This window comes from Streptomyces sp. NPDC026500, assembly GCF_055567635.1.
This window is the reverse complement of sequence record NZ_JBVHQB010000011.1, coordinates 57672-115342: the sequence shown is the minus strand read 5'-3', so window position 1 is coordinate 115342 and position 57671 is coordinate 57672. Positions and strand designations below refer to the sequence as shown.

Below are 57671 nucleotides of genomic sequence, written 5' to 3'. Positions count from 1 at the left end.
TCGAAGAACGCGGCCCGGTCGTGGCGGAACGCCCGGTTGCCCGCCTCGACGCGTGCCGGGTCGACGCCTGCGGGATGGTCCGCGGACCGCGCGGGGCCCGGGGCCATACCGGCGACGAGCGCCACCCTCGCCACCCGCTCGACGCCGTGCCGGGTCAGGCAGCGGACGATCTCGGCGGTCCCGATGGAGTGCCCGACCAGGGTGACCTCCCGCAGATCGAGGTGCCGGAGCAGCCCGTCGAGGTCGTCGGCGAGGCTGTCGAGGTCGAAGCCTCCCCAGACGTCGTCGGAGCGGCCGTGCCCCCGCCGGTCGAACCCGACGCACCGGTAGCCGGCGTCGGCGAGCGGCAGCATCTGGTACTCCCACATCTCCGTGCCGAAGTAGGAGCTGTTGACGAACACGACCACCTGGCCGGTGGCGGGACCGTAGTCGACGAAATGCAGTCGGGTGCCGTCGACGGGGCTCGCGAAATACGGCATGGGGTCCTCCCGAAATCCGGTGGTGCGACGGGCGAGTCGCTGTGCCCTTCATGGTTCCGGGAGCCCGTGACGCCGTCGATTACCTCGGACGTCATCGGACGTCATCGGACATCGTCGTCGTCGGACCTCATCGGACGTCATGCGGGCGCGCGGGACGGCGTCCGGTGCGCGGTCCGGCGCGGCGTCCGTTGCCGGCGAGGGTCAGTGCGGCGCCCGGTCCTCCAGTGCCGTGCGCCATGCGGGAGACGGGCCCGTCGGCGCGGGCTCCGCGCGCCGGCCGCCGCGCGCGAAGAAGTCGGCCAGCGGCAGGATCGCGGCGCCGACCGTGACGGCGTCGGGGCCGAGACGGCCGAGGTCGATGGTGACCCGCTCGGCGGGATAGCGCAGGGCGTACGAGGAGGCGTACCGGCGGACGGCGGGCAGGAAGCGGGAGCCGAGCTGGAGGCCGGCCCAGCCGCCGATGAGGATGCGCTCGGGCTGGAAGAGGTTGATCAGGTCGGAGAGGCCCGCGCCCAGGTACTCGGCGGTCTCCTCCAGGACGGCGAGCGCGATGCGGTCGGGCTCGGTGCCCTCGGGCGGGTAGGCGGCCGCGAGCATCGCGGTGAGCGCGGTCTCCTCGTCGGTGCCCTCCGGGGGACGCCCGCCCTCCTCGCGCCAGCGGTCCAGGAGTGCCTCCGCGCCCGCGTAGGCCTCCAGGCAGCCGAGGGCGCCGCAGCGGCAGCGGCGGCCCCTGACCCGTACGGTCAGATGCCCCCATTCGACCGACCGGCCGTTCTCCACCTCCTCGGTGACGAGACAGGCGCCGACGCCGGAGCCGAAGAGCACGACGACCGCGTTGCGGGCGCCGCGTCCCGCGCCGAACCACATCTCGGCCTGGCCGAGGGTGCGGGCGCCGTTGTCCGCGAAGTACGGGACGTTGTCGGGGAGTTCGCAGGCGGAGCGGAGCAGGGACTCCAGCGGGACGGCGTCCCAGCCGATCGTCTGGCCGTGCACGACCGCGCCGCGCTCGGGGGTGCGGGCGACGATCCCGGGCACTCCGATGCCGACGCCGAGGAGCTGCCCGGGGGCGACGTCCGCCTCGGCGAGGACCTCGGCGATGCCGTCGCGGATGTGGCCGACGATGACGTCGACGTCGTACTCCTGGCGCCGGAGCGGCCGGTCGGCCTCGTACCCCTGGTGCTCCAACGGCCTTTCGGTGCGGGCGAGTTCGGTGAGGGTCAGGTCGAACAGCTCGATGCGGACGCGGGTTTCGCCGACGTCGACGCCGATCATGTGACCGCTGCCGGGCACCACCCGCAGCAGGGTGCGGGGTCGGCCGCCGTCGGAGTCGACGCTTCCGGCCTCCTCGACGAGCCCGTCGGCGACGAGTTCGGCGACCACGTTGCTGATGGATCCGGAACTCAGCCCGGTGGCGGGACCGAGCTCGTAGCGGCTCATCGGCCCGTCGAAATACAACCGTTGTAGTACGGCGGTGCGATTGCCCCGCCGCAGGTCACGCACTGTCCGCCCGTTCCGCCCCGCCATGTGATGTCCCTTCCGGCCTGCCCGACCTGCAAGATACCCCTGCGCGATCCCTTGACGCGACTTTCTTCCGGGTCTTAACTCACGTCCTAAATTAAGCCATGAGGATCGTTCGGGAAGTGAATGCGGACGCTCCTCATGGCTCCCTCCGGGAAAGGGACATAAGCAGCCATGCGCAGAATCCGAGCCGCGGCCGCAGGTGCGGTCACCATCTCTCTGCTGACCGCCGCGACCGCCTGTGGCGGCGGCTCGTCGAGCGACGGGTCCAACGCCTCGCCGAAGACGCTCACGTACTGGGCGTCCAACCAGGGCGCCAGCATCGAGATCGACAAGAAGGTCCTCGCGCCCGAGCTCGCCAAGTTCGAGAAGGACACCGGCATCAAGGTGAAGCTGGAGGTCGTTCCCTGGACCGACCTGCTGAACCGGATCCTCACGGCCACCACCTCCGGTCAGGGCCCCGACGTCCTCAACATAGGCAACAGCTGGAGCGCCTCCCTGCAGGCCACCGGCGCGCTGCTGCCGTGGGACGCGAAGAACTTCGCCAAGATCGGCGGCAAGGACCGCTTCGTCGACTCCGTGCTCGGCTCCACGGGCGCCGAGGGCAAGGACCCCGCCGCGGTTCCGCTGTACTCGATGTCGTACGCGCTCTACTACAACAAGAAGATGTTCGCCGACGCCGGCATCGCCAACCCCCCGGCGACCTGGGACGAGCTGATCGCCGACGGCAAGAAGCTCTCTAAGGGCGGCAAGTGGGGCCTCGGCGCGGAGGGGTCGAACCCCGCGGAGAACATCCACCACGCCTTCGTCTTCGCCAAGCAGCACGGCGCCGACTTCTTCACCGCCGACGGCAAGGCCGACTTCACCAGTGACGGGGTCGTCTCCGCGGTCAAGCAGTACGTCGACCTGATGGCGAAGGACAAGATCATCGCCCCGGGCAACGCCGAGTACGCGCAGAACCAGTCCGTGAGCGACTTCGCCAAGGGCACGAACGCGATGCTGCTGTGGCAGTCCGCGGCCGCCAACCTCAAGTCGCAGGGCATGAGCGATGACGCGTACGGCATCGCCCCGGTGCCCGTGCAGTCCGGCACCCCGGGCACGGGCGCAAACGTCAACTCGATGGTCGCGGGCATCAACGTCGCGGTGTTCAAGAACAGCAAGAACCTCGACGGCGCCACGAAGTTCGTGAAGTTCCTGACCAGTGACGCCGAGCAGAAGATCCTCAACGAGGCGTACACCACGATCCCGCCGATCAAGAGCGCCCAGACGGACACCGCGTTCGACTCCCCCTCGAACACGGTCATCAAGGAGACCCTGGCCAAGAGTGCCGCCTCGCTGCCGCAGGTCGCCGACGAGTCGCAGTTCGAGACCGCGGTCGGTACGGCCATCAAGGGTCTGTTCGCCGACGCCGCCGGCGGACGCGCGGTGACCACGGCGTCGGTGAAGGCGGCGCTCGAGAAGGCCCAGCAGCAGATGCCGAAGAAGTGAGTGCGGACACCGCCATGACCACCACGACCGCCGCCTCCGCCGAATCCGGCGAGCGGACGGTGCGCAAGAGCTCCCCCGGTGCGGCGCGCGGCCCGCGCCGCACCGGGCGGATCAAGCGCATCGGACTCCCCTACCTGCTGCTCCTGCCCGCGCTGGTGCTCGAACTCCTGGTCCACCTGGTGCCGATGGTGATCGGCATCGTGATGAGCTTCAAGGAGCTCACGCAGTTCTACATCCGCGACTGGGGCACGGCGCCCTGGGCCGGCTTCGACAACTACTCGGTGTCGGTGCACTTCGACGAGCCCGTCGGCAAGGCGCTGCTGCACTCCTTCTTCGTCACCATCGGCTTCACGCTGCTCTCGGTCGGCCTGTGCTGGCTGATCGGCACGGCGGCCGCGATCTACATGCAGGACAACTTCGTGGGGCGCGGTGTGCTGCGGGCCCTGTTCCTGGTGCCGTACGCGCTGCCGGTGTACGCGGCCGTGATCACCTGGGTGTTCATGTTCCAGCACGACAACGGCCTGGTGAACCATGTCCTGCACGACCAGCTGCACCTCACCGACAAGCCGTCCTTCTGGCTGATCGGCGACAACAGCTTCTACGCGCTGCTCGTGGTGTCCGTGTGGAAGGGCTGGCCGTTCGCCTTCCTGATCGTCATGGCGGGCCTGCAGAACATCCCGGGCGAGCTCTACGAGGCGGCCGCCCTCGACGGCGCCGGTCTGTGGCAGCAGTTGCGCCGCATCACCCTGCCGTCGCTGCGGCCGGTCAACCAGGTGCTGGTGCTGGTGCTGTTCCTGTGGACGTTCAACGACTTCAACACGCCGTTCGTCCTGTTCGGCAAGACCGCCCCGGACGCGGCGGACCTGATCTCGGTCCACATCTACCAGGCGTCCTTCGTCACCTGGAACTTCGGTACCGGCTCGGCGATGTCCGTGCTGCTGCTGCTCTTCCTGCTCGTCGTGACCGGCGTCTACCTGCTGCTGACCTCCCGGGGAAGGAAGACGGCCGATGTCTAGCACCTCCACCACCATCCGTTCGGCCACCGCCCGGTCGGCCACCCCCCGCTCGCCGATGGCTCCGCCGCGGTCCTTCCTGTGGTCCCGGCGGATCTTCCTCACCCTGCTGACCGGCTTCGTCCTGGTGCCCGTCTACGTCATGGTCTCCAGCTCGCTGAAGCCGCTCGCGGATGTCTCGGGGAAGTTCCGCTGGGTGCCGAGCGGCCTGACGCTGCGGCCGTACATCGACATCTGGTCGACGGTGCCGCTGGCGCGCTACTTCGTGAACTCGCTGATCGTGGCGGGCGCGGCCACGGCCTGCTCGGTCGTGATCGCCGTCTTCTCCGCCTACGCCGTCAGCCGCTACGACTTCCGCGGCAAGCGGGTCTTCACGGTCACCGTGCTGTCGACCCAGATGTTTCCGGGCATCCTCTTCCTGCTGCCGCTGTTCCTGCTCTACGTCAACATCGGCAACGCCACCGGGATCGCGCTGTTCGGCTCGCGCGGAGGTCTGATCCTCACGTATCTCACCTTCTCGCTGCCGTTCTCGATCTGGATGCTGATCGGGTACTTCGACTCGGTGCCGCGCGATCTCGACGAGGCGGCCCTGGTGGACGGCTGCGGGCCGCTCGGCGCGCTCTTCCGTGTCGTCGTTCCGGCCGCGATCCCCGGCATCGTCGCGGTCGCCGTCTACGCCTTCATGACCGCCTGGGGCGAAGTGCTGTTCGCGTCGGTGATGACCAACGACACCACCCGCACACTCGCCGTCGGGCTGCAGGGCTACTCCACGCTCAACAACGTGTACTGGAACCAGATCATGGCCGCCTCGCTCGTCGTCAGCGTCCCCGTGGTGGCCGGCTTCCTGCTGCTCCAGCGCTATCTCGTCGCCGGTCTCACGGCGGGAGCCGTCAAGTGAGCCATCCCAACCCCATTGATGACGAAGGGACTTCAGTGACCATCGACCTTGCCGCCCTCCCCGAGGACTTCCTGTGGGGCACGGCCACGTCGGCCTACCAGATCGAGGGAGCAGTCGCCGAGGACGGTCGCTCCCCCTCCATCTGGGACACCTTCTCGCACACCCCCGGCAAGATCGACAACGGCGACGACGGGGACGCCGCCTGCGATCACTACCACCGCTGGCGCGAGGACGTCGGGATCATGCGCCAACTCGGGACCAACGCCTACCGGTTGTCGATCGCCTGGCCACGGGTGATGCCGGGCGGCGACGGCCCGGTCAACGCCAAGGGGCTCGACTTCTACGACGCGTTGATCGACGGTCTGCTGGAGGCGGGCATCACGCCCTCGGTCACCCTCTACCACTGGGACCTGCCGCAGGTGCTCCAGGACCGGGGCGGCTGGCCGGCCCGTGACACGGCGCACCACCTCGCCGCCTACGCGTCGGTCGTCGCGGAGCGGCTCGGTGACCGCGTGCAGCACTGGACCACTCTCAACGAGCCGCTGTGCTCGGCCTGGATCGGCCATCTGGAGGGGCGGATGGCCCCGGGCCTGACCGACCTCACGGCCGCGGTCCGCGCCTCGTACCACCTCCTGCTCGGCCACGGCCTGGCCACGCAGGCGATCCGCGCCGCGGCACCCGGTGCCCGGATCGGCATCGTCAACAACCTGTCCAGCATCGAGCCGAACACCGACCGTCCTGAGGACGTCGCGGCGGCGAAGCGGCTGGACGGGCACACCAACCGCTGGTGGCTCGACCCGGTGCACGGCCGCAGCTTCCCCGCCGACATGGTCGAGGTCTACGGGGTCGAACTCCCCGAGGTCGCCGGTGACCTGGAGACGATGGCCGCGCCGCTGGACTGGCTGGGGCTCAATTACTACTTCCCGTCCAGCGTGGTGGACGACCCGACCGGTCCGGCCCCGCACGTGCGTACGGTCAGCCGGCCCGGCGTGCCGCGCACCGGGATGGACTGGGAGGTCGAGGCCGCCGGTATCGAGCGACTGCTGCTCAGGCTGACGAACGAATACGGCGCCCGCAAGCTGTACGTTACGGAGAACGGCTCCGCCTATCCCGACGTCGTACGCCCCGACGGCACCGTCGAGGACCCGCAGCGCGTCGCGTATCTCGAACAGCACCTGTCGGCCTGCGCCTCGGCGGCCCGCAAGGGCGTTCCGCTGGCCGGCTATTTCGCGTGGTCGCTGCTGGACAACTTCGAGTGGGCCTACGGCTACGACAAGCGGTTCGGGCTGGTGCACGTCGACTACAAGACACAGAAGCGGACGATCAAGGGCAGCGGTCACCGGTACGCGGAGATCGTCCGCGAGCACCGCGGGAGCGCGAGCAAGGCGGCCTGACGGGATCACCGGGGCGCGCGTCCGACATCGAACGCCCCGGCCGGTCCGCTCTCGTTGAGGGCCCGGTGACGGCGGGGCCGGGACGGCCCCGCCGTCAGTCCGACGGGCACACGGGTCCCCTGACTCGTCGTGGTAGGCCGCGCGTTCGTCCGCGGTGAGGTCACGGTTGAAGGTATGGCAGATCTGCTTGATCGCCTGGGCGGGTTCGAGGGAGGTATTGACCTCCCACAGCCGTGCTGTCTCGTTGGACCCGTCGGCGTGGCGAGGGTGCGCCCGTCAGGACTGAACGTCAGCGAGTAGATTCCCTCGACGTTGAAACTGGTGCGGACCTTGCCGGTGGTCCCGTCCCACAGCCGTACTGTCTCGCTGTACGCGCCGGTGTCGGCGGTGTCGGCGGTGGCGAGGGTGCGGCCGTCGGGACTGAACGCCACCGCATTCACCTCGCCGGTGTGTCCTGTGAGCGCGCTGCGCGACTTGCCGGCGACTGCATCCCAAAGACGAACGGTCTTGTCGGCGCTGGCGGTGGCGAGGGTACGGCCGTCACTTGCCCCACTCTGCCAGTCGGCCCACGGGGCCGCAGCCGACGGTCCGTCGGCGCACACGTCCTCGTCGCAACAGCCGGACGCGGGCGAGCCGTTCAGCCATCCCACGGAATCGTCCCAAGGGGACTGCCGTACAGAGGTGGTTTTCGGAGCCGTCACACGGAACGCGCCGTGGGCAAGCGGTGCTCCGTCTGCGGCGCCTGTCCCAGCCTCGGGCCGCTCCCCCTGTCCCCAACCGGCGGCCCGCACCTACCCACTGGGCGTCCTGACACCGGGGATCCGGCCTCTCGCCGCCGTGCCCGCCCCCTGAGGAGCGCCGAAGCGGGCGAGGCAGTGCCAGACCTTCTTCAGGTCCTGGGGGTCGTAGCGGCCGGTGCGGGCGGCGTCGCCGATGATCCGTGGGTCGAGGTGGCCGTCCTCGGCGATACGGGCGCCGAGCTCGACGTATTCGGGACCGCGGAAGTCGGGGTGCAGGCGCAACTCCTCGACTGCGAGCCGGTATCCGGGATGCCAGGCGACCGGGCAGGGCAGGAGACGCGCCGCGGCCTCGACGGGCGTGTCCCGGTAGGAGGCATCGAGGACCAGTGCCTCCATGTCCCGGGCGGCCACGACCTGTCCGTGCACCTGCGCCTCGATGTAGTCGTCGAGGGCGTCCCGGTCGTCCGCCTCGGCGGCCTCGATGAGGGACATCCCGGCCGCGACGCCGAACATGGACGGTTCGGCCGCGCTGTCGGGGTAGCAGAAAGTGGCCCGTAGGAGCGTCTGGCCGGTCAGCCGGAAGTGTGAGGAGCCGAACCGGGGTGCCGCGCCGACCGGTTGGCGGCGGAAGTCGAGCCCGCCGTAGACCGGGCGTTCGCCGGTGGGCGCGGTGTCGTAGGCCCCTCCGAAGATCCGGCTCTCCCAGCGCCACCGGTCGCCGCCGGGGTACGCGGTCAGTCCGCCGTTGCTCGTGCCCGTGACGAACTGCGAGCGGTACACACCGTCCTGGGCCAGCGCCTCCAGGATCGGAATCCCGCGCACGAGCCGGTCGGGATGGAAATTCAGGGTCAGCCGCAGCCCGGGAGCCAGTGCGGGCCCGGAGGACCGGGCCGCGACATGGCGCAGGGCCCGCTCCTGCGGCGTGGGCCCGTTCCGCGTCGCCGGAGTGTCCCCGAAATCCATTGGTTCCCCCTCATGGAACTAGGCATCTTCGGCCAAAACCTAGTACCCCTAGGTTTTGGACCGTCGGTACCCGGCACCCAGGAGGACTCCCATGAGATCACTCACCGAGCAGGACATCCGCAACTCATTTCTCAACTGCTCCCGGGGCGAGGCCAAACGGCTCGCGACGCCTCGCGATCTTGACCAGCTCCCCTGGGACGACCTGGACTTCCTGGGTTGGCGGGACCCCGGTGCGCCCGACCGCAGCTATCTCGTGGCCGAACGGGAAGGGGGCGAAGGAGGTCTCGTCGGGATCACCCTGCGTCTCCCCTCCTCCCGGCGCGGACTTCTGCACCGCAGCATGTGCTCGCTGTGCCTGACCACGCACCCGGGTGACGGGGTCTCGCTGATGACGGCCCGCAAGGCGGGTGCGGCGGGCCGCGAGGGAAATTCGGTCGGCATCTACATCTGCGCCGATCTCGCCTGCTCCCTCTACGTCCGCGGGAAGAGGGAACTCCGGTCGGGAAGCCGCTTCGAGGAGACCCTCACGACGGAGCAGCAGATCACCCGGACGGTCGGCAACCTGTCCGCCTTCCTGGCGAAGCTGCGGGACTGAGCCGCGAAGGCTCCTGCAGCGGTGTCCGAGACGGCTCCTGCACCGGTGTCGGGCTCCTGCGCGGGTGTCAGTGGCGGCTTCGACGCCGGTGTCAGAGGCCGCTCCTGCGCCGCTGTCCGAGACGGCTCCGGTGCCGCCCGGAGCGGGCCCTCGGCTTCGCGCCGTTCCCGGCGAGCCGCCGCCGCGGGCACGGCGACCGGGAGGCACGACGACCCGCGGGCATGGCCCCTCCGGGCTCGTCAGGAACCGGCCGGGGCCCAGTGCGGGTCGCGGCCCAGGAACGCGAGCAGTGCCTGGGCCCGGCCGGCGCCCTCCGGTACCTCGCGCGCCGCGGCGAACACTCCGAACGACGCGCGGAGGTGATCGGCCAGCCGGTCCGCCGCGAGCCGGATGCCCTCGGCCAGATCGTCGTCGAGGGGGGATGCCTGGCCGGTCGCCACGGCGATGTCCCAGGCGTGCACGGCCGCGTCCATCGCGGCCGCGGCGGCCGCCACCCGGAACGGCAGCGGCCCGAGCGGCGTCGCCACCTCCTGGGCGTCGGCGGGCAGCCCCGCGTAGACGCCGGCGACGTCGGCGAGGACCTTGTCGAGCGCCACCGTGGCATCGGCCTCCAGACCGTCGACGGGGTGGAAGGGGTCCGCGTCGGGCCACCCGGTGCCGGTGATCGCCGCGCCGTACGCCTGCTGGTCGAGTCGCGCGTGGTTGAGCACCTGGCGCACCGTCCACTCGCTGCACGGCGTCGGCGCTCCCCAGGCGCCCTCCGGTACGCCCGCGGCCACACCGCGCAGCCGGTCGTGCGCCCGCGTCAGCAGTTCGATGCCCTCGACGCTGCCCGTTCCGCTCATTCCGGTGCCTCCTGATGCCGTCCGACCCATCCGACCCAGCTGATGCCTTCAACCTAGGACCCCTTGCGGACAGATACGGTCCGCAAGCAGGACGTTCGGTACCCCTGTTAAACGGGAAGGCCCCAAGGATGCAAGAGGCACGTGGTGAGTGGACGGCATCCGTCGCGAAGATCGTGGAGCGGCGCCGGGAGCCGGTGGTCGTCCAGACACTTCGTTCGACGGCCGCCGCGACGATCGCGTACGTGGTGGCCATTCATCTCAGTCCCGAGCCCGCGCCGCTGACCGCGCCCCTGACCGCGCTGCTGGTCGTGCAGGTCACGCTGTACTCGACGATCACCACCGCCGTCCGCCGGGTGAACTCCGTGGTGGCGGGTGTCGTCATCGCCATCGTCTTCAGCAGCCTCGTGGGCCTGACCTGGTGGAGTCTGGGTCTGATCATCCTCGCCTCGCTGGCGGTGGGACATCTGGTCCGGGTCAGTGAGTTCGTGCCCGAGGTGGCGATCAGCGCCATGCTGGTCCTCGGCGTCACCAGAGTGGGCGACACCGCGTGGGCGCGTGTACTGGAGACGCTGATCGGAGCGGTCGTAGGGCTCGCCTGCAACCTCGTGCTCGCGCCACCCGTGTGGGTGGGGGTGGCCGGTGAGTCCATCGAGGATCTGGCGCGCCGGGTGCGGCAGTTGATGCTGCGGATCGGCGAGGAGGCCGCCGGGCGCACCCCCTTCCATGTGGCGGCCCAGCGGTTGCACGAGGCCCGCCGGCTCGACCACGACATCTCCGGGGTGGACGCGGCCCTGCGGCAGGCCGAGGACAGCCTGAAACTCAACCCGCGGGTGCGCGAGGGGCTGATGCACCGGGTCGTGCTGCGCACCGGCCTGGACACACTGGAGATCTGCACGGTGGTCCTGCGGGTCCTCGCGCGCAGCCTCACCGACCTCGCCAAGGAGCGGGAGCCGCAACCACTGTTCGAACCGCAGGCGGGGGCCGTACTGGAGGAACTGCTGTCCGAGGTCGGCGACGCGATCGTCAGCTTCGCGGTCCTGGTGACCACCGATGTCACCCAGAGCGCCGAGTCCGCCGAGGAGCGGCTCGGAGCGGAGCTCACCACGGCGGCCGCCACCCGGGACAAACTGGCCCAGCTGTTCCTCGAAGAGGTCCAGCGCGACGCGAGCCAGTGGCAGCTGCACGGCTCCGTCCTGACCGAGGTCACCCGCATCATCGACGAGCTCGACACCGAGCACCGGACCCGTCGGCTCCTGGAGGAGCTGGACCGCTGCGCCGCCGAGGAGCGCGAGCGGCGGCCGCGCCTCACTCGGCTGCGGCGCCGGCTGCGCCTGCCGCGCCCACTGCGCCGGAACCGGAACCGTTCCGCCGCCTCCGTTCGTTCTAAATGACGAGTTCCGTGTGAGGAAGCGGCACGACGTGGTGGAGCGGTGAGCCGCACGGCGTCGCCGACAGTTGGACGACGAGGGGGCGGGCGCATGACCGAGGACACCGTACGGATCGACGGGAACGCACTGCGGCTGCCGGGCGGGGTGCAGGTGCGGTTCATCCGCACCCTGCGCCTGCCCGAGACGGGCACGCACGCGTTGCCGCCGGGGCTCGGCGAGTTCCCCGTCCGGCGTGTCGAGGACTACAAAGACCGTGTGCCCGCCGAGTGGCGGGCCCGTGGCGGTGTGATGCTGCCGGTGTATCTGCGCGAGGCCATGTGGCTGAGTTTCGCCGGGACGACGGAGCCGGCCGCGTTGCAGGTCGGCGTGGGCAAGGTGTGTGCCGTATCCGGCAAGCCGTGGAGCTCCCGGCTCGCCCGTGACCCGCAGAACTACGTCGTCCTCCCCCGGCAGCCCTGGCTCGACGGAATCAACTCCGGCAAGGGCACGGTCCGCCAGTTCGTGGCCGTACCGCTGGGTCTGGGGGCGACGGTCGAGGGCCAGGTCACCGGCGAGGAGGTCTGGGGCGGTGTCCAGCTCCAGTCGTTCCCGCTCGCTCCCAAGGAGCTCGCGGCCTGGCGCGAGGCGGAGCTCCGCAAGGCCGAGGAGCGCCTGCGGATGCCCCCGCCGGGCGCGTACGGCGCGGCCATGCCGATGATGGCGGCGCCGCCCGCACCCGGCGCCGCGCCCACCGCCGCCGGAGCCGCTCCGGGCCGCGCGCGCAGCGCCCCGGCGATGGGTCTCGGCGTCGGCGGTTCGATGCGCCAGGAGGTCTACCGGGACGACCGGCCGCTGAAGGCCTGGGCCGAGGAGCCGGCCGGGCGCGTGTTCGTCCATCTCGTGACGCCTCCGGAGTGGCGCCGCATCACCGGCGAGGCGCCGCCGCCGTCCCCGGTGGACCGCGCGGCGTACACCCGCGCGGGGCTCCCCTGGTTCGACTACTACGACCAGGACGCCACCGATCTGGCCCCCACGGACGACCTGGGGGCGGTGAAGCCGGTCGGCGACTGGCTGGGCGACGACCACGAACCCTGGCAGCAGCCCTCACCCCATCAGGTGAAGCCGCTCGGCGACGCGCCGGGCAAGCCGGTCGAGGACGGCGACTGGTAGGAACCTCCTGCGTTGCACGCATCGCAACGAGCATTGCCGTTCTTGCACTTCCGGGGTGTCGCACGCCAGGGTGGCTGTCACAGCCGAGGCAACCGACACCCCGAGGTGCAGGCATGAGCAGTGGTGCAGGACCGTCGCGCGGCGCGGGCGGCGGCTGGACCAGACGCCGCTTCGTCGGCGCGCTGGCGGGGGCCGCCGCGATCACGACGGTCCCGGCACCGGCCGCTCCGCGGGCCGACCCCGACGTGACGACGCCGCTCCCGAAGGCGCCGGCGGCCGGCCCCTCCGCCGCGGCGACTCCGTCGGCGCCCTCGTCCCCGGCGCCCCGCTCCGGCCCCCGCCCGCTGTTCCTGGGCACGTACACGTCGGGCGACGGCGCCGGGAAGGGGATCGGTCTCGCCACGTACGACACGGGGACCGGCGCGGTCACCGGCGGCGGTGTCGTGACCGGCGTCGACAACCCGTCCTTTCTCGCGGTGCATCCGGACGGCCGCACGCTGTACGCCGTCGACGAGCAGAGCGCGGGCGCGGTGACGGCCGTACGCCTCCCGGGGACCGAGGTGCTCGGCAGCCGCTCCACCGGCGGAGCGGGCCCCTGCCATGTGTCCGTGCATCCCAGCGGGCGCTGGCTGCTGAGCGCGAACTACGCCTCGGGGAGCGTCGCGGTGCATCCCGTCGACGCGTCCGGCGCGCTCGGCGAGCGCACCGATCTGGTCACGCACTCGAGCCCGGCGCCCGGCCCGGGCCAACAGGGCCCGCACGCACACCAGTTCATCACCAGCCCTTACGGCGGCCACCTGTTGGCCGTCGACCTGGGCACCGACACGGTGTACACCTACCGCCTCGACGAGAACAGGGGCACGCTGACCGAGGTGTCCCGGGCAGGCACGAAGCCGGGCGCGGGCCCGCGTCATCTCACGTTCCACCCCGGCGGCCGGTACGCCTATCTCGCCAACGAGGCCGACAACACGGTGACGGTCTGCGGCTACGAGCCGGCGACCGGTCGCCTCACCGTGGGCGAGCCGCAGTCGACGGGCACGGGAAGCGGCACGAGTTACCCGGCGGAGGTCCTGGTGACGTCGAACGGCTCGTACGCCTTTCTCGCCAACCGGGGCCACAACAGCCTGACGCGGTACGCGATCGAGGCGGACGGCGCCCGACTGCGGCTGCTGGACACGGTGCCGGTCGGCGGCGACTTCCCGCGCCACATCGCGTTCTCCCCGGACGGACGGCTGCTGTTCGCGGCGAACCAGCGGTCGAGCACGGTCACCGTCTTCCAGGTCGACGAAGAGAGCGGTGAACTCCGGTGCGCCGGTGAGCCGTTCGCCTCACCCGCCGCGGTCTGTGCGCTGCCGCTTTGACATCCTCCCGGGCCTAAAGGCCCGGGATTCCAATCTGCTCCCACCGCGGCGACGCGGTGGGCAGCTCTTGGTGGGTTCCTGTTTCGCTGCGCTGTGCGGGCACGGATGCCCGTCTTACCTGCGCTCCACAGGCTGACACCGCCAGTCCGGCGGCCTTGGCGACGTTGACCGCCGCGTTGATGTCCCGGTCGAGGACCGTCCCGCATACCAACCACGCCCCGCCGGGCGGGGGACCCGACCGTGGATTCACGCCCGCCGAACGGGGATTCACGCCCGCCGAACGGGGATTCACGCCCGGCGAACGGGAATCGCGGTCACCCGACAGGGCGGATCTCAGGGGGTGATCGCGCCGAGCAGGGCCCGCGCGCACAGATCGCGTACCTGGTCGCGGGTCAGGTCCGCGCCCCTGAGCCACTCCAGACACACGGCCGTCGTGAAGGCCAGCCACCCGCGGACGGCGATACGGAGTTCAAGACGGTCCTCGGACGCCCGGCCGAGCTCGGGATCCGCCGCCAGCGCCTGAAGGATCTGCAGCTCCTGCGCGGCCAGCGCCTCCTGATAGACCCTGCGCACGGCCTGGTCACCGGCCGCGTCGGCGCGGTGGAAGGCACGGAACCCGTGCGCGTGCTCCTCCACGTACCCGAGGAAGGTGTCCAGGCCCGCGCCGAGCTGCTCACGCACCGGAACGCCGGGCACCGCCGCCGTCATCCGCAGCATCCGCCCGCTCTCCCGCTCGACCACGGCCGCGAAGAAGTCCCGCTTCGTCGGGAAGTAGTGGTACAGCAGACCGCGCGAGACTCCGGCGATCTCGGCGACCTGCTCGATCCACACGTCGTCGTACGGGCTCTCCGAGAACAGGCGGGCGCCGACCGACAGCAACTGCTCCCGGCGCTCCTCGGTGCTGAGCCGGCGGCGTGCGCGCTCCCCCTGCTTCCCCGTCATGCCCGCACTTTACTTGACGTCGGTTCAACAACGGGACCAGACTGAATGCCACTATTGAACTCGCGTACAACAGAGTCAACCTGCCCGAGGCACAAGGGAGATGGCGTCATGGCGGAGACGACGGAGGCCGCACGGCCCAAGGGGTTCCGCAGCGCGGAACTGGGCTGGCCGGAGCTGCACCGCATTCCGCATCCGCCGCACCGCGTGCCGCTCGTCGGCGATGTGCTCGGCGCCGACGTCCGCTCCCCCTTGCAGGACTCCATGAAGTTCGGGCGGCAGCTCGGACCGATCTTCCGGCGCAAGGCCTTCCGCAACGAGATCGTCTTCGTCTGGGGCGCGGATCTCGCCGCCGAACTGGCCGACGAGTCGCGGTTCGCGAAGCACGTGGGCCTGGGGGTCGCCAATCTCCGTCCGGTGGCCGGGGACGGGCTGTTCACCGCCTACAACCACGAGCCCAACTGGCAGTTGGCGCACGACGTCCTCGCCCCCGGTTTCAGCCGCGAGGCCATGGAGGGCTACCACCCGATGATGCTGGCCGTGACCGAGCGGCTGACGGACCGCTGGGACCGGGAGCAGGCGGCGGGCCGCACGGTGGACGTGCCCGGCGACATGACGAAGCTGACGCTGGAGACGATCGCGAGGACCGGGTTCGGCCATGACTTCGCCTCGTTCGAGCGCTCCCGGCCGCACCCCTTCGTGAACGCGATGGTGGGCACGCTGACCTACGCGCAACGCCTCAACGTCGTCCCCGTCCCGCTGGCTCCGCTCCTGCTGCGGGGCGCCTCGCGGCGCAACGCGGCGGACATGGCGTACCTCAATCGCACGGTCGACGCGGTCGTGGCCTCCCGCCGGACCGCCGACGGCGAGGGGGACCTGCTCGACCGCATGCTGGAGACCGCGCACCCGGAGACCGGGGAGCGGCTGACCCCCGAGAACATCCGCCGCCAGGTCATCACCTTCCTGATCGCCGGCCACGAGACCACCTCGGGTGCCCTCTCCTTCGCCCTGCATTACCTCGCCCGGCACCCGGAGGTCGCCGCCCGTGCGCGTGCGGAGGTCGACCGCGTGTGGGGCGGTACGGAACGGCCGGGCTACGAGCAGGTCGCCAAACTCCGCTACGTCCGCCGGGTCCTCGACGAGTCGCTGCGCCTGTGGCCGACGGCACCGGCGTTCGCGCGCGAGGCCCGGCAGGACACTCTGCTCGGCGGTGTCCACCCGATGCGGCAGGGGGCATGGGCGCTGGTCCTGACCGCGATGCTGCACCGGGACCCGGAGGTGTGGGGCGCCGACGCCGAGGAGTTCGACCCGGACCGCTTCGACGCCAAGGCGGTACGGGCCCGGCCCGCGCACACCTTCAAGCCGTTCGGCACCGGGGCACGCGCCTGCATCGGCCGCCAGTTCGCGCTGCACGAGGCGACGCTGGTCCTCGGACTGCTGCTGCGCCGCTACGACCTGCGGCCCGAGCCCGGCTACCGGCTGCGGGTGGCCGAGCGGCTGACCCTGATGCCGGAGGGCCTGCGCCTGCACCTCGAACGGCGTACGCCTGAGGTGCCGGGGCGGGAGGCGACCCTGGCCCGCGCGGCCGAGTGAGGACCCCCTCCTGGCACCGGGCGGGTCCCGGGCCGTGAGGTGCCGCTCGACCCGCTGCCGGCCCGGGCGCGTCCCCGCCCTCAGCCCTGAGCGGTCCAGTGGCCGGGACGGTCGACCGATTCCGGGATCCGGGTGCCGGCGCTGCCGCGCGCCGCGTTCAGCTGCGGCTGGGTGAGGAAGATGGCCCCGGTCAGATCGGCGTCCGTGAGGACGGTGTCCCGGAGGTCGGCACCGATCAGATCGGCTCCGCGCAGATCGGCCCCGGTGAGATCGGCGGCGATGAGGAGGGCGCCGCGCAGACTCGCGCCGCGCAGGTCGGCACCCTTGAGGCCGGCGCCCATCAGATCGGCTCCGCGCCGGTCCTTCTTCCTGCCCCCGCCGACCCCGGCCCGTACGAGCTCGCTGGTCCGCAGGAGCACTTCGCTGACCTCCTGCCGGTGCGGGCCCACATCCAACGCGCCCAGTTCCTCGGGGGTTTGCCGCGTGAGGCGCTCCGTCGTGGCGAGCAGGCGCCGGACGTCGGCGTGCACCGGACGCGCGGCGGGGAGCGTCAGTGCCTCGTTCAAGTACCAGAGCAGTTCATGGAGGTGGCGCACGACGGGGAACACGTCGAACATCTGCCGGGCGCGTTCCGTGGACCCCGTGCGCCAGTCCACCCCGCCGAAGGTCACCTGGGAGACCTGCTGCCCGGCACCGAAACAGTCGTAGACCGTGCAGCCTGTGAAGCCGGTCCGCCGCAGCCGGGTGTGGACACCGCACCGGAAGTCGCTCTGCAGATTCCGGCAGGGCTCGCCCGCGCCCTTGTCGATCGCGAAGTCGGCCGAGCGGGCGAAGGGCAGGGCGACACAGCACAGTCCGAAGCACTGACCGCAGTCGGCTCGCAGTTCGAGGCGTGGGTCCGGGTGCGTGCTGCCGTCTTCTTGCATGTCCCCAGCCTACTGAGCCCGGGACGCGCCCCTGAACTGCGCCGACTTCACGGCCGGACCCTTCCCGAGGTGATCCTCACGGCCCTTGTCTGGATGTTTGACGGCGCACCGGGTATCGAGTGCGCCATGGATTCCACAGCGTTCCCCGGCCTCCCCTCTCCTCCCCCGCTGGGCGCGAGCGCGCTGCCGGCCGGGACGTACGACGGCTCGCTGGTGCTGGTCACCGGCGGCGGCACCGGACTCGGGAGGGCGATCGCGGCGGAGTTCGCCCGGCTGGGGGCCGACCTGCTGATCGTCAGCCGGCGTGAGCGGCATCTCGCCCCCGCCCGGGCGGAGTTGGCGAAGCTGGGCACCCGGGTGACGTCCGCCGTGTGCGACATCCGGGACCCGAAGCGCATCTCCGAGGTGTTCGACGGGTCCGCGCTTCCCGACGTGCTGGTCAACAACGCGGCCGCCAACTTCCCGGTCCCCACAGAGGACATGTCGCCGAACGCCTGGCAGGCGGTCGTCGACATCACCCTCACGGGAACATTTCTGATGACCCGTGAGTTCGGGAGACGGCATCTGGCGGCGGGCACGCCGGGGTCGGTCATCGACGTCGGCGCGTCCTACGCCTGGACGGGCGGCCCCGGTTTCGCGCACAGCGCGGCGGCCAAGGCGGGCGTGGAGAGCCTCGTGCGGACACTGGCCGTGGAGTGGGGCCCGTACGGCATCCAGGTCAACGGTCTGGTGCCGGGGCTGATGCCGCACGAGGACATGGCGGACGACATCCGCGGCAACCTGGCACGGGCCGCGGCCGACACGGCCACCTTGGACAGCGCGGGGCACGCGGACAACGCGGGGCACGCCGCGCACGACCGGCGGCAGCCGGCCCTGCGCGTCGGCGCGCCCCGCGAACTCGGCTGGGCCGCCACCTTCCTGGCGTCCCCCTACGCGCGTTTCATCACCGGTCACACCCTCGTGGTGGACGGCGCGAACTGGCAGCGCAGGGAGCTCGTCAGCCCGCCGGTCACGCCGGTGCGGGACCAGCTGGGTCGCGGCCCCTTCACCGGCTGACACTCACTCCCCCGCCCTCGCCCCCGCGAGGTCGAGCCGGGCGAGCCGGTCGGGGTCGGCCAGGATGTACATCGCGACGATCCTGCCGTCGACGACGGTGACGCCCATGACCGAGTGCGGCCGGCCGTCGACGAGCGCGACGACACCCGCCTCCCCGTTGACCTGGACGAGCCGGGACGTCGCGGCGAAACGCGCGAAGGCGAGCGCCTGCCGGGCCACCGTCTCGGCGCCGCGCACGAGTCGGGACACGGCCACGCCGCCGGCCGTGGGGCCCGCGTCGGCGCGCAGCACGACATCGGGGTCGAGGACGGCGACGAGTGCCTCGAAGTCCCCGCCGCGCGACGCCGCGAGGAAGGCGTCGAGGACCTCCCGCTGCCGGATGACGTCCCGCTCGGGCTCGGGGACTGCTCCCTTGACGCGGCGGCGCGCCCGGCTGGCGAGCTGACGGGTGGCGGCCGAGGAACGGCCCACGATCGGCGCGATGTCGTCGAACGGCACGGCGAACATGTCGTGCAGCACGAAGGCGAGCCGCTCGGCGGGCTCCAGCGTCTCCAGGACCACGAGGAGGGCGAGCCCGACCGAGTCGGCCAGCAGCACCTCCTGTTCGGGGTCGATCCGGTCCAGGGGGCTGACGACGGGGTCGGGCACGAAGGTGTCCGAGGGCTCCAAGGGGTCCTCGCGGCGCGCGGTGCGCGAGCGCAGCATGTCCAGGCACACCCGGCCGGTCACGGTGGTCAGCCAAGCGCCCAGGTTCCTGATCTCGTCCGGGTCGGTGCGACCGAGCTTGAGCCAGGTCTCCTGGACGGCGTCGTCCGCCTCATTGAGGGATCCCAGCATCCGGTAGGCCACCGCTCTCAGCCGGCCCCGGTGCTCCTCGAACCGGTCCGCGAGGAGTTCACTGTCGTCCATCGGTCCCCCTGCTTCGTCGTACGGAACAGTGACCGATCAAAACACGTCGGTCACTTTCCCTCGAAACGCGGCACGCGGCGGGCGCCCTTGGCCGTGTATCCCTCCGCCGCGTCGTCGGAGGTCAGGGTGAGCGCGGCCGACAGGGCGGTCCGGTCCAGGGCCGCGGCGAGACCGGCTTCGGCGTACGCGTCGATGTCGTGCTTGACGCCCTGCACGGCGAGTGGCCCGTTCGCCGCGATCTCCGCGGCGACGGCTCGGGCCGTCTTGTCCAATTCGCCTTCGTCCGCGACGAGTTGGACCAAGTGCAGGCGTTCTGCCGTCGTCGCGTCCAGCCGTCTCCCGGTCAGCGCGAGGAACTTCGCCCACCCCGCGCCCGCCTCGCGGGCGATCCGCAGATCCCCGCCGGCGTCGACGGCGAGCCCCAACTGGGCCTCGGGCAGGGCGAACACGGCGTCGCGGGAGGCGATCCTGATGTCCGCCATCAGCGCCAGTTCGAACCCGAAGCCGAGGCAGTAGCCCCGCACGGCCGCGACGACGGGCTGCGGCAGCCCCGCGAAGGCCGCGAAACGCTCGTGGGCCCAGCGAATTCCCTCGTAGTAGGCACGAGCGCGCTCGGCCCCCGAGCGACCGGTGATCGCGCCGCCCGGGGCGCTCACATCGATCCCCGCGCAGAAGGCACGTCCCTCGGCCCGCAGCAGCACCACCCGGATCGACGCGTCGAAGCGGATCCGGTCGGCGAACAGGCCGAGCTGGCGGGTGGACTCCCAGCTCCACGCGTTGAGTTTCGCCGGGCGGCACAGGGTGAGGACGCCGATACCGCCCTCCACGTCGAGGCGCAGCCGCTGCTCGCCCTCCGGGATGTCCGTACGCGTGGTGTCGATCATCCGTGCCCCCTCAGGATTCTGACAGGTCGTCAGAATTCTAGGAGGCGCCGCTTACCGGATGAAGGGTCAGAGAACGCCGTTACACGACGAGGGAGTTGTGGATCTCGACCACCGTCGTGTCGAACGGAGGCAGGCCGAGGTCCTGCGCGGCGGGCACGATGACCTCCGCCTCGAACCGCCGGTAGGCGTCCTCCGACTCCCATACGTCGACGACCTGGAAGCCGCCCGACGCGAGGGGTGCGCTGTAGTGGGCGACGAGCCCGGCTGGTGGTTTCGCGCGGTCCGGGATCACCCGCTCGAAAATGGTGTCGTAGAGCTTCTGGTTCCACGCCGCACTCTGGTTCTGCACCAGAACAGTCATGCCGGTCCCTCGATCCGCAGACAACTTCATGTCGTCTGCGACGCTATGTCCGCGTCCGGTCGTCGGCGACCGGTGCCGGACACGGCTGCGCCGTCCGGTGGAGCCCGTTGAAGGGGCCGGACGGCGCGGGGTGCGGACGTGTCAGACATCGTCGCGCGTGAGTGCCAGCAGCCGGTCCAGTACGCGCGGGCCGCCCGCCCGTACCCCGTCGTGCTCGAACTCGTCGGTCACCCAGGTGCGCAGGCCCCGGACGGCACGCGCGGTGCGCAGGGAATGCTCCGCGTCGACGTACATGTCGTCGTGGTAGACCGCCGCCGCGACCGGTACCTCGTTCGCGGCGAGGCGGGCCGGGTCGTACAGCGGCGCCCAGTCGGTGCGGGCGGCCAGTTCCTCGGCGGTCTCCCGCAGCGGGCGCAGCGCCGGGTCGGTCTCGAACATCCAGGGGTGCACGGACTCGCCGGTGAACAGCAGCGGTCCGTCGTCCGCGAGGGTCTTGGCCGCGTCGAACTGGGGGAACTCGGCGCGCACCCGCTCGGCGGACCAGGCGGTGGGGCGGTCGCCCTGGGCGTAGCAGGCCTCGTGGACCAGCGCGTACAGGGGATGACCCGCGTACGAGAGCAGCCCCTGGACCTCCTCCTGGAAGGCGTCGGAGAGCGCCGGGCCCTGCGGGGTGCGGACGAAGGCGTCCTCCAGCAGATAGTGCAGCCGGTGGCTGCCCTCGCTGCCGCCGAGGAGGATGCCCAGCGACTGGAAGGCCTCGACGGTCAGACGGTAGCCGCCGCTCAGGACCGGTTCGTGCTGGAGCAGGTACTCCGCGATCCGGCGGGCGCGCTCGACGTCCTGCGGGTAGCGCGCGTAGTGCGCGGCGACCTTGCGCTCGATGCGCGGGTAAGCGGCGCGGTAGACGTCGTCCGCGTGCCCGTCGAGGGTGGGCAGGCCGCCGGTGACGACGGCGGCGCTCAGCCCCTCGGGGGCGCTGGACAGATAGTGCACGGTGCAGAACCCGCCGAAGCTCTGGCCGAGGACCGTCCAGGGCGCTCCTCCGGTGAGCCCGGGCCGGATGGCCTCGCAGTCCCGGACGATGGAGTCGGCGCGGAAGAGCGCGAGGTGGTCGGCCTGCTCGCGGGGGCCGCCGCGCAACGGGAGCGTCTGCCGGTTGGCGGGCGTGGAGAGTCCGGTGCCGCGCTGGTCCAGCAGCAGGACGCGGAAGTCCTGCAGCGCCCGGTCGAGCCAGGCCTGACGGCCGACGAAACGATTCGCCCCAAAGCCGGGGCCTCCCTGGAGGTAGACCATCCAGGGCAGGGTCTGGTGCGCCTTGTCGCTCGCCACGACCTCGCGGGCGAACAGTTCGATGGTCTCGCCCGCCGGATGGTCGTGGTCGAGAGGCACGGTGAAGCGGTGGTCGGTGAGGACGACACCGGGTTGGCGGTAGCTGACGGTCAACAGGGCTCCCGAGACGTACGGATTCCAGGCTGCGTCCCAGTTGAGCACATCTTGCCCGGGCTCCGCGGCCCGGGGATCAAGAAAATGAACTGAACAGTGACTCAGCAGGCCGTAGCCGGGAACTGAACCGCTGCTCAGCGCGCCGCCAGGCTGGAGTGGCGCACCACCAGCTCCGGCTGGAGCACGACCCTCCGGTGCTCGTGCGGCGTGGGTGCGGTCTCCGCGTCGATCTCCTCCAGGAGCAGCTCGGCTGCGAGGGCGCCCATCGGCACGGCGGGCTGGCGCACGGAGGTGAGCGGGACGGCCGCGGCGGCCGCGAACTCGATGTCGTCGTAGCCGACGATCGCGAGGTCGTCGGGCACGCCGACGCCGGCCGCGTACATGGCCTGCAGGACACCGAGGGCGAGCAGGTCATTGGCGCAGAAGACGGCGGTGGGCCGCTCGGCGAGGCCGAGGAGCCGGGCTCCGGCGTCGCGCCCGGCGGCCACGTCGAGGCGCTCGGTCGGCAGCTCGCGCAGATTCGCCTGGCCGAGGCCCGCCTCGGCCAGGGCGTTCAGTGCGCCCGTTCGGCGGTCCCTGACCTGGCTGAGGCCGGGCGGTCCGCTGACGTACGCGATCGAGCGGTGTCCCGCGTCGACGAGGTGCCGGACGGCAAGCGCACCGCCTGCCACGTCGTCGACCGAGACCGAGCACTCGGTGGTGCCCTCGGCGACCCGGTCGACCAGCACGAAGGGGATGCCGTTGCGGCGGAACGCCTCGATGTTGCGCCCGCTCGCGTCGGTGGGCGTCAGCAGCACCCCGCGCACCCGCTGCTCGGCGAAGAGCGACAGATAGTCGGCCTCCTCGCTCGGGGACTGCGCGCTGTTGCAGACCATCACCCCGAGTCCGGCGTCCCGTGCGGCGCGCTCGGCGCCGCGCGCGACGTCCACGAAGAACGGGTTGCCCATGTCGAGGACGAGAAGCCCCATGATCCGGCTGCGCCCGGCCCGCAGTTGGCGTGCCGACTCGCTGCGTACATAGCCGAGCCGGTCGATGGCGGAGAGGACGCGTGCCCTCGTCTCGGAGGCCACCGAGTCGGGGCGGTTGATCACGTTCGAGACCGTGCCGACGGAGACTCCGGCGGCACGGGCGACGTCCTTGATACCCACCGACTGGGCCATCAGGCGGGAACCTCCAGAACGAGAAGCGGCAGGCAGGCCCTCACATTACCCGCGAGCGGGCCGGAAACAGTGGTCATGAGGGCAGCCGGAAATCGATGACGTGCAGCGCCGACGGCGTGGTTCCGCTGGACTTCTCCTGGTACATCACGGACAGCGTTCCGTCCTGCGAGACGCGCGTCTCGTCGATCACGACCTCGCCGAAGGCGTTCAGGCCGCTGCCGTCGAACAGGAGCTTCCAGTCGGTGTGTCCGGAGGACTTCGAGGCGCCGGCGATCCGCCCGAACGGCATGATCGCGTAGGCGTTGTCGTACCGGTCCAGGACCAGCTTGGTGCGCTGGCTGGAGTTCGGGGCGACCGGGATCTCGGTCTTGGTCCAGCCGCCCGAGGCGCTCTTCCGCAGGTGAAAGGCGCGGCCGTTGGCCGTGCGGTCCGTGACGTAGTTGGTGGTGCACTGGCCGAAGCGTCCGGGCACATAGCTGATGATCGCGTGCGGCAGACCCGCCGAGTCGGTGGCCTGGCTCTCCTGGTTCATCAGGGAGTGGTCGGGGTCGAGGGAGTCGACGACGAGTCCGGCGTCGGTGACGGCGACGGTGTCCGAGGTTCCGGTGGTGCCGACGACGGCGCCCGCGTCGTTGCGCCAACTGCGGCCCCTGTCGGTGGAGTAGACGTAGCCGGTGTCGTGGTTGGTGATGCCGCCGGCGTTGCACATCACGGCGGCGTTCTGCTCGCGCCAGGTGAAGAAGGAGTGCAGCCGGCCGTTCACGTCGTAGTCGATCCCGTGCAGATACATGTTGCGGGCCGTGCTCGACCCGTGCGCGCTGGTGTAGGTCCCCGTGGAGGCGGACCACTCGCCGAGCGCCGTCCAGGAGGAACCGTCGTACTCCGCGAGGGCGTTGCGCCCGTTCCCGGAGACGCCGACGCGGTAGCTCAGCTGGAGGCCGCCGGACGGGGTCGCGACGAACTGCGGGTAGGTGAACTGCGTGGTGAGCGCGAGGCCGTCCAGGGAGGTCTGGACGGCCCCGAGGACGGCGGAGGTCCAGGCCGTCGACGCGGCGTTGTCGAGCAGCCCGGCCACCGACTTGACGTAGAAGAAGCCGTCGCTGTGCGAGTCCATGTTCAGGTGCAGCCGGCCGTCGGTCCGGGAGACGCCCATGGAGATCACGTTGTGGGAGTCGTCGCTCTTGAGCTTGTGGCCGAGCGTGATCTTGGACCAGGTCGTGGCGCCGAGCACGCGGCGGGCCACGACCGCGCTGCGGTCCGCGGTGTACCAGGCCGCGTACTGGTAGCCACGGTAGGTCAACAGGCCGTTCTTCTGGAACGAGTTGTTGTTGACCAGACCGTCGTAGGAGACGAAGTAGATTGCCTGGGAGTCGAGTTGGGTGGTTCCGGTCAGGGTGACGGAGGGGCCGGGAACGGCCGCCCGCGCCGTCTGGGCGGTGAGGGCGGGGCCTGCCACGGCGCCCAGCAGGGCCGTCGTCAGCACGGTGCGTCGTCTCATGTACGGGCTCCTCGATCGGGCTGCGGGCGGGGTGGTCGGACGGGCTGGCTGTTCAGGCAGGCTGTTCAGGCGAGGTGGAACACTTCGGTGAGGGGTTTCATGGCCTCGTCGGGTCTGGCGCCGTCCAGCGAGGTGAAGAACGGCGCCATCTCCGTCTGCCAACGGGCATTGACGTCGGTGGCTTCCATGGCGGCCTGCGCGGCCGCGAAGTCCTCGGTCTCCAGGTAGCCGACCAGCAGGCCGTCCTCGCGCAGGAAGAGCGAGTAGTTGTGCCAGCCGGTGGCGGAGAGCGCGTCGAGCATCTCGGGCCACACGGCGGCGTGCCGCTCGCGGTACTCGTCGAGGCGGTCCGCACGGACCTTCAGCAGAAAGCACACACGTTGCATCAATGACCCTCCGGGGCCTGGGAGTCGGTCCGGCGAGACCGTCAGGACGCCAGAACGCGAGGACTGGGGAGGTGTGACCGACGGACCGTCAGAAGTTGAACCGGTCGATGTTCTTGGCGTCGAAGACGGTCGGCTTGCCCAGGCTGATCACGCCGTCCTTGCCGATGGTGAAGGAGCCCATGTCGCCGGCCTTGAAGGTCTCGCCCTCCTTGCCGGTGATCTGCCCCGAGGACAGCGCCACGGCCGTGCGGGCCGCCAGCTCGCCGAGCTTCGCCGGGTCCCACAGCTCGAAGCCCTCGACGGTGCCGTTCTTGACGTACTTGCGCATGTCGTTGGGGGTGCCGAGGCCGGTCAGCTTGACCTTGCCCTTGTACTTGGAGCCGGACAGGTACTGCGCGGCCGCCTTGATGCCGACGGTGGTCGGGGAGATGATCCCGGCGAGCTTGGGGTGCTCCTGGAGCAGGCCCTGCGTCTGCTGGAAGGACTGCTGGGCCTCGTCGTTGCCGAAGGCGACCTTGACCAGCTTGATGTCCTTGTACTTGGGGTCCTTCAGCTCCTCCTTCATGAAGTCGATCCAGGTGTTCTGGTTCGTCGCGGTCTGCGCCGCGGACAGGATCGCGATCTCACCCTTGTAGTTGATCTGCTTGGCGAGCAGCTGCACCTCGGTGCGTCCCAGGTCCTCGGCGCTCGCCTGCGAGACGAAGGCGTTGCGGCAGTCGGCCTTGGTGTCGGAGTCGTAGGTGACGACCTTGATCTTGTTCGTCATGGCCTGCTTGAGCGCGGTGCACAGGGCGCCCGGGTCCTGCGCGGAGACCGCCATCGCGTCGACCTGCTGCTGGGTGAGCGTGTTCACGTAACTCACCTGGCCGCTGGTGTCGGTGGCGCTGTTGGTGCCGACCTCCTTGTACTTCGAGCCCAGTTCGGTGAGGGCCTTCTCGCCGCCCTTGTCGGAGGAGGTGAAGTAGGGGTTGTTGACCTGCTTGGGCAGGAAGCCGACCGTGAGGCCCTTCTTGGTGGCCGCGTTCGGGTCGGCCTTGGCGCCGGCGGCGGCGTTGGAGCCGCCCGAGTCCTTGACGTCGTTCTTGGTCGTGCCGCCGCAGGCGCTGACGGCCAGGGCGAGGGAGGTGACGGCGGCGAGCGCCGCGCAGGTGCGGCGGATCGATGACTTGCGCATGGCGGAGGGTTCCTTTACGAGGGTGAGCGGAGCGGGGTTACGAAATCGGAGTCGAGGCGGCTCTGCGGCCCGCCCTCGCTACGGAGATCTGCCGTGCGACCCGGGGGCCGAGCACGGAGACGACCAGCAGAACGCCGGTGACGACGATCTGCGACTGCGCGGAGACATTGAGGAGGCTCATCACGTTCTGCAGCGAGCCGAGCAGGAAGACGCCCGCTATCGCGCCGCCGAGCGTGCCCTTGCCGCCGTCGAAGTCGATGCCGCCGAGCAGGACGGCGGCCACGACGGAGAGTTCGAGCCCGGTGGCGTTGTCGTAACGGGCGCTGGCGTAGTGCAGGGCCCAGAACACCCCGGTCAGGGAGGCCATGAAGCCGGTCGCGACGAACAGGAGCAGCTTCTGCCGCTTGACCCGGATGCCGGCGAACCGGGCGGCTTCCTCGTTGGCGCCGATCGCGAACGCGGAGCGCCCGAAGGGGGTGGCGTGCAGAACGACCACGGCGACGGCGAGCAGCACCAGGAAGAGCGGGAGGGCCTGCGGGACGAAGGTGTCCCCGATGCGTCCGGCCGCGAAGTCCTGGTACTGGGTGGGGAAGTCGGTGACCGCGTCGGAGCCGAGCACGATCTGCGCGATGCCCCGGTAGGCGGCGAGGGTGCCGATGGTGACGGCGAGGGACGGCAGTCCGAGCCGGGTGACCAGCAGCCCGTTGACGAGCCCGCACACCACGCCGAGCACCAGACAGAGCGGGATGATCGTCTCGATCGACATGCCCTGGTTCCACAGGGCGCCCATCACCGAGCCGGAGAGCCCGGCCGTGGAGGCGACGGAGAGGTCGATCTCGCCGGCCACCACGAGCAGGGTCATCGGCAGGGCGATCAGCGCGATCGGCAGGGTGTTGCCGATCAGGAAGGACAGGTTGAGGGCGTTGCCGAAGCCGTCCACGAAGGAGAAGGAGAAGAGCAGCAGGACGATGAGGAGGGCGCCGACGACCGTGTCCCAGCGGACGGCGCGCGCGAGAGCGGAGTCAGCCATGGCGGGCGTTCCTCTTCTTCAGGGCAGCGGCCACGCGCAGTGCGACGATCCGGTCGACCGCGATGGCGAGGATGAGCAGGACGCCGTTGATGGCGAGCACCCAGACGGAGCTGACGCCGAGGGCGGGCAGGACGCTGTTGACGGAGGTGAGCAGCAGGGCGCCGAGCGCGGCTCCGTAGACGCTGCCGGAGCCGCCGGTGAAGACGACGCCGCCGACCACCACCGCGCTGACGACGGTGAGTTCGTATCCGGTGCCGGTGCCGGAGTCGACGTTGCCGAACCGGGCGAGGTACAGGGCGCCGGCGAGTCCGGCGAGCCCGCCACAGACGATGTAGGCGGTCAGGATGCGGTTGCGGACCGGGATGCCGGCCAGCCGCGCGGCCTCCGGGTTGGAGCCGAGCGCGTAGAGCTCGCGGCCGCTGCCGAAGTGCTTGAGGTAGTACGCGGCGACCACCAGGACGGCCAGGGCGATCAGCGCGAGATACGGGACCGCCGAGATGCCGCCGGAGCCGAAGTCGACGAATCCGCCGGGGAGGTCGGCCGCCGTGATCTGGCGCGGGCCGACCCAGATGGAGTCCATGCCGCGGATGATGTAGAGGGTGCCCAGGGTGACGACGAGCGCGGGTACCTGACCGAGACTGACGAGCAGTCCGTTGACCAGTCCGCAGCCGATGCCGAGCAGCACCGCGAGGAACACCGCGACGACGGGGTCGCCGCCGCCCTGCAGATAGGTGCCCGCGGCGAAGGCGCTGATACCGAGCGTCGAGCCGACCGACAGGTCGACGTTGCGGGTGATGACGACGAGGGACTGGCCGGTGGCGACCAGCACGAGGATGGTCGCGTTCAGCAGCAGGTCCTTGATGCCCTGCTCGGACAGGAACTCGCTGTTGCCCATCTGGGTGATGGCGATCATCACCAGGAAGACCGCCAGGATGGCGAGTTCGCGCATCTTGAAGACACGGTCCACCAGCCGGGTGCCGCTGGACCTGGGCACCTCGGTGGCGGGGGCGGGGGTGGGCGCGGTCACCGTCATGCGGCGGCCCTCCGGGGGATGATCGGGGTCATTCGGGCAGCCCTCTCGATGGCTGTCATGCGGCGGCCCTCCCCGTGGCAGCGGCCATCACGGATTCCTCGGTGGCTTCGGAGCGGGGGATCTCTGCGGTGAGCCGGCCCTCGTGCATGACGAGCACGCGGTCGGCCATGCCGAGGATCTCGGGCAGATCGGAGGAGATCATCAGGACGGCCACCCCGTCGGCGGCCAACTCGCTGAGCAGCCGGTGCACTTCGGCCTTGGTGCCGACGTCGATACCCCGTGTGGGCTCGTCGACGATCAGCACCTTGGGGCCGGTGGCCAGCCATTTGGCGAGGACGACCTTCTGCTGGTTGCCGCCGGAGAGCGTGGAGACGCTGTCGGCGATCCGGGCGTACTTCACCTGGAGCTTGACGGCCCAGTCGAGGGAGCGGCTGCGCTCGGCCCCGCGGTCCATCAGGCCCGCCCTGACCGTCGTACGCAGCCCGGTCACGCCGATGTTGCGCTCGATGGACATGCCCATCACCAGGCCCTGGGCGCGCCGGTCCTCGGGGACGAGGGCGAGCCCGGCGGCCATGGCGGTGGAGGGGGCGCCGTTCGTCAGCGCCCGACCGTCGACCTCCACCTCTCCGGCGTCCCAGCGGTCCACGCCGAACACGGACCGCGCGACCTCCGTGCGGCCGGCGCCGACGAGCCCGGCGAGTCCGACGATCTCGCCCCGCCGGACGTCGAAGGAGACATCGGTGAAGACGCCCTCCCGGGTCAGCCGGCGCACGCTCAGGGCGACTTCGCCCGCCTCGACGTCCTGCTTGGGGTAGAGCTCGTCGAGGTCGCGGCCGACCATCCGGCGTACCAGGTCGTCCTCCGTCATGCCCTCCAGCGGCTCGCTGGATATCAGGGCCCCGTCGCGCAACGTCGTGACGCGCCCGCAGATCTGGAAGATCTCCTCCAGGCGGTGCGAGATGAACAGCACCGCCGAGCCCTGCTCGCGCAGAGTGCGGACCACGCCGAACAGCCGGGACACCTCGCTGCCGGTGAGAGCCGCGGTCGGCTCGTCCATGATCAGGACGCGGGCGTCGAAGGAGAGCGCCTTGGCTATCTCGACGATCTGCTGGTCGGCGATGGACAGACCGCGCGCCGGGCGCTCGGGGTCGAGTTCGACGCCGAGGCGCTCCATCAGGGCGGCGGTCGCCGCGTGGGTCGCCTTGTGGTCGATGCGGCCGAGCGCCCGCCGGGGCTGACGGCCCATGAAGATGTTCTCGGCGATGGAGAGGTCGGGGAAGAGCGTGGGCTCCTGGTAGATCACCGCGATGCCCGCGTCCCGGGCGTCGGCGGGGCCGTGGAAGACGGTGGGTTCGCCGTCCAGCACCACCTGGCCGGCGTCCGGTCGGTGCACGCCGGCGAGCGTCTTGATGAGGGTCGACTTGCCCGCGCCGTTCTCTCCGGCGAGCGCGTGCACCTCGCCGGGGAACAGTTCCAGGGACACGTCCCGCAGGGCGCGTACGGCGCCGAAGGACTTCGAAAGGTCCTTCAGCGCCAGCACCGCGGTCGGTCCCGTGTCGGACGGGTGGGTCATGAGGGGCTCCTCGACGACGTCGGCGGGACGGCCCCCACAGCGTCGTGAAAGGTTTCAATTGGGTTGCCGGGACGTTAGGCATGTCACCCAGGTCGCGTCAATGGGTTCGTGTCGAAATTCTTCGACGGCCTTGTGTCACAACAGGGTCACGACGAACGGTCCACGCCGGAGGGGTTGACAGCCCTTCGGGGGGCTCATAGCTTCACCTCCTGAATCGTTTCAGATGCTGTGTTCAGGAAGCCCTGCGAGCAGGACCGCGGGAAGCCCTTCGGGGAGTCCTTGGGGGAGCCCTTCGGGAAGCCCCTCGGAAGCCCGCCGGCGCTTGCCGCGGGAGGTGCCCGGCGCGGCCGTCGCGAAGCGGTTCAGGAAGCCGTCGAAGAAGCCGTTCCCATTCGAAGTCGTAGGAGTCCCGAAGTGACCGAGTTCGCCGCGGTGAAGGCCGCGCTCAAGACCCAGGCCGTCGAGACGCCGTCGTGGGCGTACGGGAACTCGGGAACCCGATTCAAGGTGTTCGCGCAACCGGGCGTGCCCCGGACCCCGCAGGAGAAGCTGGACGACGCAGCCAAGGTGCACGAGTTCACCGGCGCGGCCCCGACCGTCGCGTTGCACATCCCCTGGGACAGGGTCGACGACTACGCGGCGCTGGCGAAGCACGCCGAGGAACGCGGCCTGAAGCTGGGCGCGATCAACTCCAACACCTTCCAGGACGACGACTACCGGCTCGGCTCCGTCTGCCACCCGGACGCGGCGGTGCGCCGCAAGGCCGTCGGCCACCTGCTCGAATGCGTCGACATCATGGACGCGACGGGTTCGAAGGACCTGAAGCTGTGGTTCGCCGACGGGACGAACTATCCCGGCCAGGACGACCTGCGCGAGCGCCAGGACCGGCTGTCCGAGGCCCTGGCGCAGGTCTACGCGCGGCTCGGCGACCACCAGCGGATGCTGCTGGAGTACAAGTTCTTCGAGCCCGCCTTCTACGCGACCGAAGTCCCCGACTGGGGCACCGCGTACGCGCACTGCCTCAAGCTCGGCCCCAAGGCGCAGGTCGTGGTCGACACCGGGCACCACGCCCCCGGCACCAACATCGAGTTCATCGTCGCCACGCTGCTGCGCGAGAACAAGCTCGGCGCCTTCGACTTCAACTCCCGCTTCTACGCCGACGACGACCTGATGGTGGGCGCGGCCGACCCCTTCCAGCTGTTCCGGATCATGTACGAGGTGATCCGCGGCGGCGGTTTCACCCCGGACGTGGCCTTCATGCTCGACCAGTGCCACAACATCGAGGCGAAGATCCCGGCAATCATCCGCTCGGTGATGAACGTGCAGGAGGCCACCGCCAAGGCACTCCTCGTCGACCGCGCCGCGCTCGCCGAGGCCCAGCGCAGCGGGGACGTGCTGGCCGCGAACGCGGTGGTGATGGACGCCTACAACACGGACGTACGTCCCTTGCTCGCCGAGGTCCGTACCGAGCTGGGGCTCGACCCCGACCCGGTCGCCGCGTACCACCGGTCCGGGTGGGCGGAGCGGATCGCCGCCGAGCGGGTCGGGGGGACCCAGGCGGGGTGGGGAGCCTAGCCCCCCTTGCGCAGGAGCCCGCTTCCGAGGGCGGGTTCCTCGGCGGGACGGGCTCTGCCGGGACGGCCCGCCGCGCCGCGTCTGCCCCACTCGGTGGTCCGCGGGCCGCGGGAATCGTCGTGGCCGGTCGCGCAGTTCCCCGCGCCCCTGTCGGGGCTCTTCTCCTCGGTTCGTCCCCCAGTGCACCTGCACACTCTCCTTAAGGACCTGGAACATGGCACCCCATCCCGAAGCCGCCGCTCTGCTGGCCCGGTCGCGCCGGCTCGGCGCCGATCCCCGCAACACCAACTACGCGGGCGGCAACACCTCCGCGAAGGGCACCGACACCGACCCCGTGACCGGCGGTGACGTCGAGCTGATGTGGGTGAAGGGGTCCGGCGGCGACCTCGGCACCCTCACCGAGGCCGGACTCGCGGTGCTGCGTCTCGACCGGCTCCGGGCGATGACCGAGGTGTACCCGGGCGTCGAGCGCGAGGACGAGATGGTCGCCGCGTTCGACTACTGCCTGCACGGCAAGGGCGGCGCCGCGCCGTCCATCGACACGGCGATGCACGGGCTCGTCGACGCGCCGCACGTCGACCATCTGCACCCCGACTCGGGGATCGCGCTCGCCTGCGCGGCCGACGGGGAGAAGCTGACCGCCGAGTGCTTCGGCGACAGTGTGGTGTGGGTTCCGTGGCGTCGGCCGGGATTCCAGCTGGGACTGGACATCGCGTCGGTCAAGGAGGCCAACCCGGGGGCCGTCGGCTGTGTCCTCGGCGGCCATGGCATCACCGCGTGGGGCGCCACCGCCGAGGAGTGCGAGCGCAACTCGCTGCACATCATCCGCACCGCCGAGGCCTTCCTCGCCGACCGCGGGAAGGCGGAGCCGTTCGGGCCCGTCGTCGAGGGGTATGAGGCTCTCGCCCCGGCGGACCGCCGCGAGCGGGCCGCCGCGCTCGCGCCGCACATCCGGGCCATCGCCTCCCAGGACCGCCCTCAGGTCGGCCACTTCACCGACTCCGACGAGGTGCTCGACTTCCTCGCACGCGCCGGACACCGAAGGCTCGCGGCGTTCGGCACCTCGTGCCCGGACCATTTCCTGCGCACCAAGGTCAGGCCGCTCGTCCTCGACCTGCCGCCGGCCGCCTCCCTCGACGAAGCGCTCGCCCGGCTGGCGGAGCTGCACGCCGAGTACCGCGTGGAGTACGCGGCCTACTACGAGCGGCACGCGCTGCCCGACTCCCCCGCGATGCGCGGCGCGGACCCGGCGATCGTGCTGGTCCCCGGAGTCGGCATGTTCTCCTTCGGCAAGGACAAGCAGACGGCACGGGTGGCGGGCGAGTTCTACGTCAACGCGATCAACGTGATGCGGGGCGCCGAGGGCGTCTCGACGTACGCGCCGATCGAGGAGTCGGAGAAGTTCCGCATCGAGTACTGGGCTCTCGAGGAGGCCAAGCTCCAGCGGATGCCGAAGCCCAAGCCCCTCGCCACCCGGGTCGCCCTGGTGACGGGCGCGGGCAGCGGGATCGGCAGGGCCATCGCCGAACGGCTGGTGGCGGAGGGCGCGTGTGTCGTCGTCGCGGACCTGAACGCCGAGGGCGCCGAACGGGTCGCCGCAGAACTCGGCGGTCCCGACAAGGCCGTCGCCGTCGGCGTGGACGTCACCTCCGAGGAGCAGATCGCCGACGCCTTCAAGGCGGCGGTGCTGGCCTTCGGCGGTGTCGACCTGGTGGTCAACAACGCCGGCATCTCCATCTCCAAGCCGCTGCTGGAGACCACCGCCAAGGACTGGGACCTCCAGCACGACATCATGGCCCGCGGCTCCTTCCTCGTCTCGCGCGAGGCGGCCCGGGTGATGATCGCGCAGCGACTGGGCGGCGACATCGTCTACATCGCGTCCAAGAACGCCGTCTTCGCCGGCCCCAACAACATCGCCTACTCCGCGACCAAGGCCGACCAGGCACACCAAGTACGGCTGCTGGCAGCCGAGTTGGGCGCGCATGGCATCCGGGTCAACGGCGTCAACCCCGACGGGGTCGTGCGCGGCTCGGGCATCTTCGCGGGCGGCTGGGGCGCGCAGCGGGCGGCGACGTACGGCATCGAGGAGGAGAAGCTCGGCGAGTTCTACGCCCAACGGACCATCCTCAAGCGGGAAGTGCTTCCGGAGCATGTCGCGAACGCCGTGTTCGCCCTCACGGGCGGGGACCTGACGCACACCACGGGGCTGCACGTCCCGGTCGACGCCGGCGTCGCCGCCGCGTTCCTGCGATGACGTCCATGAGCGCCCCGCACACCCACGCCGCGCACACCTACGCAGCGGTCGACCTCGGCGCGTCCAGCGGACGTGTCATGGTCGGCCGCGTCGGCCCGGACACGCTCGATCTGACCGAGGCGCACCGCTTCCCGAACCGGCCGGTCCGGGTCCCCGAGGGGCTGCGCTGGGACATCCTCGCGCTGTACGCGGGGGTCCTCGACGGACTGCGCGCGGCCGGGCAGGTCGACTCCGTCGGCATCGACAGCTGGGCGGTGGACTACGGCCTGCTGGACGCGGACGGGGCACTGCTCGGCAACCCGGTGCACTACCGCGACGCCCGCACGGAGGGCGTCGCGGAGAAGGTGTGGGCGAGCGTGCCCGCCGCCGAACTGTACGCGGCGACGGGGTTGCAGTACGCGCCCTTCAACACCCTCTATCAGCTGGCGGCCGCCCGCTCCTCCGCCCAACTCGCCTCAGCCAAGCGCCTGTTGCTCATCCCGGATCTGCTGGCGTACTGGCTCACCGGCGAGGCGGGCACCGAGCTCACCAACGCCTCCACCACCCAGTTGATCGATCCGCGGACCCGCGACTGGTCGTACGGTCTCGCGGAACGGCTCGGCATCGACCTCGGGCTGTTCGCACCGCTGCGCCGTCCCGGCGACCCGGCCGGGACACTGCTGCCGCGGGTGCTGGAGGAGACCGGGACGACCGGACCGGTGCCGGTGACGACGGTCGGTTCGCACGACACCGCCTCCGCGGTGGCCGCCGTCCCCGCGACCGGGGAGCGGTTCGCGTACATCTGCACCGGCACGTGGTCCCTGGCGGGCCTGGAGCTGGACGCTCCCGTCCTCACCGAGGCGAGCCGGGCCGCCAACTTCACCAACGAGCTCGGCCTGGACGGCACGGTCCGCTATCTGCGCAACATCATGGGCCTGTGGCTGCTCCAGGAGTGCGTACGCGAATGGGGCCACCCCGATCTGGGGGAGCTCCTCACGGCCGCCGCCGGGGTGGCGCCGCTGCGCTCCGTCGTGGACGCGGGCGACGCGGCGTTCCTCGCGCCGGGCCGGATGCCGTCGCGGATCGCGGAGGCCTGCCGGGCCTCGGGGCAGCCGGGGCCCGAGTCCCGCGCCGAGATCACCCGCTGCATCCTCGACTCCCTCGCGCTCGCGCACCGACGGGCGATCGAGCAGGCACAGTCCCTGGCCGGCCATCCGGTCGACGTCGTGCACATCGTCGGCGGCGGCACCCGCAACGAGCTGTTGTGCCGGCTCACCGCCGACGCCTGCGGTCTGCCGGTCGTGGCGGGACCGGCGGAGGCGGCCGCGCTCGGCAACGTCCTCGTCCAGGCGCGGGCGCACCGACTGGTCGGCGACCGCACCGAGATGCGCGCGCTGGTGGCGCGCACCCAGCCGCTCCGCCGCTACGAGCCGCGGGGCGACACGGCGGCGTGGCGCGCGGCCGAGGCGAGGCTCGGCACACCGTGAAGCGCACATCGCGGCGCACACCTGTGAAACCGACATGCGGCGCACACCGTGAAGCGCACATGCGGCGGACAGGCGGCGCACATCGTGAACCGTCCGCCGTGAAGCGCATCGTGAAACGCGCCGCGAAAACGCGCCGTCCGTACGGCGGGCGCGCGCTGCCTCCCCGGCCGCGCACCCGCCGCGTACCCTGCACCCATCCGATGACCGAGACCAAGGAGCCGCGATGCGTGTCGCCCTGTTCCTGACCTGTGTCAACGACACGCTGTATCCGGACACCGGCCGCGCCGTGGTGAAACTGCTGACCAAACTGGGTGTCGACGTCGATTTCCCGATGGGGCAGACCTGTTGCGGGCAGGCGCACTACAACACCGGGTACCGCCATGAGGCCGAGCCGCTCGCCCGGCATTTCTCCGATGTCTTCGGGGAGTACGAGGCGATCGTGACACCGTCCGGATCGTGCGGGGCGATGGTGCGGGAGCTGTATCCACGGATGGGCGAACGGGCCCGCGCGGAGGGGCGCGGCGACACCCTGGCCAGGACCCTGGCGCCGGTCGTGCCGAAGACGTACGAGCTCACCGAGTTCCTTGTCGACGTCCTCGGTGTGACGGACGTCGGGGCGTACTACCCGCACACGGTGACCTATCACCCCACCTGTCACGGCCTGCGGAGCCTGGGGCTCGGCGACCGGCCGCGCCGACTGCTCCAGGCCGTCAAGGGACTTGAGCTGCGGGAGCTGCCCGGCGCCGACGAGTGCTGCGGCTTCGGCGGCACCTTCGCCGTCAAGAACCCCGATGTCTCCGCGGCGATGGGCGCCGACAAGGTGCGCAACGCCGAGTCGACGGGCGCCGAGGTGCTGTGCGCCGCCGACAACTCGTGTCTGATGCACATCGGCGGCACGATGGGCCGCCTCAGGACGGACATGCGGCCGGTGCACATCGCGGAGATCCTGGCGAGCACGGAAGCGGGCGCGGAAGCGAGACCAGAAACGAGACCGGAAGCCGGCACGGGAGCGAGCACGGAAGAGGAGCCGAGCGCATGAGTGGAACGTTCGTCGGAATGCCGGCCTTTCCGAAGGCCGCGCACGAGGCCGTGAACAACGCCACCCTGCGCGGCAATCTGCGGCACGCCACCCACACCATCCGCGCCAAGCGGGCCAAGGCCGTCGCCGAGGTCTCCGACTGGGCGGAGCTGCGTGAGGCGGGCAAACGGATCAAGGACCACACGCTCCGTCATCTCGACCGCTATCTCGTGCAGTTGGAGGAGTCGGTGACCGCGGCCGGTGGTGTCGTGCACTGGGCCGCCGATGCCGAGGAGGCCAACCGGATCGTCACGGCCGTGGTCGAGATGACCGGCGAGAGCGAGGTCGTCAAGGTCAAGTCGATGGCCACCCAGGAGATCGGGCTCAACGAGGCCCTGGAGGCCGCGGGCATCCACGCGTACGAGACCGATCTCGCCGAACTCATCGTGCAGTTGGGCAAGGACCGGCCGTCGCACATCCTCGTCCCGGCGATCCACCGCAACCGCGGCGAGATCCGTGACATCTTCGTCCGCGAGATGGGCGCGTGGGGCCGCCCGGCGCCCGAGGGGCTCACCGACACGCCCGCCGAACTGGCCGAGGCGGCGCGTCTGCATCTGCGCGAGAAGTTCCTGCGCGCCAAGGTCGGCATCTCCGGCGCCAACTTCATGGTCGCCGAGACCGGCACCCTCGTGGTCGTCGAGTCCGAGGGCAACGGCCGGATGTGCCTGACGCTCCCCGAGACCCTGATCTCCGTCGTCGGCATCGAGAAGATCGTGCCGAGCTGGCGGGACCTGGAGGTGTTCCTCCAGACGCTCCCCCGCTCCTCGACGGCCGAGCGCATGAACCCGTACACCTCGATGTGGACGGGCACCACGGACGGGGACGGTCCCCAGACCTTCCATCTGGTCCTGCTGGACAACGGCCGCACCGACACGCTCGCCGACGAGGTCGGCCGCCAGGCGCTGCGCTGCATCCGCTGCTCGGCGTGTCTGAATGTCTGCCCGGTGTACGAGCGGGCGGGCGGCCACGCCTACGGCTCGGTCTACCCGGGCCCGATCGGCGCGATCCTCAGCCCGCAACTCCGGGGCACCGCGAGCGAGATCGACGCCTCACTGCCGTACGCCTCCTCGTTGTGCGGGGCCTGCTACGAGGTCTGCCCGGTCGCCATCGACATCCCGGAAGTCCTCGTTCATCTGCGGGAACGGATCGCGCAGGGCGGCCCGGCGACGCGGGACGGCAACACGGTCGTACTGAAGCCGGCCAAGGGGCACGCCGCCGAGCGGGCGGCGATGCGCGCGGCGCGATGGGCGTTCAGCCACCCCGGCGCACTGCGCACCGGGCAGCGGCTGGCGTCCCGGACCCGCCGCTTCCACCCGCGGACCCTGCCGGGCCCCGGCCGGGCGTGGAGCGAGACCCGCGATCTGCCCGCGGTCCCGGCGGAGTCGTTCCGCGACTGGTGGCAGCGCACGCGGGGCGGAAAGGACACGACGAAGTGAGCAGCAGGGATCTGATCCTCGGCCGGGTGCGGCGGGCCCTCGCGGACGTCCCCCGGGACGACACTCCCCCGGCGCCTGAACGGCCTGGCCGGGACCCCCAGTACGAGCAGGCCGTCGACCGGAGTTATCTGCGCGAGCACGGTGCGCGGAGTGTCGCGGAGACGGTGGACCTGCTCGCGGAGAACCTGGCGGACTACCGGGCGATCGTGCACCGCGCGACCGACGAGGAGCTGCCGTACGTCATCATGCGGCTGCTCGCCGAACGCGGACCTCAGTATGTGCTCGTGCCGCCCGGGCTCCCGCCGGAGTGGATGTCTGCGGCGGATCCCACCCGGGTCCACGACCGTGCCGTGAGCACGCCCCGTGAGCTCGACAAGGTGGCGAGCGTGGTGACCGGCTGCGCCGTCGCCATCGCCGAGACCGGCACGATCGTCCTCGACGGCGGTCCGGACCAGGGCCGCCGTCGGATCACCCTGATCCCGGACCACCACATCTGCGTCGTCCGGGTTCCCGGCCAGGTGGTGGCCTCCGTACCGCAGGCCATGGAACGCCTCGATCCGGCGCGTCCGCTGACCTGGATCTCCGGTCCCTCGGCCACCAGCGACATCGAGCTGGACCGGGTCGAGGGGGTGCACGGTCCGCGCACCCTGGAGGTGGTGCTGGTGAGCGGCGAGTGACGGGCGCGGTTTACGCGCGGCGGGTTGCCGGGACCGGTTCCGGGGGACACTCTCGGCACGTCCGGGGGGACACTCGCGAGACCTGCGGGCCGACCCGGGGCCCGCCGCCGCACTTGGCACGGGCGAGCCGCGCGCGACCTCTCTTCGTATCACCGGGATCATGGCGCCGACCAGGCATTCCGCCGGGCCGTTCAGGTTGTGTTCAGGCTCGTCGGGACTCCTGGCAAGTCCTGCTCCAGAAGCTTCCAAGCGATGGCAAAGCCCTCTGTGGCAGGGCCGGTCGGCCGTGTCATTGTGCGGGTCATGAGCACCGAGCACCTCACCCGTCACTCTCGAAGCGCCCCGCCTGTCGCCGTCCTGGCGAGCAAGGTCCCGGAAGTCACGTTGTACTTCTGGGTGATCAAGGTGCTGACCACTGGAATGGGCGAGACGGCCTCCGACTTCCTGGCCCACTGGATCGGGCCCATTCCCGCCGTCGGGCTCGGCGGGCTGGCTCTCACGGCGTCGCTGGCACTCCAGTTCGCCGTACGCCGTTATGTGGCCTGGATCTACTGGACCGCGATCGTCATGGTCAGCGTGTTCGGCACGATGGCCGCGGATGTGCTCCATGTCGGGCTCGGTGTTCCGTACGCGATCTCCACGCCGCTCTTCCTGGTCGCGCTGGGCGCCGTGTTCGCCGTCTGGTACGCCAGTGAGCGCACGCTCTCCATCCACAGCATCCGCACCCGCCGCCGCGAGGCCTTCTACTGGGCCACCGTGCTCGCCACCTTCGCGCTCGGCACCGCGGCCGGAGACCTCTCCGCCACCATCGGCCTCGGCTACCTGGGCTCGGCCGTCCTGTACGCCGTCGCCATCGCGGTCCCGGCCATCGCCCACCGATGGGGTTCCCTGAACGCGGTCGCCGCCTTCTGGACCGCGTACGTCATCACGCGCCCGCTCGGCGCGTCGGTCGCCGACTGGATGGCCCTCAGCCACGCACGCGGCGGTCTCGCGCTCGGCCTCGGCCCGGTCACCGCGTCCTGGACCGTCGCCATCGTCGGCTTCGTCGCGTACCTGGCGCTGTCCCGGCGCGACATCCCGAACGACTCGGCCGGGACGGCCGAAACCGTCTGATCAGACATACACGGGGTTCCGTGCCGCGCCCCTCGGTTCGAGGCGAACCGAGGGGCGCGGTGCCGTCCCGCTCTCCCGTCGCCAAGTGCTCGCGGTTCGCGAACCTCGGCAAGGCCATCGGGGTGTTGGCGGACACCTACGACGAGAAGAAGGCGACCCCAGGGTGCAGCCCTCGTGGAGTCATCGTCCTATGACGGTCGCCGCTCACCAGTGGGCGACGCCCTCCTCCGTGACGAAGGCACGGTCGGGCAGTTGATCGGGGGCCGCGGTGGCGAAGCGCACAACGGTCCGCGCACCCTCCTGAACCGTTCTCGTACCCGCGAAGTTGTTCATGTCGGTCGCGACGTAACCGGGGGAGACCGCGCAGACGGTGACGCCCGAATCCCTCAACTGGTCGGCGAGAAGCACCGAGGTCATGTTCAGTGCCACCTTGGACGCACAGTAGGGAATGAGGTCCGCCCGTCCCACCGGACCGCCACCCGCGGCCCGTGCGAAGGTGGCCAGGGCACTGGTCAGGTTCACCACCCGGCCCCCCGCCCTGCGCAGTGCGGGCAGCAACGCCTGGGTGAGCGCGAACGGTCCCACGAAGTTCGTCTCGAGCGTGCTCCTCAACGTGTCTACTCCTATGCGGTCCAGAGGCGGGCGTTCCCCCCGGACCAATCCGCTCACTCCCGCGTTGTTGACGAGGATGTCGAGCCGGCCGAAGGACGCGTCGACGAGCTCGGCGACCGAACGGATCGATTTCTCCTCGGTCACATCCAGCCGTGCGAATCGGACGGCACCGCCCTCGGCCTCGAGTTCGGCCGCGGCGGCCCTGCCCGACTCCTCGTCCCGGGCGGTCAGCAGCACGCTCGTCCCCAGCGCCGCGAGCTGTCGGCTGATCTCCTTGCCGAGCCCTCTGTTGGCACCGGTCACCAGGGCGGTGCGCCGTGGTTCGTACTGGCCGGACTCCGTCATCCACGGCTCCGTTCCTCGGCGGCCGCCGACGCCGTCCCGCCCTTGGCGGCGGCGCCGGCCGCCGTCTGCGGCGGCGGGGTGAGACGCAGCCAGAACAGACTGATGACCAGGGCCACGCCGACGGCGATGGTGGAGAAGACGAAGACGCCCGTATACGGGTCGAGGCTCGTGCCGCCGCCGTCCTCGGTGCGCTGCTGCATGATCACCGCCAGTGCCGCGATGCCGAGCGCGCCGCCGAATTGCCGTGCGGTGGTGTTCATACCACTTGCCGCGGCGAACCGGGTGGGCGGGGCGCTCAGCGCCGCCGCGGCCGAGGTCCCCATCGTGACGGCTCCCATGGCGATGCCGGCCAGGCAGCCCGCAGGCAGCCAGAAGGTCAGGAACGACGGGGTGCCGGTGAGCCCGAAGACCAGCCAGAGGCCGCACGCCTCGAAGATCAGCAGCCCGGACAGCGTGACGACTCGGGGTCCTCCCAGTCGCGGAGCGAGCCGGCTCATCGCCAGCGCGGCGACGGAGGCCGCGACCGCGCCCGGTGTCATGGCGAAGCCCGCCTTGAGTTCGGAGTAGTGCCAGGAGCCGGTCAGGTAGAGCACGCTGACCAACAGCCACGGGTACTGCGCCATACCGTAGAGAAGCGAGACCACATTCGTGACGGCAAAGGAGCGATTGCCCAGCAGAGAGGTCTCGAGGGCAGGCACCGGATGGTTCCTGGAGCGCAGCACGGCGCCGACCGCGAGGGCGGCTCCGCCCACCAGACAGGCCAGAGTCCTGCCGTCCCACCAGCCCCAGGTGCCGCCCTCCGTGACTCCCAGGGTCATCACACCGACCGCGAGAGCGACCATCAGGGTGCCCAGCGGGTCCGGAATCCGCCTCTCCTCCGAGCCCGCCGCACGGGGCAGCAGCCGTACGGCCGCGAAGATCAGCAGGACACCGAAGGGGAGGTTGACGTAGAACACCGAGCGCCAGCCGAACAGATCGACCAGCACCCCGCCGACGCTGGGGCCGACCGCCGCGGCGAACGCCGAGGCCGCGCTCCACACACCGATCGACCTCACCCGTTGGTCCGTCGGCCCGTCGAGGAGCAGGATGGCCAGCGAGGCCGGGATCATCGCCGCGGCGCCGGCCCCCTGCAGTGCGCGGGTCGCGATGAGGACCGGAAGACTGGGCGCGAGACCGCACAACAGCGAGGCCCCGGTGAAGATCCCGATGCCGAGCAGGAACAGTCGTCGCCGGCCCAGTACGTCCGACAGCCGGCCGGCCGGCACCAGGAGTGCCGCGAAGAACACCGCGTACGCGCTGATGACCCAGGAGAGGTCGGGTAACGAGGCGGTGGCGAAGTCCTTGGAGAGATCCGGCACTGCCAGGTTGGTGACCGTTGAGTCGAGCATCGCGAGAAAGGTGCCCCCGGACGCCGTCAAGGTCACCGCGAGGAAGCCCAGCCGCTTGCGCGCCGGTTCGGAAGTCGTCACTACTCAATGCTCCTGAGGAAGCTGGATGGGGAAGGGCTGGATGCGGAAGGCCTGGATCCGGCCTGGGGGTATGGGGGATGCGCGGCGTCAGGCCTCGTCGCCGCCCCTTTTGATCACCTGCTCGACCTGCTCGATTCGGCTGCGGTCGAGGTCGCTCGCGATCTTCTCGTCCTGCTCCATCAAGGACTCGACGTCGTGATGCTCGTAGCCGATGATTCCCATCTCGGAGAACGCATGCCGCATCTTCGGTCCGAAGATTCCGATGTCCTTGAGCGTCGGCACGATCCGGGAGAAGAGATGGCTACGGAAGGCGCGAAAATGCTCGGAGTTGCGCATGAATTCGATGCATTCATCCGAGTCGATGTCCAGATTGCGCCAGACTTCTTCCCCGACGAACCGCTCCTGCATCAGGTAGCACGCCTCGATGCAGAACTCCTCGCGCTCGTCCCGTTCCGCCTGGGTGAGTTCGGGGTAGTAGTCGCGCAGGGCGAGCCGACCGAATGCGACGTGCCGGGCCTCGTCCTGCATCACATAGGTGTTGAGCGCCTGGGCCAACGGCTCCGTGGCATTGTCCCGGATCAGTCCGAACGCGGCCAGCGCCAAACCCTCGATGAGAACCTGCATACCCAGATACGTCATGTCCCAGCGTGCGTCGGATATGACGTCGTCGAGGATGGACTTGAGACTGGAATTGATCGGGTAGGCAAGCCCCAATTTCTCCCTGAGGTAGCGCGAGTAGACCTCGACGTGCCGGGCCTCGTCCATCACCTGGGTTGCCGCGTAGAACTTGGAGTCGAGATCGGGCACCGTGTGCACGATTTTGGAGGAACAGATCAGCGCGCCCTGCTCGCCGTGCAGGAACTGCGAGAACTGCCAGGAGGCGAGGTGATGGCGTATGACGCCCTTGTCCTTCTGGCTGAGCTTGCTCCACACCCGGGACCCGTAAATGGCGATGGTCTGTTCCGGCACGCCCATGGGGTTGTCGAGGTCGATGTCGATCGACCAGTCGAGACGCTCGGCCGCGTCCCACTGCTTCTGCTTGCCTTTCTCGTACAGGCTCAGCAGCCGGTCGCGGCCTTCGTCGTATTCCCAGTCGAATACCGTCGTCCCGCCACCGGGGACCTGCCACCGCGTCTGGTCGATCGGAAGTGCATACATTCGCGTGCTCACGCGTTCCTCCAAACAGCGACGGCCCCGCACTCGGACACAGCAGGTGCACGGGACAGAGGAAGTACGCGCCAAGTCTGGCCTCTTCGGGGCTCCCTAGGCACTGGGGATAACCCTGGGCAGGGGGGCAGGGTCGACCGGCCTCCCCGCGCCCCGGTCGGCCCGAATCCCCTGCATCCGGGCGCCGGCCGCCCTCCGCGCCGGCGGCGCTCCACCGCCGAGGCGCCACGACACGAACAAGACACCCGCAGTCGATCTACCGCACAGCCTCCGGGAATCAGTCACTCATTCGATGAGTTCCGGTCAACGTCCACACCTCGGGCCCCGTAAAAGGGTTGCCAAGTACGGCGCACGACCTAGAGGTTTCAGGAGTGATCGGCAATCCGCCGTCACGGGGACGCCTGTTCGACCACCCGTCCGTGCTGCTAACGTGCCAAGCGGAGTGTACGAATCACGGGGGTGCGGTCCACCACGCCATGGATGTGCACCTTTCGGCACTACGGGGGGACGATGGCACGTACAGACCGCAATCCACGTCAGTCCACTATTTCACCCGATTCCGAGGCGTGGGGTACCGCAGACTCTGCACCCACGCCCGCACAAACAGAGACGCTTTTCGGTCGGCAAGACGTCTTGAATACGCTGAGCAGTGCTCTCCGTCAGACAGGGCCACGGCAGCCAGTCGCCCGGCTTGTCAAAATAACCGGAGATCCAGGCGTTGGCAAGACAGCGGTATTGGGAAGGTTCGCCGGCATCGCCCGGTCCGGAAACTCCCGTGTATTCACCGGCCGAGTCGATGGACGTGATGACGAAGCGCCATTCAGTCTGTTTTCGGACGCATTCAACGACCAGCACGATCTCGTGCGCGCGGCAGTGGAGCGACTGCCGCCCTGGCAGCGCGAGGAGTTGATCACAACTCTCCGGCTGACCATGGGATTCGACCGAGAAGGTGTGACCGACGCCGTGAAGTGCACGGCGCAGACCGGCTTCCGCTCCGTGCGTGGTTTTCTGGAACAGCTCGCAGCACCCAGGCTGGTTCTCGTCCTTGACGATTGCCATGTCACCGATCCGGCGTCCGTCGAACTCCTGGCGAGTCTGCTGCGCAGACCACCACAGGCTCCGGTGCTGTTCGTGCTCGCCTATCGGAATCGACAGGCGACCCCGCGACTGCAGGCGGCCCTACGCGGCCGGTCCGAGCAGATGGTCGTCGACCATATACACCTGGAACCGCTCCCGGAAGAGGAAGCGGAAGAAATGCTGGCCGGTGAGGCCACGGCATTCAACCGACGGCACCTGTACCGGGAGAGCGAGGGGAACCCGGGATATCTGAAGGCGCTCATTTCCGAACAGCCGGTCTTCACCACACGCGACGATCTGTCCCGGTTGCACCAGACACCGCGCTTCGGCAACTACGCCCGGTATACCGAGGAGTTGGCCTCCCTGCGGCCCGAGATGAGAGAAGTCGCGGATGCCGCCGCAATCATCGGCCACGAGTTCGAAGCCGGGCTGCTCACGCAGATGCTGGGCCGGAACGAGACCGAAGTGCTGGGCACCATCGGCGAGTTGATCCGGCGGGACCTGGTCCACCCGGTGGTGCGCGGCCAGTACTTCGCCTTCCGTCACCCGGTGGTCCACCGGGCCATCTACAACCACAGTGAACTGAGTTGGCGTGTGGACATGCACCTCCGCGCCGACGAAGCCCTGTGTACACGGGGCGCCTCGCCCTTCGAGCGCGCCCCGCATGTGGAGCAGTGGATCAGACACGGCGATCTCGCCGCCGTCGACATACTCGACGAAGCGGCCCGCGCCGTGGCCTTCACCGATCCCGGCAAGGCATCGGCCTGGCTCACCACCGCTCTGCGGGCCCTCCCGCAGCAACCCCGTTTCGAGGCTCAACGGGCCAGGATGATGATCCTGCTCGCGGAGGCCCGAGGGGCGACGGGCCAACTGCGGGAGTGTCGCGACCTGATGCATGAAGCACTGAGCATCCTGCCCAGGGATCCGGTCGCCCAGCACGCCGAAGCCGTGGCCTTCGTCGCGATGGTGCAACGGCTGCTCGGGGGCCGCGAGGAGACCGATGCCATGCTGCGCCTGGAGCTCGCCGCTCTCGGCAGCGAGGACGCCCTGGTCCGCGCCTCACTGAAGTTCGAGATAGCCGCCGGACAGCTGCACAGCGGCGATCCACTGGGCTGTTACCAGTGGGCGCAGGAGGCACTGGCCGTGGTCGAGCGGCACGGGCACCGCCCCTTGCAGGCATCGTGCCTCGGCCTGATGGCGATGGCCAACACCGCCAACGGGCACACGGAACTCGCCTACGAGCTGCTCCGACAGGCGACCACGATCCTGGACGGGATGCTGGACAGCGAGCTCGCGCAGAGCCTGGACGCGGTGATGTGGATCGGCTGGAGCGAGGTGTTGCTCGAACGCTGGGACGAAGCACTCCGGCACTTCGAAAAAGGGGTCGGCTTCGCCATGCGCAGCGGATACCGGTTGTTCCTGCCGCATCTGCTGGCCGGCAAGGCGTTCGTACTGCGCGACCGGGGCAAGCTCACCGAGGCACACGTCGCCGTCGAGCACGCGGTCTACCTCGCCGAGCGCACGGACAGTCCGGAAGAACTCGTCAACGCCTACGCGGTGCGCGGATACGTGGACATCGCTCTCGGCGATCTCGACAGCGCGCTGCAGAACTCCTTCGCCGCCACCCTGCAGCCCCGGCACTCGGCCAGCGGCTGGAAGGAAGCGCTCGCCCTGCGGATCCTGGGTGAGGCGAGGTTGCTCAACGGCGACCACGAGGGGTGCCTGGCTCTTGTCACCGACGCCGGCGGACCGGACCTGCCGACCGCCGACGCCGGTTCTCGGGTCGCCTGGTACGAGTTGCTGGTCCGGGCGGAACTCACCGCGGGCCGGCCGGAGCGGGCGGAGGAGTGGGTGCAGCGGGCCGTGCACGCGGCGGAACTCCTCGGTCAGCCCGGCCGTATGGCTCTGGCGACGCTGGCCCAGGCGCAGGTGCTCCTGCGTCAGAAACCGGAAGCGGCCCTGGCTCCCGCGCAGGATGCCGCGGGGGGACTGGAGGAGGCGGGCCGGGTGATCGACGCGCTGCGCGCTCGCCTGATCGTAGGGCTCGCCCTGTGGCACGAGGGCCGATTCGACGACGCGGCAAAGGAGTTGAAGGCGACCCAGCTGGCCTGCGAGCAACTGGGAGCCACCGTTCTGGCGCGACAGGCGCGCGTCGAGCGCCGCAGGTTGGCGGCGCGTGCTCCGCACGCCAGGAGCACCGATCCGGAGAGCTGCGTGATCGCCCTGACCGGCCGGGAGCAGCAGATCGCCGCGCTCGTGAGCAGCGGGCTGACCAACCGGTTGATCGCCAAGAGGCTGCACATCGCGGAGAAGACGGTGGAGATGCATCTGTCCAACGTGTTCGCCAAGCTCGGTGTGTCGAACCGGGCGGCGGTCGCCGCGGCGGTGGCCCGCGACGACTCGGACGCCTTGCCCGACGGCGCCTCAGACCAGTGACATGACGGGGTTCACAGGGACGGACCCGCTTGCCGGTCCGTCCTGCCCGAGATGTCCGGTCGGCAGGCCGCATCGCGGGCAGTGCAGGTCGTCCGCAACCGCAGCCGGGCTGTCCTGCCCGCCGGGCACACCCATGCCGGGACCGAGCGGAATCCCGGCGGTGATCCCGATGAGCGCCCGCAGCTGTGCGTTCAGCCCCTCACGTACGTGCGCCATGTGATCAGTGACTCCTGTCGTGTCGGTACCGTCACAGTGGAATGTTGCTGTGCTTCTTCGGCAACGGCGCGACCCGCTTCTTCCGCAGGGCACGCAGCGCGCGGATCACGGAAAGACGCGTCTCGGACGGCGCGATGATGTCGTCGACGCAGCCGTGTTCGGCCGCGACATAGGGACTGGTCAGCGTCTCCTCGTACTGTTCGCCGAGGGACCGCTCCAGCGTCACGGGGTCATCGGCCTCGGCGAGATCCCGGTGGAACAGCAGGTCGACACCGCCGCGGGCGCCCATCACGCCGATCTCCGCGGTGGGCCAGGCGAAGCAGATGTCCGCGCCCAGCTCCTTCGATCCCATCACGGCGTACCCTCCGCCGTACGCCCGGCGGGTGATGACCGTGATCTTGGGCACCGTGGACTCGATGTAGGCGAACCCGAGTTTGGCGCCCCGACGGATGATCCCCCCGTACTCCTGAACCGTGCCGGGCAGGAAGCCGGGAACGTCGACCAGGGTCAGGATCGGAATGCCGAACGCGTCACAGAACCGGACGAACCTGGCGGCCTTCTCCGCGGCGTCGATGTCCAGTGAGCCGGCCAGGTGCATGGGCTGGTTGGCCACCACGCCGATGCTGTGCCCTTCCATCCTGGCGAACCCGCAGAGGATGTTCGGCGCGAACTCAGGGTGCACTTCGAGCAGGTCCCCGTCGTCCACGAGCCGTTCGATCACCCGGTGCATGTCGTACGGCTGCTCGGAGGCGTCCGGGATCACCGAGTCCAGTTCGAGGTCCCCGGCCGTGCCCGCCGGATCGACACGGGTGGGGTAACTCAGCGGCTCGTCCAGGTTGTTGCTCGGGAGATACGACAACAGGTCCTTGACGTAGGCGAGGGCGTCCTCCTCGTCGGCCGCCATGTAGTGCGCGTTGCCGGTCCGCCGCGCGTGGACGCTCGCCCCGCCGAGCTCCTCCAGGCCCACCGTCTCTCCGGTCACCGAGCGGATCACGTCGGGGCCGGTCACGAACATGTGCGAGGTCCGCTTGACCATGACGATGAAGTCCGTCGCGGCCGGTGTGTAGACCGCGCCGCCGGCACACATGCCCATGATGACCGAGATCTGCGGGATCATGCCCGACGCGGTGACCACCCTCCGGGCCACCTTGCCGTACGCGGAGAGCGCGAGCACACCCTCCTGGAGCCGCGCGCCGCTGGAGTCGTTCATGCCGATCACCGGGCAGCCGATCTCCATGGCGATGTCGAGGAGTTTGCCCACCTTCTCCCCGAACACCTCGCCGACGCTGCCGTTGAAGGAGGTCGCGTCCTGGGCGTACACGCATACCTGACGGCCGTCGACGGTTCCCAGACCGGTGATCACGCCGTCGCCCATCGGGCGTCGGCCGTCGATGCCGAAGTTGGTCGAGCGATGGCGGGCCATCGGGTCGGTCTCCATGAAGGAGCCGTCGTCCAGGAGCAGTTCGATGCGCTCGCGCGCGGTGAGCTTGCCCAGTACGTGCTGTCGCCGCGCCGCCCGCTTTGATCCCGGCTCGCGTGCCTGCTGCTGCCGTTGTCTGAACCTCGCTATGCGCTCCGCCGTGGTGTGCCCTGCGGCAGGTGCCGTTCGAGGTGTGGGATCGGACTGTGAGGTCACCTGGTCGCCCCTGCCACGGTCTCGCTCGATCCACCGAACACCATGGCGAATTCGGTCACCTGACGGCCGACCGTCAGCAGCTGTGTCTCGAATCGGCGGCCGGTCTCGATGTCGGTTGAGGTCAGCGGATGCTCGGTCGTGTTCAGCGCGACCCCCAACGGGGTCGGCCAGCCGCGCAGCGCGTGAACGATGGACCGCAGCGCGCACAGAGTGGTCCCGGCGGACTGCCACCCTGCGGCGGTGACCACACAGCCGACCGCGCGTCCGTCCAGATAGGGCCGGGGAGCGTCGCTGAGGTCCTCCAGATAGTCCAGCGCGTTCTTGATCAACCCCGAGACGCCGCCGTGATAGCTGGGGCTGGCCAGCAGCACACCGTCCGCGCGGGCGAGGGCGTCCAACAGTTCGAGGGTGGGCTCGCTGCGCTCCGTCTGGTGCGGCTGGAAGAGCGGCAGCACGCCGAGGGACGCGGCATCGAAGAGACGCGTTCGGGCACCGGCCTCGGCGGCGCCCCGCAGGGCCGTCGCCAGCGCCCTGTCCGTCGTCGATCCAGGTCGTCCCGTGCCGCCGATCCCGACGACCAGCGGTTTCAACTCACTCGACCACATGGCCAAGTCGATCGTCTCCCTTCCCGGCCGCGGCCGACCGTTCAGTCGGCACGTACGCTGCGTGGGCGCATGTCCGTCCACACCTCTTCGATGTGGGCGAGGCAGTCCTCCTTGCCGCCCGAGAACCCCTCGGCATGCCAGCCGCCCGGTATCGGCAGCGACACGTCCCAGATCGAGTACTGCTCTTCCTCGTTGAGCACCACCGCGTAGCCGTCGGCTGCCTGCGGAGTGCTGCCGTGATCCGCCATTGGTTGCCTCTCCCCCGCTACTTGCGGGTGTCCTTGACGATGGTGCCGCCCTTCATCACGAGGACGACGCGGTCGGGGTTGTCGAAGAGTTCCGGCTCGGTGAGCGGATCGAAGTCCACCGCGACGAGATCGGCGTACTTGCCCGGCTCGATCGAGCCGATCTTGTCCGCGACGCGCATGATGGAGGCGTTCACCGAGGTGGCCGACATGATCGCCTCCCGCGCGCCGATGATCTTGGCCTTGAGGGCGATTTCCAGGCCTCGCCGGTTCTGGTTCGGTCCGATGAGATCGGAGCCGGAGCCGACGGGGACGCCCGCCTCCCGGGCGGCCAGCAGGCCGTCGGTCATGCCCTGCATCGTGTCGCCGACGCGTTCGCGGATCTGCGGCGGCAGTCCGTGCTGTTCGAAGTTCTCCGTGAGGACCTGGGCGATGGACAGGGTCGGCACGAGGCTGACGTCGCCGGCCGCCATCATCGCGGCGGTCTCCTCGTCGATCCCGGTCCCGTGCTCGACGCATTCCACGCCCGCCTTGACCGCGTTGTGGATGCCCGCGACATTGTGCGCGTGGACGGTGACGTAGGTGTGCCGGGCCCGCGCCTCACTCACCGCCGTGGCGATCTCCTCGATGGTGAACTGGGTGTCGTCCAGCGAGTCGGCAATGGACACCACCCCTCCGGTGACCGCCATCTTGAGGAAGCTCGCGCCCTGCCTGAAACACTCCCGAGCCGCCTTGCGCACCTCGTCGCAGCCGTCGGAGATACGGCCCGCGGCGGTCAGCCCGCGCACCCGGAAGTGGAAGGTCTCGTCCGGTGGCAGGAACGGCGAACCGAGGTGCCCGTGTCCACCGCACTGCACCAGGGGCGAAGCGGACGCCCAGATCCTGGGTCCGGGCACGAGCCCACGGCCCACGGTGCGCAGCACTCCGTGATCGATCCCGCCGCAGTCACGGACGGCGGTGAACCCCGCTTCCACGGTCTGGCGCAGTGTGCGGAAGATGTCCGCTGCCCGCTCGGCGACGGACAGTTCCATGTTGAGGACGGCCCGCATCTCGCTGGAGTGCCCGAGGTGGACATGCGCGTCGATGAGGCCGGGCAGCAGGGTCAGTCCGCTGAGATCGACAAGGTCGGCATCGCGCGCCGGTTCCCGTACATCCGTGGCGGCGATCCGATCACCGTCGATCAGCACCGAACCACGGTGCACCGGGTCACCGCCCAGTCCGTCGATGACCGTGGCGCCGGTCAGCAGTTGAGGCATTCCCGTCACTTCTCCGTCCTGGTGGTGGTCGCGCCGCGTTCGGGCGCGGGCAGCAGTCGTCGGCGTACGAAGAACCCGAGCATCCGCTGGAAGAAGAGGGAGTCCAGGGCCGGCGCGGGTGCCTGTCCGGGTGCCATCGCGCGCAGGACGTTGCCGCAGTCGATGGCGGGAGTCCGCCGGTCGGCCACCTCTCCGAGCATGGCCATCAGCGGTGCCAGGGCGTTGTCCTCGCCCTCCCGGTCCACCTGCTCCACGAGCGCCGCACGCCACTCGTCGAAGGGCACGCTGCGCACGGGATACCCGAACTCCCTGATCCTCTCGAAGATGTGGTTCCACCGGAGCGGCCGCGGGTCGATGGTGTGGAACGTCCGATTGCGGGATTCGGGCCCCTGGGAGAGTCCGACGACCTGCCGCGCCAGGTGGTCGACCGTGCCGACGGACAGTTCGTACGCGCGCAGCGGTGCGAGCCCCAGCTGGACGCACCCCTGGATCACCTTGGTGACGTAGTCCTCGGTGTTGGCGGCGCCGTTGCGGCTGTCGCACAGCACGCCGCCCGCGCGGTAGACCGACACCGGGATCCCACGCTCCCGGGCGAGCCCGACCAGGCCTTCGGCCACCCACTTGCTCTGGCTGTACGCGGTGTCGTGGCCGACCGGATCGGGCAGCGGGTCGTCCTCGCGAAGGATGTCCCGCTCGCCGTTCATCGCACCGGCGAGGACCGCCAGTGTGGAGATGTGATGCACGGGTTTGAGGCGCGACCGGGCGGCCAGCCGCAGAATCTCCTGGGTGCCGAGCACATTGGCCGACTTCAGGGCACGGTAGGGGCGAACGAAGTTGACCCACGCTCCGCAGTGGTAGATGGCGTCGACCTGCGCGGCCAGCCGGTCGAAGCCCTCCGGCGTCAGGCCGAGCAGCGGCTTGGCCAGGTCGCCGGTCACCACGCGCAGCCGGCTCCCGGGTGCCGGCAGGCCGTACGAGTCCAGCGTGGAGCGGAGCCGTTCGAGTCCCTCCGCCTCGTCCGCGGCCCGTACCAGGCACACGACCGTGGCATCGGTGCGTTCCAGCAGTTCGGCGCAGAGGAAGGCGCCGACGAACCCGGTGGCACCGGTGAGCAGCACGACCCTCGGCGGGCCGTCGTGCGGAGCGGGCAGATCGCCCGCCCGGATGTCCTCGTCCAGCAGCACCTCGTCCTCCAGGACCGGGCCCGTGGGCACGGCCGGGGCATCCGTGCGGCCCAGCGCGCGGTCGACCACGGCGGCCAGCGCTGAGACCGTCGGCGCCCCCAGCACGTCCCGGGCGGCGAGGCCGGTGACGCCCATGCGCCGCAGGTGGCGGGTCGCCTGCGTCACCATCAGCGAGTGCGCGCCCAGATCGAAGAAGTCGTCGTCGACTCCGATCCGGTCGACACCCAGCAAGCTGCACCAGATGTCAGCCACTTGGCGTTCCGTCTCGGTGCGTGGAGCCACCCGCCCGTCGGCGTCGAGCCCGGCCGCCTCCGGTGCCGTGTCCTCGAAGTCCGGCTCCGGCTCGGACTCGTTGTGCGGCCGGGGCCGCCCCGCGTCGACCCAGTGCCGCTCGGCCTTGAACGGATAGGCGGGCAGGCTCACCCGGCGCGGGGCGGCCTCGCCGTGGAAGGCGTTCCAGTCGACGGGAACCCCCTGCTGCCACAGGCGGCCGACGGCGGTGACCAGGTGGGCCAGATCGGGCGTCGGGTCGCGCGGCAGCCCCATCGTGGAGACCGCGACCGGGGTCGGCGCCATCCGCTGGGCGGTGGCCAGCGACGTCAGCGCCCTGCCCGGACCGACCTCCAGCAGCAGGCGGCCGGACCGGTCGAGAACACTGCGGACCCCGTCGGCGAACCGCACCGGCCGACGCAGGTGCCGCGCCCAATAAGCGGCGGTCGTGGCCTCCACCGGAGTGATCCAGGTGCCGGTGACACTGGAGACGAAGGGTATCTCCGGCTTGGACAGCGCGAGTCGCTCCACCTCGCGGGTGAAGTCCTCGAGATAGGGGTCGACCATCCACGAGTGGCTGGCCACCGGCACGCTCACCTTGCGGCAGTCGATGTCCCGCGCGCGGAGGTCGGTGAGCAGCGCCGCGATGTCCTCGTCCGGCCCCGAGACCACCGTCAGATCGGGTGCGTTGACCGCCGAGACCGACACGCGGTCGGACAGCAGGGGCAGCAGTTCCTCCTCGGGCTGCCGTACGACGAGCATCCGGCCCGGCGGCATCTTCTCGAACAACTCGCCGCGGGCGAGGGTGATGTCGAGCGCGCCCTGGAGGGTGAACACCCCGGCGAGGCAGGCGGCGACATACTCGCCCAGGCTGTGGCCGATCATCGCCGCCGGGCGTATCCCCCAGGCCATCAGCTGACGTGCCAGCGCGTACTCGATGGTGAACAGCGCCGACACCACGCCGGCCCCCTGGCCACGCCCCATGGTGGCGGCGCCGCCGGCGACTTCCTTGCCGCTCAGCGGGGTGAAGGCGGCCGGGAAGAGAAGCCTGCGCAGGTCGAACCCGAGCCTCGGCGCCAGCAGTTCGGCGCACTGGTCCACCTCGGTACGGAACACCTTCTCCGAGCGGTAGACGTCCAGGCCCATGTTCGGGTGCTGCATGCCGCCGCCGGGAAAGGCGAAGACCGCCTCGTGTCCTCCGTCCGGCGCGGCTTTGGTGATCAGCCGGTCCGGTTCGTCCCCCCGCAGCGCGCGCACCGCGTCGGTGGTGTCCGTACAGACCGTGAACCTGCGCACGCCGAAGCTCCGTCGGCCGTCCTGCAGCGTGAACGCCACGTCTGCCAGCGTCTGGGACGGATCGGCGCGCTCGAGGTGGGCGGCCAGTCGCTCGGTCACGGCGTCCACCGTGGACCGGTCACGTCCGGAGACGGGCAGCAGCTGCCACTCCCGCGGCTGGGCCGACGAGCGCTCGGCAGCGGCGGCCGGTGCCTGTTCGATGACGACATGCGCGTTGGTGCCGCCCACCCCGAACGAGCTCACCCCGGCCCGCCGCGGTCCGCTCGCCGGCCGCCAGTCGCGGGCGCCGTCCGGCACGTAGAACGGCGTGTGCTCCAGCTGGAGTTCGGGATTGAGCCGGGTGAAGTTCGCGGTGGGTGGGATCTGCGCGTGATGCACGGCGAGGGCGGCCCGCATGAGTCCTGCGGCACCGGCCGCCGCGTCCAGGTGCCCGATGTTGGCCTTGACCGAGCCCAACGCGCAGCGGCCCACGGCGTCGTCGGGCGGCTGGAAGGCCTGCGTCAGCGCGGTGACCTCGATCGGGTCGCCCACCTGGGTGGCGGTGCCGTGCGCCTCCAGATAGCCGATGGTGGACGGATCGACGTCGGCCACGGCCAGCGCCGAAGCGATCACCCGGGCCTGGCCGTCGACGCTGGGGGCGGCGAATCCCGCCTTCATCGAGCCGTCGTTGTTGACCGCGGAACCCCGGATCACGGCGTAGACGTGGTCACGGTCGGCCAGCGCCTCGGACAGCCTGCGCAGCACGAGCACCACGGCGCCGTTGCCCGGCACCGTGCCCGAGGCCTTCGCGTCGAACGGGCGGCATCGGCCGTCGCCGCTGAAGAGTCCGCTGTCCGCGACTGGATAGCCGGCCTTCAGCGGCACGTTGACCGTCACACCGCCGGCGAGCGCGACATCGCACTCGTAACCGAGCAGCGACTGGCAGGCGAGGTGGGTGGCGGCCAGCGAGGTCGAGCAGGCCGTCTGCACCGTGTAGGCCGGACCGGTCAGGTCGAGCAGATGGGCGACCCGGGTGGCGAGGAAGTCCTTGTCGTTGAACATCCGCGCCGCCGGAGCCATCGGCGAGCGCAGGAAGCGGGGGTTGGTGTTCAGGTTCTGGGCCATGTACTTGTTCATGAACGAGCCCCCGAACACGCCGACGGTGCCGTCGAAGCGTGCCGGGTCGTGGCCGAAGTCCTCCATGGCCTCCCAGGCGGTCTCGCAGAAGACGCGCTGCTGGGGGTCCATCGTCTCGGCCTCGCCCGCGGTGAATCCGAAGAAGGAGGCGTCGAAGTGGTCCGCGCCCGCCAGATGACCGGACGCGGGGACGTAGTCGGGATCGGCCAACGTCTCCTTGTCGATGCCCGCGGCCGCCAGTTCCTCCTGCCCGAACCAGGTGATCGACTCGACCCCGTCGCGCATGTTGCGCCAGAAGTCCTCGACCGTCCTGGCCCCCGGTACCCGGCAGGCCAGGCCGACGATGGCCACCGGCTCGACGCCCTCCAACTCCTCGCCGCCCGTCACGCCCCGCTCCGTTCCGCTCGTCGCTTCGCCTGCCGGACGAGCGCGTCGGCCCGCCTGCCCGCCGCCCTGCGCGCCTGGTCCAGTCCGTCGCGGCCCCCCGCGGCCGCCGCACCCGTGGTGTCGAACGCCGCGACCAGAGCCCGCACCGTGGGGTAGCGGAAAATGTCCACGAGGGACAGCCGATCGCCGAGCACGGGTTGCAACCGTGCCCTGGCCTGCACGGCGAGCAGCGAGTTTCCGCCCGCCTCGAAGAAGTTGTCGTCCATGCCGATCCGGTCCGCGAGCAGCACCCCGGCCAGTGCTTCGGCCACCTGGCGCTCCTTGTCGTTGCCCGGCGGCCGGTAGACGACGGCCGGCCGGTTCTCCAGGGTGGGCAGCCTCTTGCGGTCCACCTTGCCGTTGGCCGTCATCGGCAGGGCGTCGAGGAAGACGATGTCCGCGGGAACCATGTAGTCCGGCAGCGACTTGGCACCGAACGCGCGCAGCGCCGCGGGCGTCGGAGCGTCCGGTCCGTGCGGAACAGGCACGCAGTGGGCGACCAGGCGGCTGCGCCCGCCGTCCCCGCGCACCGTGACGACGACGGCGCGCACATCCGGATGCGCGCCCAGGGTGTTCTCGATCTCACCGAGTTCGATGCGGTGGCCGAGGACCTTGACCTGATGGTCCAGACGGCCGAGGAACTCCAGGTCACCGTCGGCGCGCCGGCGCACCAGGTCGCCGGTGCGGTAGAGCCGGGCCCCGGGATCCGCGGAGAAGGGGTCCGGGATGAAGCGTTCCGCGGTGAGCGCGGGCCGGCCGAGGTATCCGCGCGCGACACCGGGGCCACCGAGGAGCAGTTCCCCGGGTACGTTCGCGGCCGTCGGCCGCAGATAGGCGTCGACGACATACGCCCGTACGTTGACCAGTGGACGTCCGATCGTCACCGGCTTCGCCGGCCCGGGAACGCCGACTGACGCCGTCGTCGCCCAGACCGTCGCCTCGGTGGGGCCGTACATGTTGTGCGCCCGGCCGGGAAGCAGTGTCGCCAGTCGCTCGGCGAGCGGGGCGGGCAGCGCCTCGCCGCCGACCAGCAGCCGGTCCAGCCCGGCGAGGGCGGCGGCCGCCTCGTCCTCGGCCAGCAGCCCCGCCACCGAGGGCGTGCACTGCAGATGGCTGACCCGGTGCCGTACGAGCTGCGCCGCGATGGGCTCGTCGGCCTCCGCGGCGCGCCGCCGGGCCTCGCTCAGCTCGCGTGTCGTCGCGAGGTGTTCCAGGGAGGCGAGCACCGTCTCGTGCTCGACGCCGAAGTCGATGAGGCAGGCGACCTCGTCGACCCCGATCGACTTGAGCCGGTCGATCACGTCGGCGCAGTGTTCCGGCGTGCCGAGCAGGCCCGACGTCTCGAAGAACCGGTCGAAGGCCTGCGCGACGAGGTGGTCCAGCTCGTCCTCGGGCAGCGTGCGCAGATCGATTTCCCGGCCCATCGCCTGGCCGAGCCTGGTCAGCAGGTCGAAGGAGGACTTGATGTACGCGCGCAGCGGGTCGCGCACGGTCTCACGCACCTCGTCGGTGTCGGTCCCGACGAAGGTGTGGAGCATGACCGTCACCTGGCCGGCGCCCGGATGCGCGGCCGTGCGCCAGGCCTCGCGGTAGAGCTGGATCTTCTCCGCGAGCTGCTCGACGCTGTGCCCGAGGAGATGGGTCAGCAGGCCCGCGCCGCTCTCTCCGGCGAGCTGGAAGGTCTCCGGACTGCGCGCGCTGGTGACCCACACCGGCAGTTCGTCCTGCACGGGCGCCGGGAAGACGCGTACGTCCGTCTCGGTGTCGGCCCCGTTGCGGCGGCGTACGGTCTCGCCCCGCCACAGCCGACGCAGCTCGTCGAGGCCGCTCATCATGGCCTTCTTGCGGTCGGCGTAGGCGTCGGGCGCCAGCACGAAGTCGTCCGGCTGCCAGCCGGAGGCGATCGAGACGCCGACCCGCCCGTGGGAGATGTTGTCCACGACGGACCACTCCTCGGCCACCCGGAGCGGATCGTGCAGCGGCAGGACGACGCTGCCCGCCCGTACGTCCACGCGCTCGGTGACGGCCGCGATCGCGGACGCGGTGACCGACGGATTCGGGTACAGACCGCCGAACTCGTGGAAGTGCCGCTCCGGCGTCCACACCGCCGAGAACCCGTTCCGGTCGGCGAACCGGGCGCCCTCGAGCAGCAGCCGGTACGCGTCACCCGGCTCGCCTCCCCGGTCGCCGCCGAAGTAGAACAGGCTCAGGTCCACGGGGCGGGCCTGCACGGCGGATGTGACGGCCGGGCCGTCCGACCCGGTGTCGGCGCCGCCCGCGCGGGGTTCGTCGCCGCGGATGACCACCCGGTACCCGTGAGCCAGTGTCCACAGCAGCTCCAGCACCGAGATGTCGAAGGACATGCTGGTGACGGCGAGCCAGGTGCCGGGTGAGTCCCCGCCGAGCACCTTGTCCATGCCGCCGAAGAACGTCTGGACGTTGCGGTGCGAGAGCATCACGCCCTTGGGCCTGCCGGTCGACCCCGAGGTGTAGATCACATACGCGAGATGCCGCGGCAGGACGGTGGCGGCCCGGCCGGGCCGGGCGGGTGCCTCGTCCGACTCGGGCGTGTCGAGCAGCAGTGCCGACGCGGGCAACCCCGCGACACGACGGGCCAGGGCCGCTCGCGTCACGATCACCGGCGTGCGTGAGTCCTCGACCATGAACGCGATCCGGTCCGCCGGATAGTCGGGGTCGAGCGGAAGATAGGCGCCGCCGGCCTTGAGGACGGCCAGCAGGGTGACGACCATGTCGGGGGAACGGTCCAGATAGACACCGACGGGCACGTCCGGGGCGAGTCCGTACGCGCGCAGCCGGGCCGCCAGCGCCTCTGCGCGCCGGTCCAGTTCCCGGTAGGTGATCGCCTCGGACGGCTGCTGGTCCGCGCCCAGCAGCGCCGGGGCGTCGGGCGTCCGGGCGG

The 57671-nt window shown here is 70.4% G+C and carries 46 protein-coding genes (2 of these 46 cut by a window edge); 18 read left to right on the top strand and 28 right to left on the bottom strand.

The window, feature by feature from the left end; genetic code table 11:
* Positions 1-479: the 5' portion of an alpha/beta fold hydrolase gene (locus ACZ4N5_RS21315; RefSeq protein ID WP_467758626.1), read on the bottom strand. It extends 355 nt beyond the left edge of the window; 479 of the gene's 834 nt are visible here — the first part of the coding sequence; its start codon is at positions 477-479; the stop codon falls past the left edge of the window.
* A 201-nt stretch (positions 480-680) separates the two neighbouring features.
* On the bottom strand, positions 681-2003 hold the full coding sequence (locus ACZ4N5_RS21310; RefSeq protein WP_467758625.1) for an ROK family transcriptional regulator: 1323 nt from the start codon (positions 2001-2003) through the stop codon (positions 681-683).
* A 168-nt stretch (positions 2004-2171) separates the two neighbouring features.
* Between ACZ4N5_RS21310 and ACZ4N5_RS21305 the strand changes: the two genes are divergently transcribed.
* From ACZ4N5_RS21305 to ACZ4N5_RS21290, 4 genes are read left to right on the top strand one after another with little or no spacing between them, the layout of a single operon-like run.
* Complete coding sequence (locus ACZ4N5_RS21305) at positions 2172-3485, top strand: ABC transporter substrate-binding protein (RefSeq protein WP_467758624.1); 1314 nt, start codon at positions 2172-2174, stop codon at positions 3483-3485.
* A 14-nt stretch (positions 3486-3499) separates the two neighbouring features.
* Positions 3500-4501 carry a carbohydrate ABC transporter permease gene (locus ACZ4N5_RS21300; protein WP_467758623.1) on the top strand — a complete coding sequence of 334 codons (1002 nt, stop codon included), beginning with the start codon at positions 3500-3502 and terminating at the stop codon, positions 4499-4501.
* Between the two features lie 55 nt (positions 4502-4556).
* Positions 4557-5396, top strand: a complete 840-nt coding sequence (locus ACZ4N5_RS21295; RefSeq protein ID WP_467758755.1) for a carbohydrate ABC transporter permease — start codon at positions 4557-4559, stop codon at positions 5394-5396.
* 35 nt (positions 5397-5431) lie between these two features.
* The gene (locus ACZ4N5_RS21290; protein ID WP_467758622.1) at positions 5432-6790 is read left to right on the top strand and encodes a GH1 family beta-glucosidase; all 1359 of its coding nucleotides are present in this window, start codon (positions 5432-5434) and stop codon (positions 6788-6790) included.
* Positions 6791-6795: 5 nt separating this feature from the next.
* On the opposite strand, the gene ACZ4N5_RS21285 is transcribed toward ACZ4N5_RS21290, so the two are convergent.
* Entirely contained in the window at positions 6796-7392 is a 597-nt protein-coding gene (locus tag ACZ4N5_RS21285) for a WD40 repeat domain-containing protein (RefSeq protein WP_467758754.1), read from the bottom strand.
* Positions 7393-7581: 189 nt separating this feature from the next.
* Positions 7582-8493 carry a DUF3626 domain-containing protein gene (locus tag ACZ4N5_RS21280; protein ID WP_467758621.1) on the bottom strand — a complete coding sequence of 304 codons (912 nt, stop codon included), beginning with the start codon at positions 8491-8493 and terminating at the stop codon, positions 7582-7584.
* A gap of 91 nt (positions 8494-8584) precedes the next feature.
* Between ACZ4N5_RS21280 and ACZ4N5_RS21275 the strand changes: the two genes are divergently transcribed.
* Complete coding sequence (locus ACZ4N5_RS21275) at positions 8585-9088, top strand: FBP domain-containing protein (RefSeq protein WP_467758620.1); 504 nt, start codon at positions 8585-8587, stop codon at positions 9086-9088.
* A gap of 239 nt (positions 9089-9327) precedes the next feature.
* Here ACZ4N5_RS21275 and ACZ4N5_RS21270 read toward each other — a convergent pair whose 3' ends face one another.
* A complete protein-coding gene (locus ACZ4N5_RS21270) occupies positions 9328-9933 on the bottom strand; it encodes a TIGR03086 family metal-binding protein (RefSeq protein ID WP_467758619.1) in 606 nt (201 codons plus the stop codon).
* Between the two features lie 128 nt (positions 9934-10061).
* Here ACZ4N5_RS21270 and ACZ4N5_RS21265 point away from each other — a divergent pair, with 128 nt between their 5' ends.
* The 3 genes from ACZ4N5_RS21265 (at position 10062) to ACZ4N5_RS21255 (ending at position 13831) form a co-directional block, all read left to right on the top strand.
* On the top strand, positions 10062-11324 hold the full coding sequence (locus ACZ4N5_RS21265; RefSeq protein ID WP_467758618.1) for an FUSC family protein: 1263 nt from the start codon (positions 10062-10064) through the stop codon (positions 11322-11324).
* 87 nt (positions 11325-11411) lie between these two features.
* On the top strand, positions 11412-12470 hold the full coding sequence (locus tag ACZ4N5_RS21260) for a hypothetical protein (RefSeq protein ID WP_467758617.1): 1059 nt from the start codon (positions 11412-11414) through the stop codon (positions 12468-12470).
* Positions 12471-12583: 113 nt separating this feature from the next.
* Positions 12584-13831: a lactonase family protein gene (locus ACZ4N5_RS21255; RefSeq protein ID WP_467758616.1), complete on the top strand. Its 1248-nt coding sequence runs from the start codon at positions 12584-12586 to the stop codon at positions 13829-13831.
* A 333-nt stretch (positions 13832-14164) separates the two neighbouring features.
* Here ACZ4N5_RS21255 and ACZ4N5_RS21250 read toward each other — a convergent pair whose 3' ends face one another.
* Positions 14165-14773 carry a TetR/AcrR family transcriptional regulator gene (locus ACZ4N5_RS21250; protein ID WP_355840543.1) on the bottom strand — a complete coding sequence of 203 codons (609 nt, stop codon included), beginning with the start codon at positions 14771-14773 and terminating at the stop codon, positions 14165-14167.
* 108 nt (positions 14774-14881) lie between these two features.
* Here ACZ4N5_RS21250 and ACZ4N5_RS21245 point away from each other — a divergent pair, with 108 nt between their 5' ends.
* Entirely contained in the window at positions 14882-16363 is a 1482-nt protein-coding gene (locus ACZ4N5_RS21245; protein ID WP_467758615.1) for a cytochrome P450, read from the top strand.
* Positions 16364-16443: 80 nt separating this feature from the next.
* On the opposite strand, the gene ACZ4N5_RS21240 is transcribed toward ACZ4N5_RS21245, so the two are convergent.
* Positions 16444-17289 carry a pentapeptide repeat-containing protein gene (locus tag ACZ4N5_RS21240; protein WP_467758614.1) on the bottom strand — a complete coding sequence of 282 codons (846 nt, stop codon included), beginning with the start codon at positions 17287-17289 and terminating at the stop codon, positions 16444-16446.
* A 126-nt stretch (positions 17290-17415) separates the two neighbouring features.
* Between ACZ4N5_RS21240 and ACZ4N5_RS21235 the strand changes: the two genes are divergently transcribed.
* A complete protein-coding gene (locus ACZ4N5_RS21235) occupies positions 17416-18345 on the top strand; it encodes an SDR family oxidoreductase (protein ID WP_467758613.1) in 930 nt (309 codons plus the stop codon).
* Between the two features lie 3 nt (positions 18346-18348).
* Here the strand turns inward: ACZ4N5_RS21235 and sigJ are convergent, their stop codons facing one another.
* The 11 genes from sigJ to ACZ4N5_RS21180 form a co-directional block, all read right to left on the bottom strand.
* Complete coding sequence (gene sigJ / locus ACZ4N5_RS21230) at positions 18349-19254, bottom strand: RNA polymerase sigma factor SigJ (protein ID WP_467758612.1); 906 nt, start codon at positions 19252-19254, stop codon at positions 18349-18351.
* Between the two features lie 50 nt (positions 19255-19304).
* A complete protein-coding gene (locus ACZ4N5_RS21225; RefSeq protein ID WP_467758611.1) occupies positions 19305-20138 on the bottom strand; it encodes an enoyl-CoA hydratase/isomerase family protein in 834 nt (277 codons plus the stop codon).
* 79 nt (positions 20139-20217) lie between these two features.
* On the bottom strand, positions 20218-20499 hold the full coding sequence (locus tag ACZ4N5_RS21220; RefSeq protein WP_467758610.1) for a hypothetical protein: 282 nt from the start codon (positions 20497-20499) through the stop codon (positions 20218-20220).
* A 141-nt stretch (positions 20500-20640) separates the two neighbouring features.
* The gene (locus tag ACZ4N5_RS21215) at positions 20641-21942 is read right to left on the bottom strand and encodes an alpha/beta fold hydrolase (RefSeq protein ID WP_467758609.1); all 1302 of its coding nucleotides are present in this window, start codon (positions 21940-21942) and stop codon (positions 20641-20643) included.
* A gap of 134 nt (positions 21943-22076) precedes the next feature.
* Positions 22077-23102: a LacI family DNA-binding transcriptional regulator gene (locus ACZ4N5_RS21210; RefSeq protein ID WP_467758608.1), complete on the bottom strand. Its 1026-nt coding sequence runs from the start codon at positions 23100-23102 to the stop codon at positions 22077-22079.
* A gap of 73 nt (positions 23103-23175) precedes the next feature.
* Complete coding sequence (locus ACZ4N5_RS21205) at positions 23176-24600, bottom strand: BNR repeat-containing protein (protein WP_467758607.1); 1425 nt, start codon at positions 24598-24600, stop codon at positions 23176-23178.
* Between the two features lie 65 nt (positions 24601-24665).
* Positions 24666-24986 carry an L-rhamnose mutarotase gene (locus ACZ4N5_RS21200; protein WP_261709441.1) on the bottom strand — a complete coding sequence of 107 codons (321 nt, stop codon included), beginning with the start codon at positions 24984-24986 and terminating at the stop codon, positions 24666-24668.
* A gap of 88 nt (positions 24987-25074) precedes the next feature.
* A complete protein-coding gene (rhaS, locus tag ACZ4N5_RS21195) occupies positions 25075-26160 on the bottom strand; it encodes a rhamnose ABC transporter substrate-binding protein (RefSeq protein ID WP_467758606.1) in 1086 nt (361 codons plus the stop codon).
* A 37-nt stretch (positions 26161-26197) separates the two neighbouring features.
* The gene (locus ACZ4N5_RS21190) at positions 26198-27190 is read right to left on the bottom strand and encodes an ABC transporter permease (RefSeq protein WP_467758605.1); all 993 of its coding nucleotides are present in this window, start codon (positions 27188-27190) and stop codon (positions 26198-26200) included.
* Positions 27183-28223, bottom strand: a complete 1041-nt coding sequence (locus tag ACZ4N5_RS21185) for an ABC transporter permease (protein ID WP_467758604.1) — start codon at positions 28221-28223, stop codon at positions 27183-27185. The genes ACZ4N5_RS21190 and ACZ4N5_RS21185 overlap by 8 nt, the downstream gene beginning before the upstream one ends.
* 55 nt (positions 28224-28278) lie before the next feature.
* Positions 28279-29796, bottom strand: a complete 1518-nt coding sequence (locus ACZ4N5_RS21180) for a sugar ABC transporter ATP-binding protein (RefSeq protein WP_467758603.1) — start codon at positions 29794-29796, stop codon at positions 28279-28281.
* Between the two features lie 414 nt (positions 29797-30210).
* On the opposite strand from ACZ4N5_RS21180, the gene rhaI reads away from it, so the two are divergent.
* From rhaI to ACZ4N5_RS21145, 7 genes are all read left to right on the top strand, one after another.
* A complete protein-coding gene (gene rhaI, locus ACZ4N5_RS21175; RefSeq protein WP_467758602.1) occupies positions 30211-31371 on the top strand; it encodes an L-rhamnose isomerase in 1161 nt (386 codons plus the stop codon).
* Between the two features lie 214 nt (positions 31372-31585).
* On the top strand, positions 31586-33625 hold the full coding sequence (locus ACZ4N5_RS21170; RefSeq protein WP_467758601.1) for a bifunctional aldolase/short-chain dehydrogenase: 2040 nt from the start codon (positions 31586-31588) through the stop codon (positions 33623-33625).
* Between the two features lie 5 nt (positions 33626-33630).
* A complete protein-coding gene (locus ACZ4N5_RS21165; protein WP_467758600.1) occupies positions 33631-35091 on the top strand; it encodes a rhamnulokinase in 1461 nt (486 codons plus the stop codon).
* Positions 35092-35314: 223 nt separating this feature from the next.
* On the top strand, positions 35315-36130 hold the full coding sequence (locus ACZ4N5_RS21160; protein ID WP_467758599.1) for a (Fe-S)-binding protein: 816 nt from the start codon (positions 35315-35317) through the stop codon (positions 36128-36130).
* Positions 36127-37605: a LutB/LldF family L-lactate oxidation iron-sulfur protein gene (locus tag ACZ4N5_RS21155; RefSeq protein WP_467758598.1), complete on the top strand. Its 1479-nt coding sequence runs from the start codon at positions 36127-36129 to the stop codon at positions 37603-37605. Before ACZ4N5_RS21160 ends, ACZ4N5_RS21155 begins: the two co-directional genes overlap by 4 nt.
* Positions 37602-38282, top strand: a complete 681-nt coding sequence (locus ACZ4N5_RS21150) for a LutC/YkgG family protein (RefSeq protein ID WP_467758597.1) — start codon at positions 37602-37604, stop codon at positions 38280-38282. Before ACZ4N5_RS21155 ends, ACZ4N5_RS21150 begins: the two co-directional genes overlap by 4 nt.
* 303 nt (positions 38283-38585) lie before the next feature.
* Complete coding sequence (locus tag ACZ4N5_RS21145) at positions 38586-39395, top strand: COG4705 family protein (protein WP_467758596.1); 810 nt, start codon at positions 38586-38588, stop codon at positions 39393-39395.
* A gap of 204 nt (positions 39396-39599) precedes the next feature.
* On the opposite strand, the gene ACZ4N5_RS21140 is transcribed toward ACZ4N5_RS21145, so the two are convergent.
* The 3 genes from ACZ4N5_RS21140 to ACZ4N5_RS21130 form a co-directional block, all read right to left on the bottom strand.
* Entirely contained in the window at positions 39600-40352 is a 753-nt protein-coding gene (locus tag ACZ4N5_RS21140) for an SDR family NAD(P)-dependent oxidoreductase (protein ID WP_467758595.1), read from the bottom strand.
* Positions 40349-41821 carry an MFS transporter gene (locus tag ACZ4N5_RS21135; protein WP_467758594.1) on the bottom strand — a complete coding sequence of 491 codons (1473 nt, stop codon included), beginning with the start codon at positions 41819-41821 and terminating at the stop codon, positions 40349-40351. The genes ACZ4N5_RS21140 and ACZ4N5_RS21135 overlap by 4 nt, the downstream gene beginning before the upstream one ends.
* An 87-nt stretch (positions 41822-41908) precedes the next feature.
* Entirely contained in the window at positions 41909-42991 is a 1083-nt protein-coding gene (locus ACZ4N5_RS21130; protein WP_467758593.1) for a ferritin-like domain-containing protein, read from the bottom strand.
* A 477-nt stretch (positions 42992-43468) separates the two neighbouring features.
* On the opposite strand from ACZ4N5_RS21130, the gene ACZ4N5_RS21125 reads away from it, so the two are divergent.
* Positions 43469-46501: an ATP-binding protein gene (locus ACZ4N5_RS21125; RefSeq protein WP_467758592.1), complete on the top strand. Its 3033-nt coding sequence runs from the start codon at positions 43469-43471 to the stop codon at positions 46499-46501.
* On the opposite strand, the gene ACZ4N5_RS21120 is transcribed toward ACZ4N5_RS21125, so the two are convergent.
* The 7 genes in view from ACZ4N5_RS21120 to ACZ4N5_RS21090 are tightly spaced (at most 41 nt apart) and all read right to left on the bottom strand, a layout consistent with a single transcriptional unit that may run on beyond the window.
* A complete protein-coding gene (locus ACZ4N5_RS21120; protein WP_467758591.1) occupies positions 46490-46717 on the bottom strand; it encodes a hypothetical protein in 228 nt (75 codons plus the stop codon). The two genes, ACZ4N5_RS21125 and ACZ4N5_RS21120, sit on opposite strands and share 12 nt — an antisense overlap.
* A 31-nt stretch (positions 46718-46748) precedes the next feature.
* A complete protein-coding gene (locus ACZ4N5_RS21115; RefSeq protein WP_467758590.1) occupies positions 46749-48353 on the bottom strand; it encodes an acyl-CoA carboxylase subunit beta in 1605 nt (534 codons plus the stop codon).
* Positions 48350-48958, bottom strand: a complete 609-nt coding sequence (locus ACZ4N5_RS21110; RefSeq protein ID WP_467758753.1) for an NADPH-dependent FMN reductase — start codon at positions 48956-48958, stop codon at positions 48350-48352. The genes ACZ4N5_RS21115 and ACZ4N5_RS21110 overlap by 4 nt, the downstream gene beginning before the upstream one ends.
* Before the next feature lie 41 nt (positions 48959-48999).
* Positions 49000-49206, bottom strand: a complete 207-nt coding sequence (locus tag ACZ4N5_RS21105) for an MbtH family protein (protein ID WP_467758589.1) — start codon at positions 49204-49206, stop codon at positions 49000-49002.
* Positions 49207-49223: 17 nt separating this feature from the next.
* Positions 49224-50459, bottom strand: coding sequence for a metal-dependent hydrolase family protein (locus ACZ4N5_RS21100; RefSeq protein WP_467758588.1), 1236 nt, complete (start codon positions 50457-50459; stop codon positions 49224-49226).
* 5 nt (positions 50460-50464) lie between these two features.
* Complete coding sequence (locus ACZ4N5_RS21095) at positions 50465-54712, bottom strand: type I polyketide synthase (protein ID WP_467758587.1); 4248 nt, start codon at positions 54710-54712, stop codon at positions 50465-50467.
* Positions 54709-57671, bottom strand: partial view of a MupA/Atu3671 family FMN-dependent luciferase-like monooxygenase gene (locus tag ACZ4N5_RS21090; protein WP_467758586.1) — the 3' portion only. Its footprint extends 1486 nt past the window's final position; the window shows 2963 of its 4449 coding nt (coding positions 1487-4449); its start codon lies beyond the right edge, outside the window; its stop codon occupies positions 54709-54711. Before ACZ4N5_RS21090 ends, ACZ4N5_RS21095 begins: the two co-directional genes overlap by 4 nt.

Coding starts and splice junctions, on each gene's coding strand:
- ACZ4N5_RS21310 (WP_467758625.1), bottom strand. CDS start 2,003: ATGGCGGGGCGGAACGGGCGGACAGTGCGTGACCTGCGGCGGGGCAAT.
- ACZ4N5_RS21305 (WP_467758624.1), top strand. CDS start 2,172: ATGCGCAGAATCCGAGCCGCGGCCGCAGGTGCGGTCACCATCTCTCTG.
- ACZ4N5_RS21300 (WP_467758623.1), top strand. CDS start 3,500: ATGACCACCACGACCGCCGCCTCCGCCGAATCCGGCGAGCGGACGGTG.
- ACZ4N5_RS21295 (WP_467758755.1), top strand. CDS start 4,557: ATGGCTCCGCCGCGGTCCTTCCTGTGGTCCCGGCGGATCTTCCTCACC.
- ACZ4N5_RS21280 (WP_467758621.1), bottom strand. CDS start 8,493: ATGGATTTCGGGGACACTCCGGCGACGCGGAACGGGCCCACGCCGCAG.
- ACZ4N5_RS21275 (WP_467758620.1), top strand. CDS start 8,585: ATGAGATCACTCACCGAGCAGGACATCCGCAACTCATTTCTCAACTGC.
- ACZ4N5_RS21270 (WP_467758619.1), bottom strand. CDS start 9,933: ATGAGCGGAACGGGCAGCGTCGAGGGCATCGAACTGCTGACGCGGGCG.
- ACZ4N5_RS21265 (WP_467758618.1), top strand. CDS start 10,062: ATGCAAGAGGCACGTGGTGAGTGGACGGCATCCGTCGCGAAGATCGTG.
- ACZ4N5_RS21260 (WP_467758617.1), top strand. CDS start 11,412: ATGACCGAGGACACCGTACGGATCGACGGGAACGCACTGCGGCTGCCG.
- ACZ4N5_RS21255 (WP_467758616.1), top strand. CDS start 12,584: ATGAGCAGTGGTGCAGGACCGTCGCGCGGCGCGGGCGGCGGCTGGACC.
- ACZ4N5_RS21250 (WP_355840543.1), bottom strand. CDS start 14,773: ATGACGGGGAAGCAGGGGGAGCGCGCACGCCGCCGGCTCAGCACCGAG.
- ACZ4N5_RS21245 (WP_467758615.1), top strand. CDS start 14,882: ATGGCGGAGACGACGGAGGCCGCACGGCCCAAGGGGTTCCGCAGCGCG.
- ACZ4N5_RS21240 (WP_467758614.1), bottom strand. CDS start 17,289: ATGCAAGAAGACGGCAGCACGCACCCGGACCCACGCCTCGAACTGCGA.
- ACZ4N5_RS21235 (WP_467758613.1), top strand. CDS start 17,416: ATGGATTCCACAGCGTTCCCCGGCCTCCCCTCTCCTCCCCCGCTGGGC.
- sigJ (WP_467758612.1), bottom strand. CDS start 19,254: ATGGACGACAGTGAACTCCTCGCGGACCGGTTCGAGGAGCACCGGGGC.
- ACZ4N5_RS21225 (WP_467758611.1), bottom strand. CDS start 20,138: ATGATCGACACCACGCGTACGGACATCCCGGAGGGCGAGCAGCGGCTG.
- ACZ4N5_RS21220 (WP_467758610.1), bottom strand. CDS start 20,499: ATGACTGTTCTGGTGCAGAACCAGAGTGCGGCGTGGAACCAGAAGCTC.
- ACZ4N5_RS21210 (WP_467758608.1), bottom strand. CDS start 23,102: ATGGCCCAGTCGGTGGGTATCAAGGACGTCGCCCGTGCCGCCGGAGTC.
- ACZ4N5_RS21205 (WP_467758607.1), bottom strand. CDS start 24,600: ATGAGACGACGCACCGTGCTGACGACGGCCCTGCTGGGCGCCGTGGCA.
- ACZ4N5_RS21200 (WP_261709441.1), bottom strand. CDS start 24,986: ATGCAACGTGTGTGCTTTCTGCTGAAGGTCCGTGCGGACCGCCTCGAC.
- rhaS (WP_467758606.1), bottom strand. CDS start 26,160: ATGCGCAAGTCATCGATCCGCCGCACCTGCGCGGCGCTCGCCGCCGTC.
- ACZ4N5_RS21190 (WP_467758605.1), bottom strand. CDS start 27,190: ATGGCTGACTCCGCTCTCGCGCGCGCCGTCCGCTGGGACACGGTCGTC.
- ACZ4N5_RS21185 (WP_467758604.1), bottom strand. CDS start 28,223: ATGACGGTGACCGCGCCCACCCCCGCCCCCGCCACCGAGGTGCCCAGG.
- ACZ4N5_RS21180 (WP_467758603.1), bottom strand. CDS start 29,796: ATGACCCACCCGTCCGACACGGGACCGACCGCGGTGCTGGCGCTGAAG.
- ACZ4N5_RS21170 (WP_467758601.1), top strand. CDS start 31,586: ATGGCACCCCATCCCGAAGCCGCCGCTCTGCTGGCCCGGTCGCGCCGG.
- ACZ4N5_RS21165 (WP_467758600.1), top strand. CDS start 33,631: ATGAGCGCCCCGCACACCCACGCCGCGCACACCTACGCAGCGGTCGAC.
- ACZ4N5_RS21160 (WP_467758599.1), top strand. CDS start 35,315: ATGCGTGTCGCCCTGTTCCTGACCTGTGTCAACGACACGCTGTATCCG.
- ACZ4N5_RS21155 (WP_467758598.1), top strand. CDS start 36,127: ATGAGTGGAACGTTCGTCGGAATGCCGGCCTTTCCGAAGGCCGCGCAC.
- ACZ4N5_RS21145 (WP_467758596.1), top strand. CDS start 38,586: ATGAGCACCGAGCACCTCACCCGTCACTCTCGAAGCGCCCCGCCTGTC.
- ACZ4N5_RS21140 (WP_467758595.1), bottom strand. CDS start 40,352: ATGACGGAGTCCGGCCAGTACGAACCACGGCGCACCGCCCTGGTGACC.
- ACZ4N5_RS21125 (WP_467758592.1), top strand. CDS start 43,469: ATGTGCACCTTTCGGCACTACGGGGGGACGATGGCACGTACAGACCGC.
- ACZ4N5_RS21120 (WP_467758591.1), bottom strand. CDS start 46,717: ATGGCGCACGTACGTGAGGGGCTGAACGCACAGCTGCGGGCGCTCATC.
- ACZ4N5_RS21110 (WP_467758753.1), bottom strand. CDS start 48,958: ATGTGGTCGAGTGAGTTGAAACCGCTGGTCGTCGGGATCGGCGGCACG.
- ACZ4N5_RS21105 (WP_467758589.1), bottom strand. CDS start 49,206: ATGGCGGATCACGGCAGCACTCCGCAGGCAGCCGACGGCTACGCGGTG.
- ACZ4N5_RS21100 (WP_467758588.1), bottom strand. CDS start 50,459: ATGCCTCAACTGCTGACCGGCGCCACGGTCATCGACGGACTGGGCGGT.